The organism is Agrococcus jejuensis, from assembly GCF_900099705.1.
GTDB lineage: Bacteria > Actinomycetota > Actinomycetes > Actinomycetales > Microbacteriaceae > Agrococcus > Agrococcus jejuensis.
Window position 1 is genome coordinate 2357120 of sequence record NZ_LT629695.1, and the last position, 55733, is coordinate 2412852.

Below are 55733 nucleotides of genomic sequence, written 5' to 3' on the forward strand. Positions count from 1 at the left end.
ACGGTCATGGAGCATCCGCGCCTCGCTGTGATCGGCGAGCAGGTGACCGCGAAGGGTCTGCCGGGCGTCTTCGAGCTCGTCGGCTTCCAGCAGGTCGACGACGAGCGCCGAGCCGTTCTCGTGCGGCCTGGGGACGTGTGGCTCGCGCCGCCGTCGACGCTCGCGCCGCACGAGCCCGGCACGCCGTCGCCCACCGGCTGGGCAACCGTCCGGCCAGGGAAGGCATCGTGAGCACATGACGAACGACACCGGCCCGAACGACGCATCCGCGATGGCGCTCACCGCCTCGTCCTGGGTGCGCGACCACATCGCATCACTGCTCGTCGACAAGATGCTCGTCACCGCGAACAGCATCGAGGTCGCCGTGACCGACATGGAGAGCCGCGACCCCGACGTGCGCCACTACGCCATCGCGCTCTACCTCACCGCGGCGCTGCAGGAAGCGACCGACTACCTGCTCGCCGCGCACGGCGGGGACCGAGCCAGAGCGCTCGAGGCCCTGCAGAAGCGTCACATCGACGCGACCATCACCCAGCTCGGCGACACCCTCGTCGACGACCCGGAGGAACCATGACCGACGCCACCACGCCCACCGAGCCGACCGCCGACCCCGCGGCACCCGTCGAGCAGCAGCCCGAGCCCGCAGGCGCCGGCCGCGAGGCCGCGAGGTACCGTACACAGCTCCGCGAGACCGAGGCGAAGCACGACGCGCTCGCCACGCGCCTCGAGGCCATGCAGCGCGCCGAGGTCGAGCGTCTCGCCTCGTCCGAGATCCGCCTGGGCTCGTCGCTTTGGGCATCCGGCAAGCAGCTCGCCGACCTGCTCGACGAGCACGGCAACGTCGACGCCGACCTCGTGCAGGCCGCCGCGATCGACGCACGCGACACCCTCGGACTCGAGCCGAAGCCGTGGGACGGCATCATCCCGAACCAGGGGAAGACCCCGGACAACGCGCCGCGCATGACGTCGTGGGCCGACGCTCTCGACCCGCACGGCGACTAGGCCCGATCTGGCGCCTGGTCCGGTACACTCGATGATGAGTCGAGAGACCGGGCCAGGTGCCCAATCTCGAGTCACGCAGCCCCTGGCGGGCAGCACGGCAAGGCCCGCGGCCGCCGCGCAGAACCTCATCCGTTCTCCGTAGGCGGCCGTTCTCATGCCGCCGGGAAGCCAGGCACTCCGTGACCATGACCACCGCAGCGGGAAACCGCGCATTCCTCCCCGAGGCGATCCATCAGCTGATCGTCGAGCCCGTCGAGCAGGCGTCGATCGCACTGCAGGTGTCGACCGTCGTCAACACCGGCCCCGCCGACTCGTACCGCGTCCCGCTCATCAAGGCGGACCCGACCGCCGCATGGGTGGGAGAGGGCGAGGAGATCCCCGAGTCCGAGGCCGAGTTCGGCGAGGACTCCTCGCGCTTCCACAAGCTCGCAGGGCTCACCATCATCACCCGCGAGCTCGCGGAGGACTCGAGCCCCGCGGCCGCGTCCCTCGTCGGGCAGGGCCTCGCGCGCGACATCGCGAAGAAGCTCGACCTCGCCTTCTTCGGAACGCGCGTCGAGGACGACATCCCGAACCCCGAGCAGCCCCGAGGCCTCGAGGACATCGTCGGCGTGAACGCGATCGCCGCCGGCAACGCGTGGGCCAACTCCGACCCGTTCGTCGATGCCGTCTACGCTGCCGAGGCGGCCGGCGTCTCGCTCACCTCGTTCGTCGCCAACCCCGCCGACGCGCTCATCCTCGCGAAGGTCAAGAAGGCGGCGGGCAGCAACGAGCCGCTGCTGGGCAACGACCCGACGCAGTCCACGCGACGCATCCTCTCGGGCATCCCGCTCCGAGTCTCGCCCGCCGTGAAGCCCGGAACCGTCTGGGGCATCCCGACCGGCCGCACGATCGCAGCCGTGCGCGACGACACCAAGCTCGACATCGACCGATCGGTGTACTTCACCAGCGACCGCGTCGCCATCCGAGCCACGATGCGCATCGGCCTGCTCTACCCGCAGCCCGCCGCCATCCAGAAGATCACCCTCGGCTAGACCGAGCACCCGCCGTGGCGTCAACGTCACCCCAGCGCAGGCCATGCGTGGCGCTGGGGAGCGATGGACAGGCGAGGGTCACCTTTCGGACCCGCACGGAGCCACCCAGCGCCACCACCAGCGGGACCGACGACGTCGAGCGTTCGTGCCGAGCGCACCGCCGTCGGTCCCGCACCCCACCACCCCCCTCCCTCCTAGGGGGAGGCGACCCCAGGGGGATAGCGCCGATCTCTCCCCGGCTGGTTTCCACAGCCCCCTCTCCACTGCATGTCACCTGTCAGGAGGGCCCGATGAGCCCCAGTCCCCAGCAACGGCGCGGCAACCTCGACGCCGAGCGACTGTCACTAGGTGGTCAGTCGTTGCACACTTCTGCGCAGTCGACTGAGCAGGTGCGCTGACGATGCGCGTCTTCGAGCTCGAGTCCCTCTTCACCGCCGACACAACGCAGATCGCCAAGGCCGAGAAGGACATCCAGGCCACCGGCAAGCGCATCGAGTCGAAGCCGATCACGGCCACGGTCGACGGCGACGCGAAGGGCGCGCTCGCGTCGATGGACCGCGTCGAGCAGGCGGCCAAGCGCATCGTCTCGAAGGAGACGGTCGCGAAGCTCGACGCCAACGTCGAGAAGGCCGAGCAGGGCATCGACCGCGTCGAGAAGCACCTCGAGTACCTCCGCTCCGTCGATGGCGCCCTGCAGGTCACCGCCGACATCAAGAAGGCGGAGGCCGACCTGCAGCGCATGCAGCGGCAGGTCGACGCGCTCAAGGGCGCACGTGCCCAGGTCGAGGTCGCCGCCGACACGGCACAGGCCGAGGCCGACCTCGATAGCGTCGCCGACGCGGCTGGCGACGCGGGAGCCGAGTCCGGTGACGAATTCGGGCAGAACCTCCTGTCGGCGCTCTCCTCCCTGCCGATCGCGGGCGCCGTCGTCGGCGTCGCCTACCTCGCCGGCAGGGCCGCATGGGAAGCGTTCAACGACGGCCTGCAGGTCGAGGTCAGCCGCGACCGACTAGCGGCGCTCACGGGGCTATCCGACGTCGACGCGGCGCGCATCGCTCGCGCAGCTGGCGAAGCGTACGCGAACGTCTTCGGGGACTCGATCGAGTCGAACATGGACACGGCCCGCCTCGGCGTGCAGTTCGACCTCATCGACGCCGACGACACCACGCGCGAGGCACAGCAGGTGATCCAGGGTCTCGCCGGCATCGCCGACGCGCTCGGCGAGGACGTGCAGCCGGTCGCTCGCGCGACGGCAGTGCTGCTGCGCACCGGGCTCGCCCGGTCGGCGCAGGAGGCCTTCGACATCATCGCCGCCGGCGAGCGCGAGGGCCTGAACCTTGGCGAGGACCTCCTCGACACGCTCACCGAGTACGGATCGACGTTCGCGCAGCTCGGCCTCACAGGCCCGCAAGCGATCGGGCTGCTGAACCAGGCGCTCGCTGCGGGCGCGCCGAACACCGACTTCTTCGCCGACGCGCTCCGCGAGCTCGGGATCCGCATCCGCGAACTCACTCCAGACACCGCCGACCTCATCCGCGAGGTCGGGCTGGTGCCGTCGGAGATGCGTGCCGCCTTCACCGAGGGCGGGCCCGCGGCCGCGGCGGCGCTCGACCAGCTGGTCGATGCGCTCCGCGAGGTCGAGGATCCCGCCGAGCGCGATCGTCTTGCGGTCGGTCTTCTGGGTACGCAGTTCGAGGATCTGCAGTTCGATCTCGACCGGCTCGACCTGACGACCGCGGTCGACGGGATGAACGGCGTCGAGGGTGCCGCGCAGCGCATGTTCGACACGCTCTCGTCGAACGACGCGACGGCCATGGAGCGCGCGCAGCGGAATGTCGAGGTCGCGGTGCAGGGCATGCAGGGCGCTCTGGCCGTGGCGTTCTCGGATCCGCTGCAGGAGGCGGCCGATTGGGTGTCCGAGAACCGCGGCCCGATGCTGCAGTTCTTCTCGGACCTCGTGAACGGCGCTCTCGACTTCGGCGAGAGCCTCGTGATCTCGGCAGCGAACGGAACGATCGCGTTCGGCGAGTTCGTGTCGGGTCCGCTGCGCGAGCTCGTGCAGACGCTCGTCGACATCTTCGCGATGCCGCAGTTCGCGATGTTCGGCTTCGAGACCGACGAGCTGCAGGCGCTCGCCGACGGCATGGGCGACTTCGACGAGACGACCGCCGCCGCCGCGCAGACGATGACCGACACCCTCCTGCCGGCGATCGATCTCGCGCGAGGCGAGTTCAACGACTTCGCCGATCCCGAGATCGCCCTCGGGCACCTCAACGACACAACGATCCGGCTCGCGTCGTCGATCGACGCAGTCGGCTACGCGGCCGACGGCGCGACGCCGCTCGTCGACGCGTACACGATCGCGCAGGACGGCAGCGTGCAGGCGGGCGCCGAGCTCGAGGCACAGGTACGCGCCGGCGTCGACGCGCTCGGCGCCCAGCTCGACGCCGCCCAAGCGGCAGGGGAGAGTCAGGAGTCGCTCGCATCGATGTACGACACGGGCACGTCCGCGCTCGCAGACCAGCTCACCCAGATGGGCCTGAACGACGATCAGGCTCGCGCGCTGATCGACACGATCCTCGCAACGCCCGAGTCCGCCGTAACGACGTTCGAGTCGAACGCCGCAGCCGAGCAGGCTGGCGTCGACGCGCTCGCCGACACGATCGTGACCCTGCCCGACGGGTCGGTCGTGGTGACGGCGAACACGCAGCCCGCTGAGGACGAGGTCGCGAACGCGATCGCTCGGATCCAGGCGCGGGCCGTGATGCTCACGGCACTCGCCACGGTCCGCTCGAGCGTGGGCAGCGGGGCGGACGCGGCAGCCGGCAGCGGGGTCTCCTGGCAGGCGCAGGGTTCGGTGCTCGAGTTCTACCGCAGCGGCGGATTCCATGGACTGACGCCGATGGCCGCGCAGGCGACGATGGTGCCGGCGAACACCTGGCGCGTCGTGGGCGATCGCTCCGACGTCGCCGAGGCCTACATCCCACTCGACGGGTCGGCCCGCTCGCTGAGCATTCTGCTCGAAGCGATGCGTCGCTTCGGCGTGCAGCCGATGGCGGACGGCGGCGTAGTGGTCCCGACCGCTCCCAGCAGCGTCGGCAGTGGCGATGCGCGCGTCTCGGTGCCGATCACCGTCTACCCAAGCCCTGGCATGTCGGAGATCGACCTCGCCGAGGCAACAGGGCGCGCAGTCGCGAGAAAGCTCAAGCAGAGGGGCTGACCGTCCGCGGCGCGCTGCGGCCGCGTCGGGTGTCAGGGCTACCGTGTCTGCCATGACGAAGACTTGCGAGCCCCACGACCTGCCGATGCAGCTGCGCAAGCCCGACAGGCTCGGCGTCGGCCTCCGCTGGATGTGTGCGAGCGGCTGCCAAGAAAAGCCCGAGCCGGGCGATCTGCCCGACGCGCCAGATCCCCGCCTCAGCCTGCGCTAGTCCACGCGGGAGTCCCCGCACTTACCCCGCAGATTCAATGAGCCCAGGCGAGTGGTCATGAGCGCTGTGGCTTCAGCGCTCGTCGCAAAGTGCGCGCCGATGACGCCCCGCGAGAACTAGTGATGCGAGCGCCCCTCGAATCGTGAGGTCGCGGGTTCGAGCCCCGCCCTCGCTACAGCCGCAGGATGGGCCCGGTCACCGCATGGTGCCGGGCCTCTTCTCGTTCACGGCACGGGGTCGTCGTCGAAGCGTCGACGCACCCGCTCGGCCTCGTCGGCGTCGAGCCGCCAGTGGCTGCCGTGCCGGTGCGCGAAGCCGGGACCGCCGTCGTCGGGCTCGCGCAGGAAGGCGCGGACGCGACTGGGGCCCGGGTGGCCGAGCTCGAGGGCGAGGCTCGACGGCGTGTCCTGCAGCGGATGTCGTGGCACGGTCGCGCCGTCGCGTCGCGCCGGGCGCTCATGCCGCGACCGAGGCAATCCGGTGGCCACGTGGCGGATGCCGTGGAGCTCGAGCAGGTCGGCATCGATCGACGTGACGAGGTGGTGCACGAGCGGCAGGTCGAGCGTGTCGAGCGGGGCGGCGGTCGGCGCATGCCCGGCGGCGAACTCCGCGTGGAGGCGGCTGGCGTCGTCGACCTCGAAGGTGAGCGCGACGTGCACGACGTGCCTCGACGGCTCGTCGCGCGTGGTGTCGCTGCGTTCGGTCGCCGTCATCGACGGGCGCTCGCGACGACGAACGCGACGAGCGCGACGCCGATGAGTGCCGCGGCTCCTGCGATGCCGGCGAGCAGGCCCGGGCGAGCGCGTCGCATCTCGGCGAGCGACTCCCCGAGCAGTCCCGGAGCCCCGCCGACGTGCAGCCGGTAGACCTCGCTCGCCGCACCGACCGCGGGCTCGCGCGGCGTCCGTTCGTCGTGATCCCTGGGATCGGCCATGCGTGCCCCCTTCGCCCCCCGGTGGGCATCCACGTTCCTCGCATCGAGCGCGCTCGGGCCAGTCATGGACTTCGACGGGGTGCGAGCGCACGCGCGCCCGCTCGCCTGCGCGTAGCACGAGGCGTGCTCGACCGACCCGTTCGCATGCCGCGGATGCGGCCGTCCTACGGTTCGACCATGGGGCAGCTGGTCTACGGGTCGACGGAGTACGAGATCGACGACCGCATGCTCGCGCATCTCGAGTCGGTGGTCGTCGCCAAGTACCGCCGCCGCGAGGGCTTCATGGTGTCGTGGACGACGCCCGCGCCCGACGATGCCCGCATCGAGCTCTGGCTCTCGCCAGGCAACCCGCTGCAGCTGCGGTACGCGGGCTCGCGCTCGCCGCTGCTGAGCCAGTCGTGGGTGCAGGCGATGATGGGCATGGCCGGCACGCTCCGCGGACTGCGGCTGGTCGGGGAGGCGCAGGCGGTGCGCGAGGCGACGATGCCGCCGGCCTGGCAGCACTGACGCCGTGATGGTGAGGGTACCCTTGCCTGCAGCCGCGACCGCATCCGCGCAGGTCGCCGACGCGAAGGGCCGCCATGCGCCGCCTCACCACGCAGTACCTGCTCACGTGCGCCGTCATCGGCGTCGCCGGCGCGGCGTTGCTCGCACCCGCCAACTGGCTGTCGACGGTGCTGTTCGCAACCGTGCCGTTCGTCTCCGTGGGGCTCGCGGGCCTGTGGCTGATGCCCGCCGTGATCGGGATGCGCCTGCTGCAGCGCCCGGGCACCGCGCTGCTCGTCGGACTCGTCTCGGGTCTCGCGACGGCGCCCTTCTCGGGCTACGGCCTCATGAGCGTCGCGACGAACGTGTGGTGGGCGTTCTTCGTCGAGATCGGCTTCCTGGTCGTCGCGTACCGCTGGTTCCGCGTGTGGCAGTACTACCTCGGCGCCGTCGTCGTGGGCGTCGCGTACCCGTTCCTCGCGTCGGCATCGTTCGGCCTCGACCAGTTCGAGCCCGTCGCCGTCGTGCTCTTCTCCGCGCTCACGCTGGTGTCGGCGGTCGCGAGCGTCGCGCTCGGCCTCGCGATCGCGAAGGCAGCCCGCCGAGCCGGCGTCGGCCCCCCGGCGTTCCAATGGAGGCGCGACCGCGTCGCCGCGCAGCCCGAGCCCGCGGTCGCGCCCGTCGACTGACGCGTCGGCGCTTGCGTTTCGCAGGCGATCAGGGGTGGCGGAGGGGTATCTTCCCTCCGCCACCCCGGATCGCCTGCACTACGCACGCCAGCGCAGCCCACGGGGTTCGTTTCGCAGGCGATTCCGCCTCTCGAGGGAAGATTCCCCTCAAGACCCGGAATCGCCTGCACAACGCAGACCCACGACCCGGCAGGCCACCCGCATCCGCAGCCCCACCCACCCCCGCCGGGTAGGCTCGCCACGTGCCTGTCGCCCCTGATCTGTCCGGGCGCACCTACCCGCCGACCGCGCCGTATGCGGTCGGTCGCGAGAAGGTGCGCGAGTTCGCCGCAGCCGTCGGAGCGACGCATCCCGTGCACCACGACGTCGACGCCGCGCGCGCCGCCGGGTACGCCGACGTCGTCGCTCCGCCGACGTTCGCGATCGTCGTCTCGCAGCGCGGCCTCGACCAGCTGCTCGCCGACGACACCGCCGGCATCGAGCTGTCGCGCGTCGTGCACGGCGACCAGCGCTTCACGATCGAGCGCCCCATCGTCGCAGGCGACGAGCTGCAGGTCGCGTTCGGCGTGACCACCGTGCGCGCGCTCGGCGGCAACGCCATGGTGTCGACCGAGGCGAAGATCACGGATGCGGATGGCACGCTCGTCGCGACCGCGTTCTCGAGCCTCGTGGTGGGAGGGGACGCATGAGCGCCGCTGAGCTCGAGGTCGGCCAGGTCGTCGCGACCCGCGACATCCACCTCTCGCGCGAGTCGCTCGTGCGGTATGCGGGGGCGTCGGGCGACTTCAACCCCATCCACTACCGCGACGACGTCGCGACGGCCGTCGGCCTGCCGGGCGTGCTGGCGCACGGCATGCTCACGATGGGACAGGCCGTGCAGCCCGTCGTCGACTGGCTCGGCGACCCGGGCCGCGTGACCGACTACCAGGTGCGCTTCACGCGTCCCGTGGTCGTCGACGCGGATGCGGGCGCCGACGTGAGCGTCGAGGCGAAGGTCGGGCAGCTGCCCGGCGACGGCACGGCGCGCATCGACCTGACGGTGTCGTTCGGCGGGCAGACGGTGCTCGCGAAGGCCCAGGTCGTGGTGCGCCTGCCATGAGGTTCGCGGATGCGACGACCATGCGCGTCGGCGGCGAGGCCGACCGTTGGATCGACGCGTCCACGCGCGACGAGGCCGTCGAGGCGTACACCGCGCTGATCACCGACGACGAGCCGCACGTGCTGCTCGGCGGCGGCTCGAACACCGTCGCCTCCGACGAGCCCTTCAAGGGCACGGTGCTGCGCATGCGCACGTCGGGCATCGCCGTGCTGCCCGCGGCGGCACGACGCGAGCGGCCGGCGGGCGACGAGGAGCCGGACGACGCATCCATCGTCATCCGCGTCGAGGCGGGGGAGTCGTGGGATGCGCTCGTCGAGCGCACGGTCGCCGAGGGTTGGGCAGGCATCGAGGCGCTCAGCGGCATCCCCGGCTCGGTCGGCGCCGCGCCCATCCAGAACATCGGCGCGTACGGGCAGGAGGTCGGCGCGTGCCTCGTCGGCATCGACCTGCTCGACGCCGACACCCTCGAGGTGCGGCACGTGCCCGCGTCGCAGCTGCGGCTCGGCTACCGCGACTCGGCGCTGAAGCGCGGCGACCTGCAGGGGCTCGTGCTGTCGGTCGACCTGCGCTTGCGACGGTCGGCGGATGCGCTGAGCCAGCCCGTCGCGTACGGTCAGCTCGCGCAGGCGCTCGGCATCGACCTCGGCCGCCGCGTGCCGCTCGACGCGGTGCGCGAGAGCGTGCTGGCGTTGCGGTCGTCGAAGGGCATGGTGCTGTCCGACGACCTCGACTCGGTGTCGGCGGGCTCGTTCTTCACGAACCCGATCGTGTCGGGGCGCTTCGCGGCGCAGCTGCCCGAGGATGCGCCGCGCTGGTCGACGGCGCCCGAGGCGACCGCGACGATCGTGCCGTTGGATGCCGACACGCACATCCCGGTGCGCGAGCCCGTGGAGTCGCGCGTGAAGCTGTCGGCGGCGTGGCTCATCGAGCGCGCCGGCATCGGCAAGGGCTATGCGCTGCCGCACTCGCAGGCGGCGATCTCGTCGAAGCACACGCTCGCGATCACGAACCGCGGCGGTGCGACGGGCGAGCAGGTCGCCGACCTCGCGCGCTTCGTGCAGACGCGCGTGGAGTCCGAGCTGGGCGTGCACCTCGTGCCCGAGCCCGTGCTCGTCGGCCTCGAGGTCTGACGGGGCTCCTGCGCGCAACGCCTTGCTCGTCGCTCGCGTGGCGAGGATGGTGGGGCGCCATGGATGCCGCAGACGCCGACCGCCCGACCGATCACGACGACGCGACGACCGACCGCGAGGATGCCGCCCCGCGCGACCACGAGCACCTCGAGCTGCACGTCTCGCGCTCTCGCGCGTTCGACGCCTACCTCCGCGATCTCGGGTCGTGGTGGCTGCACGGCCGCGCGCACCGATCCGATCTGCACGTGGAGCAGCATGCGGGCGGCGCGATCGTCGAGCATGCGGCGGGATCCGACGAGCGCGTGTGGGGCGAGGTGCACGAGATCGAGCCCGGCCGTAGCGTGCGCCACTCCTATCGCCACGCGGGCGAGCATCCTGCGATCGTGACGGCCGAGTTCCACGACGGCGACCACGGCGGCGCGACCATCGACCTGCACCACGAGCCGTGGGAGGGCGACGACGACGACCGTGCAGCGCTGCAGGCGGCGTGGACCGAGGCGCTGCGCCGCCTCGAGGCGATCGCCAGCGCCGTCTGACGAGACGTTCTGAGGTTCTCGGCCCGTTCTGACATCAGAAGGGGCCGAGAACCTCAGAACGTTGGCCGAGTCGAGGGCTTCGGCCCGATGTGACCTCACATCGGGCCGAAACCCTCGACTAGGACGCGAAGAGTCGCTGCAGGCGCTGGATGCCCTCGAGCAGCGGGGCGTCGCCGAGCGCGTACGAGAAGCGCAGGTAGCCGGAGGGGCCGAAGGCCTCGCCGGGCACGGCGGCGACCTCGGCGTGCTCGAGCATGATGTCGGCGAGCTCGAGCGACGACGTGGGCGTCGACCCCGCCCACTCGCGGCCGAGCAGGCCCTGCACGTCGGCGTACACGTAGAACGCGCCCTCGGGCGTCGGTACGGTGATGCCGTCGATCTTCGACAGCTCCGACACCGCGAGGCGGCGGCGGCGGTCGAACGCCAGGCGCATCTCCTCGACCGCATCCTGCGGCCCCGTGAGTGCCTCGATGGCGGCCTTCTGCGCGACGTTGTTCACGTTCGACGTGAGGTGCGACTGCAGGTTGGCGGCGGCGGCGATCGCGTCCTTCGGGCCGACCATCCAGCCGAGGCGCCATCCGGTCATCGCGTACGTCTTCGCGACGCCGTTCACGAGGATCGTGCGGTCGGCGAGCGCCGGCACGGCCTCGGTGATCGACACGGCGCGCACGCCGTCGTAGGTGAGGTTCTGGTAGATCTCGTCGCTCACGACCCACAGGCCGTTCGCCTCGGCCCACTCGCCGATCGCGCGCACCTCGTCGGGCGAGTACACGGCGCCGGTCGGGTTCGACGGGCTCACGAACAGCAGCGCCTTCGTCTGGGGCGTGCGGGCGGCCTCGAGCTGCTCGACCGTGACCTTGTAGCCCTGGTCGGCGCCGGCGAACACGTCGACCTGGCGCGCGCCCGTGAGGGCGATCGCCTCGGGGTAGGTCGTCCAGTACGGCGTGGGCACGAGCACCTCGTCGCCCGGGTCGAGGATGACCTGGAACGCCTGGTACACGGCCTGCTTGCCGCCGTTCGTCACGACGACCTGGCTCGCGTCGACGGTCGTGCCCGAGTCGCGCAGCGTCTTGGCGGCGATCGCCTCGCGCAGGTCGGGCAGGCCGACGGCGGGCGTGTAGCGGTGGCTCGCGGGGTCGAGCACGGCACGGGATGCCGCCTCGACGATGTGCGCGGGCGTGGGGAAGTCGGGCTCGCCCGCCGCATACGAGATCACGTCTCGCCCCTGGGCCTTGAGGGCCTTGGCCTTGGCGTCGACCTTCAGGGTCGCGGACTCGTTGATGGCGGCGATGCGCTGGGAGATGCGGCTCACGACTCCCAAGGCTAGCCATCTGCGGATGCGGCCACGAGGGCCGCGCCGACGCGGCTGGTCGGCGCTGCGGCGTCGCGTGTCCGCGTCGGGCAGGTGTTCACCGTCGCACCGTCGCGCGTTGGGCGAGTGCTCACCGCCGGGACATGGCGCATGGATGGGCTGGCGGCGCGGCCATCGCCGCGACTCCAACAAACCGAGGAAATCTCACCATGCATCGACGACCCATCGCGCGCGTGCTCACGCGCGCCCTGGCGCTCGCCACCGCGGCCGCTGCCGGCGCCGCAGCCATCGGCGTCGCCGCCCCTGCCGCGGAGGCCGCCGAGCCCTCGCTCATCGGCGCCGACACCACCTGGTCCTACCTCCAGGACGACACCGATCCCGCCCCGCTGCCCGCCGACCCTGCGTCGTGGACCACGACGTCGTACGACGACGACGCGTGGCTCGAGGGACTCGGCGGCTTCGGCGCCAAGCGCGGCGGCAACGGCCTCGACGTCGACGGCCAGCCCTACGTCACCGAGCTCGAGCGCCTCGCTCCCGGCTCGACCGACAACGTGCGCACGTACTTCTTCCGCACCACCGTGACGGTCGACGCCAAGACGCTCGCCGTCGCCGACCAGCTCGTCGGCGACATCGTCTTCGACGACGCCGCCGTGGTCTACGTCAACGGGCAGGAGGCTGCCCGCCTCAACGCCGCAGGCGTCACGCAGAACCTGCAGTACTGGGGCACGAACGGCGGTCGCCCGGTCGAGTCGACCGTGACGATCGACGGCGGCCTGCTGCAGGAGGGCGAGAACGTCGTCGCCGTCGCGCTCTACCAGGACCGCGAGACGTCGTCGGACATCTACCTCCGCTTCGACTCGCTCGTGCCCACGACCGTCGAGCCCGAGATCAGCCACGTCGGCCTCATGGTCGGCGCCGACGAGACCGAGCGCATGGTCGTCTGGCAGTCGACCACCGACGAGCCGCAGGTGGCGCAGGTCGCTCCCGCATCCACGCTCGTCGACGGCGCGATGCCGGCTGATGCGCAGGTCGCGACGCCCGAGGCCGGGCCCTCGGCGCGCGGCACGGTCTGGCACGATGCCACGCTCACGGGGCTGACGCCCGGCGAGTGGGCGTACCGCGTCGGCAGCGACGCGAACGGCTGGACCGACGTGCGCACCTTCACGGTGCAGGACGTCGCGGGCGACTGGTCGTTCCTCGCGATGGGCGACGCGCAGATCGGCTCGTCGGGCGACCGCGACGCCGACGGCATCGGCTGGCAGCAGACCCTCACGACCGCGACGGCTGCCGACCCCGACGCCGCCTTCATCTCGTCGCTCGGCGACCAGGTCGAGTCCGCGGGCTCGACGGCGGAGTACGACGCGTACTTCCAGCCCGAGGAGCTGCGCACCAACGCGTTCGCCGTCGTGAACGGCAACCACGACGTGGGCTCCTCGCTCTACAGCGAGCACTTCGCGCACCCGAACCCCACGTCGCTCGGGCAGCCGATCACGCAGACGGTCGGCGACTTCTGGTACGAGATGGGCGGCGTGCTGTTCCTGCAGCTCGACGCGAACTCGACGGCGTACGGCGAGCACGAGCAGTTCCTGCGCGAGACGATCGCCGCCGAGGGCGCCGACGCCGACTGGGTCGTCGTGCAGTTCCACCACGCGATCTACTCGGTCGCGAACCACTCGACGTCGTCGGCGACCGCCGAGCGACGCGAGGCGCTCGCGCCCGTCTTCAGCGAGCTGGGCGTCGACCTCGTGCTGCAGGGCCACGACCACTCGTACGCGCGCTCGTACCTCATGGAGGGCACGGAGCCCTTGCGCCCCGACGTCGCAGCGGCGGCGGAGCCGCAGCCAGGCGCCGCGATCGGCGACGAGCTGCGTGCCGAGGAGGGCCAGGTGCTGTACATCACGCTCAACTCGTCGAGCGGATCGAAGTACTACACGCCCAAGACCGCCGTCGCTCCGTACGTCGCGGTCTTCGATCAGGGCCGCACGCCCACCTACTCGGTGGTCGACGTCGCCGCGGGGGCCATCACGGTGACGTCGTACCGCACGCTCGACGGCGTCGTCGTCGACGAGGTCACGCTGACGCAGGATGCGGTCGCACCCGAGATCGCGCTGCCGGTCGACGACGCGCCGATCGCGCTCGGCAGCGCGTTCGACCCCATGGCGGGCGTCACGGCGACCGACGACGAGGATGGCGACCTCACGGCCGCCATCGTCGTCGAGGGCGTCGTGGACACCGCGACGGCCGGCACGTACGCGCTGACCTACCGCGTCGCGGACGCGGCGGGCAACGAGGCGGTCGCGACCCGCACGATCGTCGTCGCCGAGGCCGTGGCGCCGACGGATCCGCCCGTCGAGCCCGCGTCGACCGACGAGCCCACGCCCACGGGCGGCCCGGGTCCGCAGGCGGGCGACGACGTCGCCGACGTCGACGGCGACCTGGGCGGCCTGCCGCGCACGGGCGTCGAGCCGGCGCTCGCGGCGCTGCTCGCCGCGCTGGCGCTGCTCGCGGCCGGCATCGGCGTGCGCGCGCACGCACGTCGCCGCGCCTGAGGACCGGCGCATCCATGACCGCGAGGGCGGGGCGAACGCGCCCCGCCCTCGACGGCGCGCCGAGGGATGCGGCGCCAGGTGGACAGCACGCTGGGAAGCCACGTATGCTGGACCCTTGGTGGTTGACAACCGCCATGATCTCGCGCGCCCAGCGTGCATGATCCGCCGTGACGGGGATCTCAGGGTCATGGAGTCGATCACCCGCCGAGGGCGGTGGCTCAATTGGTAGAGCAGCGGTCTCCAAAACCGCAGGTTGCAGGTTCGAGTCCTGTCCGCCCTGCTCGGCTCGTCACTCGACGGGCATCGAGGCCCCGCGAGGGGCCTCGATCAGAAGAAGAAGGGTCCCCGTGGCACAGAACGCGATCGACGAGCAGCGCCCGTCGACGAAGCGCCCGCGCCGAGCCAACCCCTTCGCAGCGATCGGCCGCTTCTTCGGCGGCATCGTCCTGTTCCTCAAGCAGGTGATGGACGAGCTGCGCAAGGTGGTGACGCCGACGTGGCGCGAGCTCCTGGGCTACACGCTCGTGGTGCTGGTGTTCGTCGTCATCATGATGGCGCTCGTCACGGGGCTCGACCAGGTCTTCGGCCGCCTCGTGCGGTGGGTCTTCGCCGGCGTCTCGCCGCTCGAGGAACTGGGCTGAGGACTGACGGGGGAGAGACAGACATGAGCGACGCCAACGACATCGACCGCAACCTGCAGACCGCGCTCGACGACATCGCGCCGACGCCGAAGGACGAGGCGGCGGAGCCCGCCGTCGACCCGTACGCGGAGTTCAAGCGCGACCTGCGCCTCCGCCCCGGCAAGTGGTACGTCATCCACTCATACGCCGGCTACGAGAAGAAGGTCAAGGCGAACATCGCCTCGCGCGCCGAGAACATGCAGGTCGACGGCGTCTACGAGATCCAGGTCCCCACGGAGGACGTGCTCGAGGTCAAGAACGGCGTCGGCAAGCGCGTGAACCGCGTGCGCGTGCCCGGCTACGTGCTCGTGCGCATGGACCTCAACGAGGACACCTGGTCGATCGTGCGCCACACGCCCGGCGTCACGGGCTTCGTGGGCAACGCCCACAACCCCGCACCGCTGCGCTTCAACGAGGCCTTCACGATGCTGAAGCCCATCGCCGACGCCGAGCTCGCCGAGCAGCAGCAGGGCGCCCCGCAGCAGGAGCGCACCGTCGTCACCGACGTCGACTACGAGGTCGGCGAGACCATCACGATCACCGAGGGCTCGTTCGCGGGCTTCCCCGGCACCATCTCCGAGATCCAGCCCGCCTCGGGCAAGCTCACCGTGCTCGTCAGCCTCTTCGAGCGCGAGACGCCGGTCGAGCTCGGATTCGGGCAGGTCACCAAGCTCTAAGCCCCTGCCAGGGCTGGGATGCCGGCCCGAGGGCCGGCGAGAAGACAAGAAGGAAGAGACATGGCACCCAAGAAGAAGGTCACGGGTCTGATCAAGCTCCAGATCCAGGCCGGCGCCGCCAACCCCGCGCCCCCGGTCGGTCCGGCGCTCGGCCAGCACGGCGTGAACATCATGGAGTTCTGCAAGGCGTACAACGCCGCGACGGAGTCGCAGCGCGGCAACGTCATCCCCGTCGAGATCACGGTGTACGAGGACCGCTCGTTCGACTTCGTGCTCAAGACGCCGCCGGCTGCAGAGCTCATCAAGAAGGCTGCAGGCGTGAAGAAGGGCTCGGGCGTCCCGCACACCGAGAAGGTGGGCAAGCTCACCGACGCTCAGGTCGCCGAGATCGCCACGCAGAAGATGCCCGACCTCAACGCCAACGACCTCGACGGCGCGAAGCTCATCATCGCGGGCACCGCTCGCTCGATGGGCATCACGGTCGAGGGCTGAGCAGCCGCATCATCATCGGGGCGTGAGCCCCACCAGTGGGAGCGCCTGCCAGGCGCGCACCGCGAATCTCTGAAGGAGAACGAACATGGCACAGAAGTCCAAGGCGTACCGCGCCGCGGCAGCGAAGATCGAGGCTGACCGCTTCTACACCCCGGAGGAGGCCGTCGCGATCGCTCGCGAGTCGGGCTCCACCAAGACCGACTCCACCGTCGAGGTGGCGCTCAAGCTGGGCGTCGACCCGCGCAAGGCCGACCAGATGGTCCGCGGCACCGTGTCCCTTCCTCACGGCACCGGCAAGACCCAGCGCGTCATCGTCTTCGCGCAGGGCCCGGCAGCGCAGGCAGCCCTCGACGCAGGCGCCGACGAGGTCGGCTCCGACGAGCTCATCGAGAAGGTGGCCGCCGGCTACACGGCGTTCGACGCCGCAGTCGCGAGCCCCGAGCTCATGGGCAAGGTCGGCCGTCTCGGCAAGGTGCTCGGTCCCCGTGGCCTCATGCCGAACCCCCGCACCGGCACCGTGACGCCCGACGTCGCGAAGGCCGTCACGGACATCAAGGGTGGCCGCATCGAGTTCCGCGTCGACAAGCACGCCAACGTGCACTTCGTCGTCGGCAAGGCCTCGTTCTCGCAGGAGCAGCTGTCGGAGAACATCCGCGCCGCGCTCGACGAGATCGTGCGCCTCAAGCCGTCGTCGTCGAAGGGCCGCTACGTCATGAAGGCGTCGGTCTCGACGACCTTCGGCCCCGGCATCCCCGTGGACGTCGCGACCGTCTGACGCACCGCGTACGCATGAAGGGCCCCGCCATCCGGCGGGGCCCTTCGTCGTTCCCGGGTCAGGCCGCCGGGGCGTCGGCCGTGCGGAGGGATGCGGAGGCAGCCGACTCGGATGCGGCGTCGGTCTCAGGCTCGGGCTCGATGGGCTCGACGACGCGGATGCGGCGCGGATGCCCCGAGGAGCCGCCGGCGACGACCCACCGCGTGCGCGTGGCGACGGGCGCAGGCTCCACGTCGGCGAGCGTGCCGTGGACCCCGATGTCGTCGGGCATCGGATGCGCGACGGGAGCGGCGAGTGCGGCCGGCGCGGCGTTCGCGACGACCGGCTCGCCGAGCGCCTCGCGCACGATGCGGCGCGGGTCGTAGCGCTGCACCTCGCGCTGCCACTCGTCGGCGCGCACGGGCACGCCCAGGTCAGTCTCGGCGCGGGCACGGGCGGCGTCGACGAAGGTGCGCAGCCCACGCGCCCAGGCGCCGACGCGCTCGGCGTAGGCGGGCAGCCGCGTGGGGCCGAGCACGAGCGCGGCGACGACGAGCACGACGACGAGCTTCTCGAGGCTGACGCCGATCATGCGAGCACCTCCTCACGGGCGGGCGCATCCGCTCGCGCACGGCGAGCGATGCGGCGGTCGTGCAGCCACGCGATGCCGAGCGCCGCGGCCCACAGCGCCGTCATGGGCAGGGCGACGAGCAGCATCGACAGCACGTCGGCGGCGGGCGTCGCGAGCGCGCTGAAGACGACGATCGCGACGACGCACAGGCGCCAGCCGCGCGCGAGCGTCGCGGCGGGCAGCACGCCGAGCGCGTTGAGCAGCACGATCACCACGGGCACGACGAAGGCGACGCCCGTGGCGACGACGATCTTCAGCACGAAGTCGACGTAGGTCGAGGCGAGCAGCACGGTCGTGTCGCCGTCGCCCGCGAAGCCCGCGAGCAGCTCGACCATGTGCGGGAAGAGGGCGAGGCCCATCGCGCAGCCGGCGGCGAAGAGCGGCACGGCGGCCGCGATCGTGCCGAGCGCCGCCCGACGCTCGCGCCGCGTGAGGCCGGGGCCGACGTAGCGCACGGCCTCGACGAGCCACCACGGCGCCGCGAGCACGATGCCCGCCAGCACGGCGATGCGCAGCCGCAGGTCGAACGCGCCCGTGACGGAGTCGTAGTTGAGGCTCGCGTCGCGCGTCTGCGCGATCTCGAGGATCGGCGCGCGCAGCACGTCGAGCACCGCATCCGACACGAGGCATCCGACGACGGCGGCGACGGCGAACGCGATCGTCGACCGCACGAGCGCCGCGCGCGCGTCGCGCAGATGCTGCCCGAGCGTCAGGCGCGGGGCGTCGGCGGTCGTCGCGGTCACGGTCGGGCGATGGTCGGTGCGGCGGCGGACGCGTCGGCGTCGGTCGGCGCATCCGCGGGTGCGCGCGTCGGCTCGGCGACCTCGCGCTTGAGGATCGAGAGCGACTGCCCGACGCTGCGCGCGAGGGCGGGCAGGCGCGTGGCGCCGAAGACGAGCAGGATGACGGCGAGCACGACGAGGGCGTGCCAGCCCGTGAGGCCTTGCAGCATGGGTTCTCCTTGGGGGATTCGAGCGGATGGATGGGTCAGGGCTGGCCGGGGCCGCCACCCGAGCCGCCGCCGGGGGCTGCGCCGCCCGTGGGCTCGGTCGTGGTGTCGACGCGCACGACGAGCGACGCGGCGTAGCCGGAGGTCGTGTCGCCCGAGATGGTGGCCATCTGCAGCGCGGCGGAGTTCTCGCCGAAGACGTTGTCGCTGGCGAGCGTGATCTGCGCGAGGTTCTGCGCCGACGACGGGTAGTCGGACAGCTGGTACACCTCGTCGAGCACGTCCTGCGGGAAGGCGAGCTGCGACGTCGCGATGGCGTTGCCGGCGTCGTCGATCGACGCGAGGTCGGGGTAGACCTCGAAGTGGATGTGCGTCCACCGGCCCGTGTAGCAGCCGGGCACGACCGACGTGAAGGTCACGCGACCGGAGGCATCCGCCACCTGCACGCCGCGCAGCCACGACTCGTCCTCGACGCCCTCGGAGTACATCGAGTAGCGGCCCTCCGCGTCGCAGTGCCACGCGTACACGGCGACGCCCGCGAACGCTGCATCGCCGTTCGCCATGTCGGTGATCGTGAGGGTGAAGTCGAGCGGCACGCCGGGCACGGGGTCGTCGACGCCGATGCTCGAGCGGATGTCGGAGCGCTCGATGCCGGACTCGGCGAGCACGTCGGGCCAGTTGGAGCCGTCGCCCGGGTAGGGGCCGGCGGTCTCGTCGGGGATCTCGGCCGACGGCAGCGTGAGGGTCGACGTGCCGGGGCTCGCCGTCGCGGACTCGGTGGGCGTCGCGCTCGTCGCGGGCGTCGAGCTGGATGCCGTCGACGTCGAACCGGTGCTCGTGCACGCGGCCAGCACGGTCGCGCCGACGCCGAGGCCGGCGAGGCCCAGCACGGCGCGACGCGTCATGAGCGTGCGCACGTCGAACGCGGGGCCCTGGTCGACGACCTCCTCGTCGGGGCGGTCGAGCAGGCGGCCCTCGTAGGCGGGGCCGTCGGGGGTCTGGTCGGGATCGGGGATGCCGGTCGCCATGGGATGCCTCCTCCATCGGTGCCGCACCGACTGGTGCGGCGATGGAGTCCAGCATCCGCATGCGGCACTGACGACGCACAGGAGGCGCATTCACGCTTCGTGAGAGCCCCTGGTCGAGACGTGACACCACCAGCTGGTCGAGGAGCGCGCGAGCCCTTGGGCGAGCGCGCGTCACGAGACCACGCGAGCGCCGCGCCCGCCCAGCCGTGCGCATGGTCGCGTCGAGCCGGTACGTCGCGTGGTCTCGTGACGGCTCCTCGCTGCGCTCGGGGCCTCCTCGACCAGCTGTTGGGAACGGTCCGGAGACGCCTACTGCACCAGCCGGTGCTCGTACGCGAACGCGATGAGCTGGATGCGCGACGCGAGCCCCAGCTTCGACAGGATCGCCCGCATGTGCGTCTTCACGGTCGTCTCGGCGACGTAGAGCTCCGCGCCGATCTCGGCGTTCGACCGTCCCTTCGCCGCGAGGGCGAACAGCTCCCGCTCGCGCTCGGTCAGCGCGGCGAGCACCGACCACTCGGGCTGCGGCCGCACGATCGCGGCGGCGCGCAGCAGGTCGAACGTCTCGGCGGGCGCGATGACCTGCTGCCCGTCCACGACGGCGCGGATCGCCTGCGCGAGGAACTCGGGCCGCGCGTCCTTGAGCAGGAACCCGCTCGCGCCGGCACGGATGGCGTCGAGCACGGCGCGGTCGTGCCGCACGGTCGTGAGGACGACGACGTGCGGCGGCGGCTCGGGGTGCTCCGAGCGGATGAGGCGCGTCGCGGCGATGCCGTCGACGACGGGCATCCGGATGTCCATGAGCACGACGTCGGGACGCGTCTCGCGGCACACGGCGAGCGCATCCGCCCCATCCGCTGCCGTGCCGACGACCTCGAAGCCCTCTTGCGCCTCGAGGATCATGCGCATCCCGTCGACGAACAGCGCCTGGTCGTCGACGACGACGATGCGGATCACGCGCGGCCGTCGGCGGGCGGAGGCGCCGGGGCGGAGCCGGGCGACGACAGCCCGCCCGGCTCGCCCAGCTGCACCTGACGCGCGTTCGCCTCGCCCCACGTCGCGGCGGGCGTCGGCATCGTGGGCGGCGCGGGCATGGGCCCGGTCGCGACGTCGGCGGCGGCCGGCGCCATGGGGTTCGGCACGAGCGGCGACGGCACGATCGACACCGGCACGGTCGGCAGCTGGTCCTCGCCGAGGATCGTCGAGCCGAGGGCCTCGGGCTCGTACGGCAGGTACGCCGTCACGACGAAGCGCTCGCCGTCGGCGTCGACGTCGACCCAGCCGCCCGCCTGCTTCGCACGCTCGTGCATGCCGGTGATGCCGCGGCCGATGGGGCCGAGCGCGTCGCGCTCGCGGATGGGGGAGGAGACGGCGAGCGACAGGCCGGGGCCGGTCCACGACAGCGTCACGATGGCGTCGACGTCGGGACCGCCGTGGCGCAGCGCGTTCGTGAGCGCCTCCTGCACGATGCGGTACGCGGCGATGCCGCCGATCCGCGGCAGGTGCCCGTGGCGGCCGGCGTCGTGGAACGTCACGGTCGGGCCCGCCGAGCGGGTCTGGTCGATGAGGGCCGGGATGTCCTCGATCGTCGGCTGCGGGCGGCGCGCGTCGTCGTCGACCCGCTCGAGCAGCTGCCGCACCTCGACGAGCGCGAGCCGCGCGGTGTCGGAGATCGTCGTGAGCACGGGGTCGATGCGCTCGGGATGCTCGGCGTGCGTGAGCCGCAGCCCCTCGGCCTGCGCGGCCAGCACGGCGAGGGAGTGCGCCATGACGTCGTGGAAGTCGTGCGTGAGGTCGGCGCGCAGCCGCTCGTCGCGCAGCTCGGACTCGACGACGACCGTGCGCGCCTGCACGGTGGTCTTGTCGCGCTCGGCGCGCACGGCGTCCCGGAACGCTCGCAGGCCGAAGGGCACGGCCCACGCGATGACGCCCATGATGAAGAAGCCGACCACCATGCCGCCGTCGAGGCTGACGTAGCCGTAGGAGGCGTTCATCCATGCGCCGGCGATCGCCGCGCGCACGAGTCCGCTGAGCGTCGCGACGCCGACGATCACCGCACCGATGTACAGACGCCACCGCATGGGCTCGAGGTCGAAGACCGCGATGGCGGCCGTGAGGCCGGCGACGAGCGCCGGCATCGTGAACGAGCCGCCCCACGGCTGATCGGTGATGACGGCGATCGGCATGGCGACGGCTGCCGCCACGAGCGCCCACCGCGGCCACCGGCGCGAGACGGCGAGCGCGCCGCACGCGAGCAGCATCGCGAAGAACTGGTTGTACCAGGTGAGCACCGTCGACAGGAAGGCGACGGCCGCGATGGCAGCCGGCCACCAGCGGGCGGCGATCGCGAGGTACCGGGTGAGCTTCATGGTCGTCACGCTAGCCGCGCATCCGGCGCGTTCCCCGGGTTCGCGCGCGCATCTCATCCCTGGGGAGGAGCGGGTCGTCCGCCAGACGTCGGGTTCGCCCCACCAGCTGGTCGAGGAGGCCGCAGCCGAAGGCTGCAGCCGTCACGAGACCACGCGACGTGCCCGCTCGACGCAACCATGTGCGTGATCGAGCAGGAGCGGCGGTCGCGTGGTCTCGTGACGCGTGCTCGCTGCGCTCGCGCGCTCCTCGACCAGCTGGAGGGGGAGAGCCGAGCCGCTGCGGCAGCGGCTCACCGCACCGACAGCACGACCTTGCCGCGCGCCCGACCCGACTCGACGCGCTCGAACGCGGCGACCGCGTCGTCGAGGGGGTGGATGGCGTCGATGCGCACGCGCACGTCGCCCGCCTCGATGAGCCTGCCGACGATGCCGAGGTTCGCGCCGTCGGGCTCGACCTTCACGCCCGTCGACCGCATCCCGGCCGCAGCGCACGCCTCGGCGTAGCCGGGCCACGAGCCCGTGGGCACGTTGACGTAGAGCCCGCCGGCGCGCAGCACGTCGAGCGATCGCGAGCCGGTGTCGTCGTGCACGTCGCCGACGAGGTCGATGACGACGTCGACCTTGGCGGTCGTCTCCTCGAAGCGCTGGCGCGTGTGGTCGACGACCTCGTCGGCGCCGAGGTCGCGCAGGAAGTCGAGGTTCGCCTCGGACGCCGTCGCGATGACGCGGGCCCCGAAGTACTTCGCGAGCTGCACGGCGAAGTGGCCGACGCCACCGGCGCCCGCGTGCACGAGCACGCGCTGGCCGCCGTGGGCGCGCGCGATGCGCACGACCGCATCCCATGCGGTGAGCGCGGCGAGCGGCACGGCCGCGGCCTCCTCCCACGTGAGCGACGTGGGCTTGCGCGCGAGGCAGATCGACGACACGGCGACCTGCTCGGCGAACGAGCCCCAGCCGCGCGCCGGGTTGGCCATGCCGAACACGGCATCCCCCGGCTGCAGGTCGTGCAGCTCGTACGCCGCCTCGGCGACGGTGCCGGCGACGTCGTGCCCGCCGACCCAGGGGAAGCGCTGGATGCCCGCGGCTGCGCCGCCGCCAGCGCGGGTCTTGACGTCGATGGGGTTGATGCCGGCGGCGTGCACGTCGATGAGCACCTCGGACATGAGGCGCACGGGGGCGGCGACCTCGCCGATGCGGGCGACGCTCGCGGGACCGTGCTCGTCGATGAGCACGGCGCGCATGGTGGGGGTCTCCATGTCGCGAACCTATCCGCGCGGTGTGACACCGAGGTTTCGATCGTGCATCGATCGCTAGCCTGGCTGGATGCACTCCGTGCGCGCCTCCCGAGCCGATCGCGTCGTCGGCGTGCTCGCCGTGCTCGCCCTCCTCGCGGGCACCGTGATCATCGGCACGCAGCGCGCGCGGTACGAGCGATTCCTCTACATCTCCGAGCTCGGTGCGGTGTACATGCGCTCGGAGGAATGGTTCCGCTGGGGCTTCGTGCTCGTGATCGTCGGCATCGCGCTCGTGGCGTGGGTGGTGCGCGACGTGCGGTCGCGCGGCCGCGTGCTGGACCGGTGGCGTCCGGCGATCTCGCTGCTGCTGTCGGCGGCGTGGTTCCTCGTCGCGTCGCAGGTGAACTGCACCGACGGCTGCCCCGCGCCGTTCACGCGCGACTCGACGCCGCGCGACACCGTGCACATCGTGGCGGCGGTGCTGGGCTTCGCAGCGGGTGCGTGGGCGATGCTGCAGCTCGCGACGGCCGCGGACCGGTGGATGCGGCGCATCTCGGCCGTGGGCGGCGTGCTCGTGGCGGGCATCGCGGCGACGGGCGGCCTCATCTCGCTCGCGCGCGGCAACACCGACGTTGGCTCGACGCTCGAGTACGTCGCGGCGGCGATCGGCGTCGCGTGGCTCATCACGGTCGCGGTCGTGCACCTGTGGCAGGGGCCGACGACGATCGTCGTCGAGGGTGCGGGAGCCGAGCCCGAGCGCGAGCCGGTCGACGCGACCTGATCGCGCGCGGGCGTCAGAGCCCGGTGAGGAACGAGCCCACCTGCTCGCGGTACCACGCCATCACGGCGGCGGCGCCGTCGTCGCGCGCGGGCGACACGAGCATGCGGCAGCCGAGCCCCGCCGTCCACTCCTCGGCGACGTGCAGCGGATGCACGGGGTCGCGCGGGCTCGCGAGCACGACGGATGCGGCGCCGAGCGACGCGAGCTCGCCGGGCGCGTAGGCGCGGTTGCGGGGGATCTCGAGCAGTCGCACGCGACGCTCCCACGCGAGCGGCTGCGTGACCTGCGACTCGAGCGCGTCGGCGCCGACGGGCGAGATGCCGCGCACGGCGTCGTAGGCGCCGGATGCGCGCAACGCGGCGAGGGAGCGCTTCGGCCCGTGTCGCTCGAGCAGCTCGGCGATGACGGGGAAGACGGCGAGGTTCGCGGGCAGCGCCTCGTGCGTGAACGACGGCCGCTGGAAGGCGACGCGGTCGATGACGAACCGGCCCGACAGCGCGATGCGCAGCCCGATGGCGGCACCCATCGACGTGCCCACGATCGACACGGGCGATCCGTCGTGCTCGGCGGCGAGCGCATCCGCGCATTCGGCGGCGAGCGCCTCGAGCGCGAAGTCGTCGCCCTCGCCGACGAGGGTGCTCGCGCCGTGGGCGCGCACGTCGGGCGCGACGACGTGGCTGCGCAGGTCCTTCGGCAGGTACGCAAGGGCGTTGGCGCGCGAGCCGCCGAGGCCGTGCAGGGCGAGGATCGTCACGGCAGCATCCGGCTCAGGCGGCGAGCAGCTCGAAGAGCCGGTCGGCAGTCGCGACGAGGCGGGCGATCTCGGCATCGTCGCGCTCGACCCACTGGTAGCGCGGCGGGCCCACGGGCACGAACTCGTCGTGCTGCTCCCAGACGAACAGCGTGCGCTCGGCGCCGAGCACGTGCTGCTGCCACCAGATCTGCCGCAGGTACGGCTTGGGGATGCGCGCGAGGTCCTTGACGGTCGTCTTGATCTCGGCGAGCACGAGGCCGTCGTCGGCGACGCCGTCGGGCGTCGCGAGGTGGCGGCGGTCGGCGACGGCGTGGAAGAGCGCGTTCGACGGGGCGATGGAGAAGTGGTCGGAGACCCAGCGCGCGATGTGCGGCTCGCGGTCGCGGCCGTGCTGCGTCGCGGCGTTGCCCGAGAACCAGGGGCCGCGGCCGCGCTTCTCGAGCACGACAGCGGCGATCGATCGCTCGGTCGTCATCTTGGCGACGTCGGTCGCCGTGACGCCCTGCGCGCGGGCGCGCAGCCAGGCGATGCGGTCGCTCGAGCGGCAGAGGATGCGGTCGAGGTGCGACGGCGGCGCCACCGGCGCGACGACCTCGTCGAAGAGGTCGAGCACGGGGTGGTCCATGCCTCCATCGTGGCACCGACGGCCGACGCGGGCGCACGCACGCGCCGAGGCGCGCGGATGCGTCAGGCGGCGGCGACGAGCAGGGGATCGGTCATCGCTGCGGCTCGATGACGACGCTGCCGACCTTCGCACCCGAGTCGACGAGGCGGTACGCCTCGGCGATCGCGTCGATGCTGCCGGCGCTGCGCACGACGGGGTCGAGCCGGCCGTGGGCGACGTGGTCGAGCAGCTCGGCGAACGTCTCGGCTCGCTCGTCGGCCGGGCCGGCGACGACGGGGCCGCGCGCCACGATCGTCTCGCCGAGGGTCGCGACCGCGAGCACGACCCGCCCGCCGGGTGCGAGCATCCCGAGCCCCGTGCGCCGGTCGATCGCGCCCGCCGCGTCGAGCACGACGTCGAAGCCGCCGAGGTCGGCGAGGCGCGTCGAGGCCCGGTCGCGCACGTCGTCGGCGCCGAGGCGGCGGGCGAGGTCGTGGTTCGCGGCGCTCGCGACCACGGTCACGTGCGCGCCCTGCATGCGGCCCAGCTGCACGGCGGCGGTGCCGAGGGCGCCCGAGGCGCCGACGACGAGCAGTCGCTCGCCCGCGGCGAGCGCCGCGCGGTCGCGCACGAGCGACCACGCGGTGCCGCCGCCGAAGAGCACGCCAGCGGCGTCGACGTGCGCCACGGCCTCGGGCACGCGAGCGAGCCGCGTCGCACGCACGGCCACGAGCTCGGCGTGCGCGCCCATCCGCGCACCGTTCATGCCGGCGACGCGGTCGCCGACCTGCAGCGCCTCGACCTCGGCGCCGACCGCCTCGACGACGCCCGAGAGCGTGCCGCCGAGCACGGGCTGACGCGGACCCCGGATGCCGAGCGCGAGCCGACCGGGCAGCGCGAAGCCGCGGGGGAAGCGGGCGGCGCGAATGCGGGCGTCGCCCGACGTGACGGCGGCGGCGTGCACGCGCACGAGCACCTCGCCGCGGCGCGGCGCAGGATCGGGGCGCTCGACGACGCGGGCGACCTCCGGCGGTCCGTACCGCTCGACGACGACTGCGCGCATGGCTGCTCCTCGCTCGTGCCTTACACCTGTAAGCCTGACGGCGATACCGTAGCCTTACGCTCGTAAGGAACGCAAGGAGGATCGGGTGACGAGCAGGCGACCGCTCACGGCCGAGCGCGTGGTCGAGGCCGCCGTCGCCGTCGCCGACCGCGGCGGCATCGACGCCGTGAGCATGCGAAGCGTCGGCCGCGAGCTCGGCGTCGAGGCCATGTCGCTCTACCACCACGTCGCCTCGAAGGACGCGCTGCTCGACGCGCTCGCCGACTGGATCTTCGCCCGCGTCGCCGCGCCCTCGGCCGACATGGGATGGCGCGAGGGGCTCGTGGCGCACGGTGCGTCGGTGCGCGCGGTGCTGGGCGCGCATCCGTGGGCCTTCGCGCTCGTCGAGTCCCGCCGCGACCCCGGCCCCGTGCTGCTCGCCCACCACGAGGCGGTGCTCGCGTGCCTGCAGCGCGACGGGTTCACGGTGCGCGGCTCGGCGCACGCGTTCTCGCTCGTCGACGCCTACGTCTACGGGTTCGCGCTCACCGAGCGCAACCTGCCCTTCGACCCGGGCGTCGACGGCGAGTACTTCATCGAGGCGATCGCGCAGCAGGCGACGACGCATCCGAGCCTCGCCGCCGTCGCGACGACGTGGGTCGAGGATCGCTACTCGTTCACGAGCGAGTTCGACCACGGCCTCGGCATCGTGCTCGACGCGCTCGAGCGGCAGCGGGCGGCAGGCCGCTGAGCGCGTCCCCCGTCGGCACGCGTGACACGCGCGGCCGTCCCCCCTGCATGGGTGGCGATGGGGGAGCGCATGGACGCCGGGGCTAGCCTCGGCCCATGGTGGAGCATCGCGCGGAGATCGCATGGACCGATCCCGGCGACGCGCTCGGCACCCTGGGTCGCATGTCGGGCCTCGACTACCTGCTGGGCGTCATGCGCGGCACCGTGCCGCAGATGCCGATCCTCAGCGCGTGGGGCATCGACCTCGTGGTCGCCGAGCCCGGCCGCGTCGAGCTGCGCGCCAAGCCCACGCAGATGCTCTACAACCAGGTCGGCACGGTGCACGGCGGCTTCGCGAGCACGCTCCTCGACACCGCCTGCGGCCTCGCGGGGTTCTCGACGCAGCCCGCCGGGCACATGTACACGTCGATGGACCTCGCGGTGCGATTCCTGCGCCCCGTGCTCGCCGGCGACGCCGTGCGGGCCGTCGGCGAGGTCGTGAAGCCCGGCCGCAAGGTCATCGCGACCGAGGCGCGCCTGCTCGACGCGCGCGGCCGCATCCTCGCGACGGCGACGAGCGGCCTGCTCGTGCTGCCCGTCGACCGCTGATCCGCGCCGCGCTCACCGCAGCGGCACCTCGCGCAGCGGATCGCCGCCGTCGATGAGCAGCCGACCCTCGGGCGCGAGCGCGCGGATGCGGTCGAGCGCGCGAGCGCCCGCCTCGGGATGCCGGCCGTCGAGCGCGCCGACGCGGCACGCGACGACGAGGTCGAAGGTCTCGTCGACCGCGAGGTCCTCGATCGCCGCCTGCACGACGCGCATGCGTCCGCTCGCGATCGCGTCGGCGCATCCCTCGCGCATCTGACGCACTGCCGTCGCCGATCGATCGCACGCCACGACCACGCCGTCGTCGCCGATGCGCGTCACGATCTCGCGCGCGAGCGCGCCCGGCCCCGCGCCGACCTCGAGCACCCGCATGCCCGGCTCGAGCGGCAGCGCGTCGAGCACCGCCTGCAACCGTGCCGAGAGCGCCATGCGGCCACGGTAGGCGCATCCGGCGACATCCCATCCACTCCGCATAGGAACGGCATAGGATGCAGCATGTCCGCCGCATAGGCCGCTCTGGCTGGATGGAGAGCATGATGGACACCGCTCAGCAGCAGCTCCGGGCGCAGCCGCGCCTCACGAGGCCCGATGGCTCGGCCATCCGGGTGCTCGTCGTCGACGACGAGCAGTCGCTCGCCGACCTCGTCGCCATGGGCCTCAAGTACGAGGGCTGGGAGATCAAGACCGCAGCCAACGGCCAGCAGGCGCTGCAGGCGGTGCGCGAGTTCCGACCCGACGCCGTCGTGCTCGACATCATGCTCCCCGACTTCGACGGCCTCACGGTGCTGCAGCGCATGCGCTCCGCAGGCTTCGACGTCCCCGTGCTCTTCCTCACGGCCAAGGACTCGCTCGACGACCGCGTCGCGGGCCTCACCGCAGGCGGCGACGACTACGTCACGAAGCCCTTCGGCCTCGAGGAGGTCGTGGCACGACTGCGCGGCCTCATCCGCCGCACCGCGGCGACGGCCGAGGAGTCGAGCGTGCTCTGGGTCGGCGACCTCATGATGGACGAGGACTCGTACGAGGTGCAGCGCGGCGGCACGGCCGTCGAGCTCACCGCCACCGAGTTCGAGCTGCTGCGCTATCTCATGCGCAACCCTCGCCGCGTGCTCTCGAAGGCGCAGATCCTCGACCGTGTCTGGTCGTACGACTTCGGTGGCCGCGCGAGCGTCGTCGAGCTCTACATCTCGTACCTGCGCAAGAAGATCGACACGCTCGGCGAGCCGATGATCCACACGGTGCGCGGCGTCGGCTACCAGCTGCGCGCAGCGCAGTGACGGCACTGCGGTGACGACGGCGCCGGCGCAGTCGGCACCGGATGCGCCGGCCCGCACTCGCGTCACCTCCCGGTGGTCGCTGCGACGACGACTGCTCGTGGCGGTCGTCGCCGCCTTCGTGCTGCTGACCTCCTGCATCGCCCTCGCGAGCGTGCTCGCGATGCGCGGCGTGCTCACGAACCAGCTCGACGACCAGATCAAGGGGTCGATGCGGGCGGTGCTGCTCGGCTACGTCACCACCGGTGACGCCGACGTGCAGGGCGCGCAGACCAACCCCGAGTACGGCCAGATCTACGCGGGCACGAGCTTCGTGTTCCTGCACGACGGCGAGCCGGTCACCGCGGGCACGCTCAACGGCGCGAGCCCCGAGGTGCTCTCCGACGAGAACCTCGAGCGGCTCGTCGACGGGTCGACGGTCGGCACGTGCCAGACGGTGTCGCTCACCGACGGCATGGGCGATCAGCGTGTCTGCACGTACCCCGCCGCCGTGAACGGCCAGCCGTTCGGCGACCTCGCCGTCGCGCTGCCGCTGCGCGGCACCTACCAGACGCTCCTCGCGCTCTCGTTCGTCATCGCGGTGTCGGTGTTCGTCGCGGCGCTCGCGCTCGTCGCGCTCGGCGACGTGCTCATCCGTCGCGCGCTGCGGCCGCTCACGTCGGTCATCGTCACGACCGAGCGCATCTCGCAGCTGCCGCTCGACACGGGCGAGGTGCAGCTGTCGAACCGCGTGCGGGTCTCCGATCCCGCGACCGAGGTCGGGCGCGTGACCGAGAGCGTCAATCGCATGCTCGAGCACATCGAGTCGTCGCTCGAGGCCCGTGCGGCATCCGAGCGCAAGGTGCGGCAGTTCGTCGCGGATGCGTCGCACGAGCTGCGCACGCCGCTCGCCGCCGTGCAGGGCTACGCCGAGATCACGCGCAAGCACGACGCGTCGCTCAGCGACGACGCGCGCGAGTCGCTCGGGCGCATCGAGGCGGCGGCGCACCGCATGTCGGCGCTCGTCAACGACCTGCTCCTGCTGGCACGCCTCGACGAGGGCACCGAGATCGATCGCGAGAGCGTCGACCTCTCGCTGCTCGTGATCGACGCGGTCGCGGATGCGCAGGTGGCGGGCCCCGACCATCCCGTGGCGCTCGAGCTGCCCGAGGAGCCCGTCGAGGTCGTCGGCGACCTCATGCGCCTGCAGCAGGTCGTGGCGAACCTGCTCGCGAACGCCCGCATCCACACGCCGCCCGGCACGCACGTCGAGGCGCGGCTGTCGACGGATGGCGACGACGCGGTGCTCGAGATCGCCGACGATGGTCCGGGCGTGCCTGCCGAGCTGCAGGCGACGCTGTTCGAGCGCTTCGTGCGCGGCGACGCCTCGCGGTCGCGGGCAGCGGGCTCGAGCGGGCTCGGCCTCGCGATCGTGCGCGCCATCATGACGGCGCACGGCGGCTCGATCGACATGCGCAGCGCGCCCGGCGACACGGTCTTCACGATCCGCGTGCCGCTCGTCGCGTCTGCCGCACCGGCCGGGAGCGACCGCACCGACTGAATCCGCGCATGCCTCGGCGAGCGTGATACGGCGTGTCGCACCCAATATGGTGAGGATGATTCAATCTCGCGCTAGGGTCAGGGCATCCGGGCCATCGCGCGCCGGCCCTGCGGCGCCGGTCTGATGACGATGGGCGCTGCCGATGCGGCGCAGGTCGCAGACGGAGCCCCATGACCACCCGGATCCTTCGACGCGCGGTCGCCTCCGCGCTCGCCCTCGCGATCGGCGTCGGCGGCATGTCGCTCGGCGTCGCCGCCGCGACCGCCGCCGACGTGACGCCACCGGCCGACGTCACCGTCGAGTCGTCGCAGCCGACGCCCACCGAGGCGGCGCCGGCGCCCGACGCGCAGCCGGCCGCCAGCGCGGCGGCGCCCGCACCGTCGGAGCCCCCGGCTGTCGTCGAGGAGCCGTCGGCTCCTGTCGAGATCACGGCGCCCGTCGCGCTCGACGAGCCCGCAGCGGCCGCGGCGACGGACACGGTCGACGAGTCCATCGCCACGCCCGCCGCGTCGGCCGCGCAGTCGGCTCCCGCCGTCGCAGCGGCGCAGCCGATCGCGACCGCGGCCGTGGCTGCACCGGTCACGGTGGCAGTCACCAACGCCGGCTCGTCGACGGTGACAGCGTTGCCCGCGTACTTCGACGTCACCTTCTCAGAGCCGGTGACGGGCTTCGACGCGACGGACGTCCTCGTCACGAACCTCGGCAGCCCTCCCCTGGGCGCCCAGTTCGCCGTGGAGGGCTCGGGTGCCGGCTACCGACTTCGGCTCGATTCGGTGGGTAGACCACTCCGCATCGGGACGTATGCCCTCTCGGTGCGCGCAGGCGCTGCGGTCAGCGCTGGAGGCGTCGCCAACACGGCGTCGCCCCTCGTCGGCTTCACTGGGCGGATCATCGACACTTCGCTGCAGACGACGGTGTCCCAGACCACCTACGCACCGAGCACGGTGGGCGCGTTCAGCGTCGACTTCGGTCGGCACGTCGTCGGCTTCGACGTCGACGACCTGACGTTCACGGGTGCCGTCGTCTCGGGCGTGACCATCAGCGGCAGTGGCCGCCTCTACCACGTGGCGATCGGGTCGATCGATCGACCGGCCGCGGTCACGATGGAGGTCCGAGCCGGCGCGGTGCAGTACGCGGGCGTGAGCAGCCCGGCAGCCTCCGGCACCGGCTTCATCGGCAGGACCGTGCCCACCACCATCACGCTCGCCGAGGGCCAGGAGTCGCCGACGAGCGACGGGACCGTGCGGTTCGTCGTGACGTTCGCCGATGTCGTGACGGACTTCGGCGTCGACGACGTCGAGCTCGACGCGCCGGCCGGCGCCGTCGCATCGGTGACCGGCTCGGGTCGCACCTACGAGGTCGTCGTCGACGGCTTCCAGCGCGCGGGCGACGTCGCGGTCTCCGTGCCTGCCGACAGGGTGCGCGGCAGCTTCGGCGCGCCGAACGAGGCGTCGAACGCCGTGACCGTCGCGTTCGCGCCGGCCCGTCCCGAGATCGTCGTCGCCCGCGGCTCGCAGCAGCCTGCGACGACCGACGTCGACGACGCCGTGTTCGACATCCGCTCGTCGGTGCCCGTCACGGGCCTCGAGGTGAGTGACCTCGTCATCGGCGGCACGGCCGGCGCGACGACGGTCGACCTGCTCCCCGTCGGAGATGACGCGTTCATCGCGACCGTCTCGGGCGCCGTGCGCGCGGGCACGATCACGCTGTCGGTCCTGGAGGGCGCTGCGGTGGGCCCGCTCGAGACGGAGAGCCTCGCGTCGGCGGCGTCCGACGAGGGCGTGCTGTTCGCACCGCCGGCGCCGACCGTCACCGTCGAGCAGGGCTTCTCGCAGGCCGACCCCGAGACGTTCGGGTTCATCACCTTCGAGGTGCAGCTGTCGCAGGAGGTCACGGGTCTCGAGGCGAGCGACTTCGTCGTCGGTGGCACGGCCGGTGCGTCGACCGTCTCGCTGCAGGGCTCGGGCTCGTGGTACACCGCCACCGTGTTCGACATGGTGCGCCCCGGCACGGTGACGCTCGCGCTGCCTGCCGGTGCCGCGGTGAGCCAGTACGGCGTCGCGAACCTCGCCTCGACGTCGGTGGATGCGACGGTGCAGTTCGCGCCGCCGACGCCGACGGCCTCGATCACGCTGGCCGAGGGCCAGTCGGGTTCGACGGCGGTGCAGCCGTTCGTGTTCGACGTGTCGTTCTCGGTGCCGGTCTCGGGCTTCGATGCCGACGACGTCATCGTGCTCGGCAGCGGGCGCGACATCGTCGTGGAGGTGACGCCGCGGGGCGGCCCGATGCTCGGTGACGCAGCGGCGGCGGCGACCGCCCTCGACGTTGCCGCGGCCGACGAGCTGCTCTACGACTTCACGGTGCGCGTCTCGGGCACGTTCGACGCGGGCTCGATCTCGATCGCCATCCGCGAGGGTGCCGTGGTGAGCGGCTTCGGCGTCGCCAACGCGCGGATCGAGGCGTCGACCGACGCCGCGATCGCCTACGTCCCCGCGAGCGTCGTGACGCCCGCGCCGGTCGCAGCGGCGCCCGCCGCGACGGCACCTGGCGTAGCATCCACGGCCGGCGCCGCTGCGCAGTCGACGCTGCCGCGCACCGGCGGCGAGCCGTCGTGGGCGCTCATGCTCGCGGCTGCGCTGCTGCTTGCGCTCGGCGGCGTCGTGCGCCGCACGCGCACGCGCTGACGATCAGCGTGCAGGGGCGGGCGGCGCGCGAGCGTCGCCCGCCCTCCCGCGTCCTCGGCGCACGCACCGCGCCCGCCGACGCCGCGCTCCCCGGCGACTGACACCGGCGGGGCAGCCGATGCCCAGGCTCGGTGGAGAGGATCGATGCATCCACCCACCGAGTCGAGGGAGATCTGCGTGCGCGCCACCTGGGGAGTCGTCGGAGTCGGAGCGATCGTGCTGGCGGGCCTCACGGTGCCGACGGTCGCTGCTGCGGAGGTCGTGGACGGAGGTGTGATCGTGCACGGAGCAGCGGGCGTGATCACCATGGAGACGGCGGGGACGAGCGAGACGCTCATCACCTACGATCACGCCGGCGGCGTCGGCGAGCACCTCATGGACCTCGCACTGTCAGCGGACGGCGACCGGCTCGCCTTCCAGACCCTCGACTTCCGCGACGGCGACGGGGACTATCGCACGGTCGTCGTCGACGTCGAGACGGGCGCGATCGTCCTCGACCAGGATGCGGACTGGACGACGGGCGGCTACCTCGTCGACATCTCGCCCGATGGCACGCAGCTGCTCATGGCAGGCGATGCCGGGGCGTGGACGCAGTCGATCGCGACCGGCGCGCAGACGACGCTGCCCGGCCTCGGGGCCGACGGCGTGCGCTACCCACGCGGCTTCGCGCCCGACGGCGACGAGATCATCGCCGCCGTCAATGGGGGCCACGGGATCTCGCGTTCGCTCGACGCCGTCGACGTCGCAACCGGCTCCGTGCGCGTCGTCGTCCCTGCGGTGGGGTCGGAATGGGTCACGCCCGAGACCATCTCGTACGACGGCACCGTGCAGTACTCGACCGTCGCCGACTGCGGAGCTCCGCAGCCGTCGTCGATCGTCGACGTCGACGGGTCGGGCGTCGCGCCCTTCGCGCAGCCGTCGACCGACCACACGGGCGTCTTCTCGCCGGACGGCGCCGAGGTGCTGTTCGTGCGCGATGCGCAGCCGCGCATCCACCCCTGCGCGGGCGACGCCTCCGAGCGCGTGCAGCAGGTGCTGCGGGGCGACCGCGATGGCTCGAACGCGACCGCGGCGTTCTCCGCTGCGCACTGGGACTGGGCGGGCACCGTCGTCGACGCGCCGCAGCCGCAGCAGCCGACGCGGCTCGCGGGCGCCGACCGCTTCGCGACCTCCGTCGCCCTGTCGCAGTCGGCGTTCCCGACGGGTGCGCCCGTCGTCTACCTCGTGTCGGGCACGTCGTTCCCCGACGCCCTGTCGGCCGGTCCCGCCGCGGCGCACGAGGGCGGCCCCGTGCTGCTCACGACCCGCGAGTCGCTGCCCGCCGTCGTCGGCGCCGAGATCGATCGCCTGAACCCGTCGCGCGTCGTCATCGTGGGCGGCGATCCGTCGATCAGCACGGCGGTCGCCGCGCAGGTGGGCGCGATCGTGGGCGAGGAGAACCTCGAGCGCATCGCGGGCGCGAACCGCTACGCCACGAGCGCCATGGTCGCGACCCAGGTGTTCGGCACGTCCGCCGTGGCGTACGTGGCGTCGGGGGAGAAGTTCCCGGATGCGCTTGCGGGTGGCGCGGCGGCAGGCGCTGCCGACGCGCCGCTCCTGCTCGTCTACGGCCAGGTGCTCGACCCCGACGTCGCGGGTGCGATCGCGACGCTCGGCGTCGACGAGGCGCGCGTGATCGGCAGCGCCGCGTCGGTGTCGGCGGCGACGGCCTCGGCGATCGACGCCCGCGTCGACGTCGTCCAGCGCCTCGAAGGCGCCGACCGCTTCGCGACGGCGGTCGCCGTGAATCAGGCGTTCACGACCGCGCCGGTCGCCTACGTCGCCTCGGGCCTCACGTTCCCCGACGCGCTCGCCGGCGCGGCGGTCGCCGGAGCGCAGGGCGCGCCGATGTACCTGACGCGCCCCGAGTGCCTCGAGCCGGGCGTCGTCGCCGACCTCGCCCGACTGGGCTACCCGGCCGTCACGATCCTCGGCGGCACGCCGTCGGTGTCGCCGGCGGTCGAGGCGTACGCCGTCTGCGCCTGACGGACGAACGAAGGATGGGGCCGGTCGCGTCGCGCGACCGGCCCCATCTGCGTCTCGAGCCCCCTGACGCGAACCGGGGCACGCGCCGACGGATGAGCGTCGCTCATTCGTGCCGCGGGGACATAGGGTCGCGGTAGGCCGACGTGCGTCGGCGCCGCCCCGCAGCACCGGGGCGACCCCGACGAGGAGCCATCGATGCCCCGATCCATGCGCCGCGCATCCGCGGCCGCGCTCACCGCGATCCTCGCCCTCGGAGGCATCGGCCTCGGGGCCGCCGCCGCGAACGCCGACTCGACGCAGACCTTCAGCGGCGTGCTGCAGGCGGGTGACGCCACGTGGGAGCGCACGTGGAACTGCGACGGCGAGTCGGCCGGCTTCGGGCAGCAGTACTACGACGTGCAGACGTTCACGGTGCCCGAGACCGGCGGCTACCGCATCGACATGACGAGCCACGCGCTCGCGAACGACGACAGCGTCGAGCAGAGCGCCGACGGCTACTTCCACCTCTACGAGGGCGCCTTCGACCCGACGAACCCGACGGTCGGATGCCTCGCGGCCGACGACGACGGCACGGGCTCGCTACGGCCGCGCATCGACATCGGCCTCACCGCCGGCGTCACGTACACGCTCGTGACGACGCAGTACTCGAACGGCGCCGACGCGTCGCAGTACGCGTACACGACGCAGATCGACGGCCTCTACCCGGTCACGACGTTCGCGCCTGCCGCGGGGCAGACGCGCGCGTTCACCGAGGGTCCCGCGCGGCTGTCCGTGACGTTCAGCGAGCCCGTCGAGGGCTTCGACGCCGACGACGTCGACGTCTTCGGCGCCGGACCGACCACGGTGTCGGTGACCGGGTCCGGCGCCTCCTACGAGGTGCTGGTCGACGGCTTCGAGAGCTACGGCAGCTACTTCGTGCGGGTCGAGACGCGCGCGGTGACGTCGGTCGCATCCGGTCGCCCGGCGACGCAGCCCGACGAGATCACGCTCGTCTACGTCGAGTCGCTGCCGACCGTGACGATCGCGCCCGTCGGCGACACGACGATCGCGACGGAGCCCGCGACGTTCGCCGTCACGTTCTCCGAGCCCGTCGAGGGCTTCGCCGCCGACGACGTCGTGCTCGGCGGCACCGCCGGTGCCTCGACCGTCGCGGTGACCGGCGACGAGGCCGACTACGTCGTGACGGTCGGCGGGTTCGTCGGCGCCGGCACCGTCGAGGCGTCGATCCGGGCCGAGGCCGCGTACGTGCTCGTGGGCGGCGGCGAGGGTCCGCCGCAGCAGATCGGCACCGCGCCGTCCGACACCGCGACCGTGACCTACGCACCGGTCGTCGCACCGTCGCCCACGGCCACCGCGCCCGCGCCGACGACCTCGGCGCCCGTCGCACCCGCGCCGACGACCGCCGCGCCGGCCGTGTCGCCGTCGGGCGGCGAGCTGCCGCAGACCGGTGGATCGCCGCTGTGGATCGGGCTGCTGCTCGCGGGCGCGCTCGTCGCCGCCGGCGTCGGCGTGCGCCGCATGGCACGCATCCGCTGACCCATCCGACACGAGGCCCGGCCGCGCGAGTTGCGCGGCCGGGCCTCGTGCGTCTATCCTGACGTCATACCCAAGACCGCTGGTCATCGGCGTGCGCCCAGGCGCTCGACGACGAAGGTGGATCCGAGAGGATCCCGGCCCGCGCAGGTGTGAATCCCAGCTTCTGGGCCGAGCTCCGTGCGCATGCGCCGGAGCTCCTTTCGTTTTCTCCGTCGGACCAGCATCCGATCAAGGAGCACCATGGCGAACAAGGAGACTGCGGTCGCCGAGCTCTCGAACCTGTTCGAGACCTCGTCGGCTGTCCTGCTCACCGAGTATCGCGGGCTCACGGTCGCGCAGCTGAAGACGCTGCGTCGATCGATCTCCGAGCACGCAACCTACGCCGTGGTGAAGAACACGCTCACGAAGATCGCCGCCAACAAGGCTGGCATCTCGGCGTTCGACGACAGCCTCCAGGGGCCGTCGGCGATCGCCTTCGTGCACGGCGACCCCGTCGCCGTCGCGAAGTCGCTGCGTGACTTCGCCAAGGCGAACCCTCAGCTCGTGGTCAAGAACGGCTACTTCGACGGTAGCCCGCTCACCGCTGAGGACGTCACCAAGCTCGCCGAGCTCGAGTCGCGGGAGGTGCTGCTGGCGAAGCTGGCCGGTGCCTTCAAGGCCTCGCTGTTCGGTGCGGCGTACATGTTCCAGGCACCTCTCGCGCAGGCGGCTCGCACCGTCGACGCGCTTCGTGCCAAGCAGGAGTCCGCGGCCGAGTAGGCCGTGGCAGAACCACAGGAGATAGAGATGGCAAAGCTGTCCACCGAGGAGCTGCTCGAGCAGTTCAAGGGCCTCACGCTCATCGAGCTGAGCGAGTTCGTCAAGGCGTTCGAGGAGACCTTCGAGGTCACCGCCGCCGCCCCCGTCGCCGTCGCCGCAGCCCCCGCTGCCGGTGGTGCTGACGCTCCGGCCGAGGAGGAGAAGACGGAGTTCGACGTCGTCCTCGAGGCCGCCGGCTCGGCGAAGATCCAGGTCATCAAGGTCGTGCGTGCGCTCACGTCGCTCGGCCTCGGCGAGGCCAAGGCTCTCGTCGATGGCGCTCCCGCCAACGTGCTCGAGGGCGCGAAGAAGGAGGACGCCGAGAAGGCCAAGGCCGACCTCGAGGAGGCCGGCGCGACGGTGACCGTCAAGTAGTCACCTCGTTCCTCGCGAAGCCCCGCACCGACTCGTTCGGTGCGGGGCTTCGTGCATGTGGTCGAGGGTCGGGCTCCGCGTCGTACGCTCGACGGATGCAGCCCACCGACGTCGTCGACTGGCGCCGACACGTGTTCGCGATCTATGCGGCGGTGCGCGCGGCGGCATCGCCTGAGGCGGCGCATGCGCTGTGGCGCCGCGAGCGCGACGCGCTGCTGCGCACGCATCCCGCCTCTCCCGTGCCCGCATCCGCGCGTGCCGACCTCGTCGGTGCCGACGTCGCGCCGTACGACCCCGCGTGGCGCTTCGAGTGCTCCCTCGAGCCGGCCGACGGCGTGCGGTGGGACGTCGAGACGGGCACCGACGGCATCGTGCCGTTCGAGCGCTGGGCGACGGCGACGCTGCCGGGCGTCGGCACGCTCGACGTGTGGCGCCTGCGGTCGTACGGCGGCGGGCTGTTCGTGCCCGTGCGCGACGCGCTCGCCGGGCGCGACGGCGGCACCTACGGCGGCGGCCGCTACCTCGTCGACACCGTGAAGGGCGCCGACCTGGGCATGGGCGACGGCACGATCGTGCTCGACCTCAACTTCGCCTACGCGCCATCGTGCGCCTACGACCCGGCGTGGGCGTGCCCGCTGCCGCCGGCCGGCAACCGCGTCGACGTGCCGATCCCGGTGGGGGAGCGGCATCCGTTGCTGCGGGCTGGGATCGGGCGATGATGCCGTCCGAGAGCGTTCCCGTCGAGCCCGGGCTCGTCCTGGCCACGTCCTACGTCGACGGGCCGAGCATCACGATCCTGCGCGACCTCTCCCACGCCGTGGACAGGAAGGGACGACTCGGTGCGGTCGGTGGTGCCGAGACGACGGAGCTCACCTTCGACGCCGCCACGTTCCGCTGCGACGACGGCTATCACTTCGGTGCGACGGCTGGCGGGGGCCTCCAGGCCGTCGCGCCGCGCGCGCTCTGGGCTGCCATCACCGGCACGCTCGCGGAGGATCCGACCGACCGGTGCGACTCCAGGATGGGCGCGCCGGGCCGCCCCGTGCTCGGGGCGGCGCCGCCCGAGCAGCCGGGCGACGCCTGGATCGCCGACGTGGTTCGTGGCTCGCCGCTGCTGCGCTGCCGGTGGGATCCGGCCCTGCGCGACGCCGACCTCGATCGGGCATTGCAGCGCATGCACGACGGCGATGACGCCGAAGTGCTGGCGGCTGCGCACTCGCTGCGCCCCGAGCCCGTGCGCCGCGAGTGGCGCTGGTGGCGACGCCCGCCTGCGGCGCCCGTCGTCGAGGCCACGCCGGCCGATCGCCTGCGCGACTGCTGCGTCGCAGCGGTCGATGGTCCGGACTGGCCGGTGGATGGACCATGGGACCCGGTGCGCGAGCTGCGCGGCATCGCCGCGTCGATGCTCGGCGGGCCGGCGTGGATCCCCGGGCTGTGGCCGCAGGGCATCGATCGGATCGTCGCCCGGATCGAGCGCGGATGACGTTCGCGCAGGTCGAGGTCGCGCCCGGCGTGCTCGTCGTGACGCTGCCCGAGGCGGCGATGAACGCCGTGCTCGTGGTCGACGACGGCGAGGTGCTCGTCGTCGACGTCGGCGCGACGCCGAACCGAGGTGCCGAGCTGCGCGCGCTCGCCGAGCGGCGCGGGCGCGTGGTCGCGGTCGTCGTGACGCATCCGCACTGGGACCACGTGTTCGGGCTCGGCGCGTTCGCCGACGTGCCGAGCCACGCGCATCCCGCGGCGATCGACGACCTGCGCGACACCGGCGCGCTGCAACGCGACGCGCTCGTCGCGCAGATGGCGGGCGAGGTGCCCGACTGGCTGCGCGCGTTCGTGCCGCCGCTGCCGACGCATCCCGTCGCCGAGCGCCTCGTGCTGCGCGTCGGCGGGATCGACGTCGTGCTCGACCCCGTCGGCCACGCGCACACGGTCGGCGACCTCGTGCTGCACGTGCCCGCCCGCGGGGTGAGCGTGCTCGGCGACCTCGTCGAGGTGGGCGATCCGCCGCAGCTGCACGACGCCGACCTCGCGGGCTGGGTCGCGGCGCTCGACCGGCTCGCACCCGACCTGCAGCCGATCGTCGTGCCCGGCCACGGTGACGTCACGACGCCCGGGTCCGTGGCCGAGCAGCGCGACCTGCTCGCCGCGGGGCTCGCGCACCTGCGCGGCGAGGGTCCTGCGCCCGAGGGGCTCGACCTCACGCAGCTGCCCGGCTGATCGGCGGGCGAGATGTGCACGTGAGCGGCGCGGCATCCGCCATGCGGGCCTGCCGACGCGCTCACGTGCGCATCTCGCCCGGGGTGCGCACGGCAGGATCGACGCATGGACCTCACGCTCGAGCACGCCCGCGCCCTCGACGCCGCCGACCCGCTCGCCGCGCACCGCGACCGGTTCGTGCACGCCGACGATCGCGTCTACCTCGACGGCAACTCGCTCGGGCGCCTGCCGCGCACGACGGCGGACGCGCTGGCCCGGGTCGTCGAGCAGCAGTGGGGTGCCGGGCTCATCCGCTCGTGGCCGCGGTGGCTCGAGGAGGCGCGCGCGACGGCAGACCTGCTCGGCGAGGTCGTGCTCGGCGTCGCGCCCGGGCAGGTGCTCGTGGGCGACTCGACGACGGTGAGCCTCTACCGCCTCGCCGTCGCCGCCGTGCGGGCGCGGCCCGGCCGCACGCGCATCCTCGTCGAGGCCGACGCCTTCCCGACCGACCTGTACGTGCTCGACGGCGTCGCGCGCGACCACGGGCTCGAGCTCGTGCGCATCGCGGCGCCGATCGACGACGGCGTGCGCGCCGAGCACCTCGCGCCGCTGCTCGACGAGACCGTCGCGCTCGTCTGCCTCAGCCACGTGCACTACCGCTCGGGCGCGCTGCTCGACCTCGCCGGGCTCACGACGCTCGCGCACGAGGTCGGCGCGCTCACGCTCTGGGACCTCTGCCACTCCGCCGGATCGGTCGAGGTGCCGCTCGCCGCATCCGGCGCCGACATGGCCGTCGGCTGCACGTACAAGTACCTCAACGCGGGGCCGGGTGCGCCGGCGTTCTCGTACGTGCGCGCCGACCTGCTGCCCGCGCTGCGCTCGCCCATCCAGGGTTGGTTCTCGCAGGCCGACCAGTTCGCGATGGCCCCCGACTACGACCCGGTCGCCGGCATCGACCGCATCGCCGCCGGCACGCCCGACGTGCGCGGCATCGCCGCGGTGCGCGAGGGCGTGCGCACGATCGAGGCGGCCGGCGTCGCCGCGCTGCGGGCGAAGGGCTCGGCGCTCGGCGACCTCGCGATCGCGCTCGCCGACGCGTGGCTCACGCCGTTGGGCTTCCGGGTCGCGAGCCCTCGGGATGCGGCGCTGCGCGGTGCGCACGTCGTGCTCGAGCATCCTGAGGCGTGGCAGGCGTGCCAGGCGTGGATCGACGCGGGCGTCATCCCCGACTTCCGCACGCCCGACCGCCTGCGCATCGGGCTCGCGGCCCTCACGACCTCGTTCGAGGACGTGTGGGCGGGCCTCGACCGGTTGCGCGCGATCGTCGCCGAGGGCCGGCACCTCGCGTACCCGACGGAGCGCGGCCGCGTGACGTGAGGCGGGCGGGCGCGGCGTCGATTGGCGCACATTGGCGCCAATCGACGGGCTTCGGTCGCAGAACGTGGCCAATCGATCGCACGAAGTGGCCAATCACCGCAGAAGTTGGCCAATCGCCGCAGAAGGTGGCCAATCGCCGCAGGACGTGGCCGAACGACGGCAGGCGCAAGTCGGTGCGAGCGCGACGCGGTGCTTGCCAGGATCGAGGGATGCGGATGCGCGAGCTCGGAGACCCCCGATGAGGGCAGCGCTCGTGCTCGGCACGCAGCTGCTGCCGCATCATCCGCTCGTCGACGATCCCGGCACCGACGTCGTGCTCGTCGTGGAGTCGGCGGCGCTCTTCGAGCGCCTGCCGTACCACCAGATCAAGATCGCCTTCCTGCTCGCCGCCATGCGGCACCATGTGGCCGACCTGCGCGGGCGCGGCATCCGCGTCGAGACGATCGACCTCGCCGACGGCCTGACGTTCGCCGACGGCATCGGTGAGCTCGTACGCCGCCACGACGTGACGGAGCTGCGATGGATGCGCGCCGCCGACCGCGGCACCGACGAGCGCATCCGCGCCACGTGCGAGCGCCTCGGCATCGCGCACGGCACGGTCGCCGACGCGATGTTCCTCACGCCCGAGGCCGACGTCGACGCCTGGTACGCCGAGCACGAGCACGCGCGCATGGAGGACTTCTACCGCTGGCAGCGCCAGCGCACGGGCATCCTCATGCATGGCGACGGCCCCGCGGGCGGGCAGTGGAACTACGACCACGACAACCGCGAGCCGCTGCCGAAGGGCGGCATCGAGGTGCCGACCCTGCCCGAGCCGCGGCACGACGACGTCACGCGGGCGACGATCGCCGAGGTGCGCGAGCGGTTCGCGAGCCACCCCGGCGACGCGCGCGACCTGTGGCTGCCCGTCACGCGCCGCAGCGCCCTGCACTGGCTGCAGCGCTTCGTCGACGAGCGGCTGCCGCGCTTCGGCCGGTACGAGGATGCGATGCACCGCGACGAGCCCGTGCTCTTCCACTCGGTGCTCACGCCCATGCTCAACGTCGGCCTGCTGCATCCGCAGGAGGTGCTCGACGTGGCGCTCGCGCGGGGCGGCGACGTGCCGCTGGCGTCGCTCGAGGGGTTCGTGCGACAGGTGCTCGGCTGGCGCGAGCACATGCGCGGCATGTACCGCGCGCATCCCGAGCTCGAGCATGCGAACGCGCTCGAGCTCGACCGCGAGCTCGAGGACTGGTGGTACACGCTCGACGACGTGCCGCTCACGCTGCCCGAGCCCGTGCGCGTCGTGCTGCAGCGCGTGCACGCCCTCGCGTACGCGCACCACATCGAGCGGCTCATGGTGCTGGGCAGCTGGATGCTCATGCAGGGCTACGCGCCGCGATCCGTCGACCGGTGGTTCCTGTCGCTCTTCGTCGACGCGTACCCGTGGGTCATGGTCGCGAACGTCATGGGCATGAGCCAGTTCGCCGACGGCGGGCTCGTGGGCACGAAGCCGTACGTCTCGGGCGGCGCCTACCTGCAGCGGATGGGCCGGTGGTGGTCGTCGGATCGTGCGGCGCGCGAGTCGGCGTTCACCGATGCGTACTGGGCGTTCCTCGATCGCCACGAGGACGTGCTCGCAGGCAACCACCGCCTCGCGCAGCCGCTCGCGCGGATGCGGCAGCGAAGGGCCGAGCGCGGCTGAGGGCCGGCGACGTGCGTGGACGACGCGGCGACGGCAGGCGGCTCAGCGAGTGGCGTCGAGGTCGCGCATGCGCTCGAGCGAGTAGGCGGGGGTCGCGAACGCGCCACCTTGCGGCTCGTCGGCGCCGCCCGCGATGCTCCATGCCGAGGCGTCGTCCTGCGGCACGAAGCCGACCGCCTCGCCTGCGCCGAGGTCCCACCAGGCCTCGCGGTTCGCGGACACCGCGTAGAGCACGGCATGCTGCTGCGTCGCGCGCATCGCCGCGAGCACGGCGCGGATCGCATCGTCGTGGCTCAGCCAGGTCGAGCGCTCGCGCGCCGTGGTGGGCTCGGCCTCGTAGCTGCCGATCCGCAAGACGATCGTCCGCACGCCGAACTTGTCGGCGTAGAGCCTGCACAGCGCCTCGCCTGCGACCTTCGAGACGCCGTAGAAGCCGTCGGGGCGCGGCGGCATCTCCGGGTCGACGCGCGTCGTCGTCGGGTACATCCCCGTCACCCGATTGCTGCTGGCGTAGACGACCGTCGGCACGCCGGCCCGGCGCGCGGCCTCGAGCACGTGGTACGTGCCGACGACGTTCACCGCAGCGAGATCGTGGAAGTCCGCCTCGTCGGCGAGCCCGCCGAGATGCACGATGCCGTCGACGCCCGCGAACGACCGCTCGAGGCCCGGCAGGTCGTCGAGGTCGACGAGCGAGACGAGATCGTCGGCGTCCACGGGCTCGACGTCGCGCACGTCGAGCGAGCGCAGCTGCACGCCGCGCTCGCGCAGCGCGGCGCGCACGCGTCGGCCGATCGTGCCCGCGGCACCCGTGATCGCCCAGCTGGTTCCCGCGATGTCGTGCACGCCCCCATCGTGGCAGGCCGGCGACGCGCTCACGTCCGATCCGCGCAGGTCGCGTCGCGGATTCGACGGGTCAGGCCGCGGGTGCGTCGATCGCTGCCGGCTCCACGTGGTCGACGCCGGGCTCGACCACGACGGGTGCGCCCGTGAAGGCCACGTGCACGGCGTCGCCGGGCTCGTGCACCTCGGACGCGTCGTGCTGCACGGCCACGATCGTGCCGTCGCCGAGGTCGACGGTCGTGCGGCGGATCGAGCCGAGGAACGCGCTCGTCAGCACCGTCGCCGCGATGCCCGATGCCGCGAGGCGCACGTGCTCGGGGCGCACGAGCGCGACGCCCGCGCCGACCGCGGGGGAGCCGAGGACGGGCAGGCGCTCGCCGTGCGCGACGAAGCCCGACGCATCCACGGTGCCGGGCACGCGGTTCGACAGCCCCACGAAGTCGGCCACGAACGGGTTCGCCGGCGACCGGTAGAGCTCCTCGGGGCTGCCGATCTGCTCGATGCGGCCCGCGCGCATGACGGCGACGCGGTCGGCGACCGCGAGGGCCTCCTCCTGGTCGTGCGTCACGAACACCGTCGTGATGCCGAGCTCCTGCTGGATGCGGCGGATCTCGTCGCGGAGGCTCACGCGCACCTTGGCGTCGAGCGCCGACAGCGGCTCGTCGAGCAGCAGCAGGCGCGGCCGCGTCACGATGGCGCGCGCGAGGGCGACACGCTGCTGCTGACCGCCCGAGAGCTCGTGCGCGAACCGCTCGCCCAGGTGCGCGAGGCCCACGAGCTCGAGGCCCTCGGCGACGCGCGTCTCGCGCTCGGCGCGGCCGACGCCGCGCATCCGCAGGCCGTAGCCCACGTTCTGCGCCGCCGTCATGTGCGGGAAGAGCGAGTACGCCTGGAACACGATGCCGATGTCGCGGCGCTCGATGGGCGTCGACGACACGTCGACGCCGTCCATGAGGATCTGCCCCTCCTGGATGTCCTCGAGCCCCGCGAGGCAGCGCAGCGCCGTCGTCTTGCCGCAGCCCGACGGGCCGAGCAGCGCGACGAGCTCGCCGGGCGCGAGGGTGAGGTCGACGCTGTCGAGCGCCGTGTGGCTGCCGTACCGCTTCACGACCTGCTGCAGGTCGATCGTCGTGGCGGTCTGCTGTGCGATCGCGGTCATGCGCGAGAGCCCTTCTTGGTCTTCGCCGACTTCGGCTGCTTCGAGCGCGGCTGCCCGCCGCCCGCGATCGCGATCACGAGCAGCAGCACGAACGCGAACGCGAGCGCCACGAGCGACACGATGACGGATGCGTACGCATCCGCCTGCTGGATCTGCACGAGCGCCGTCTGCAGCACGATGCGGTTGAGGAGCGCGGCGATCGTGTACTCGCCGAGCACGATCGCGACGGTGAGGATGCACGCGGTGAGGATGCCGCGGCGGATGTTCGGCACGACGATCTCGACGAGCGTGCGTGCGAAGCCGGCGCCGAGCGAGCGCCCAGCCTCCGTGAGGGTGCCGACGTCGACGAGTCGCAGCTCGGCCTGGATCGCCCGGTACGCGAACGGCAGGGCGACGACGGCGTAGGCGAGCGCGAGCGGCCACGCCGACGACCCGACGACGCGGGCGATCGACGCGTACACCGGCGCGAGGCCGACGACGAGCACGATCGCGGGGATCGAGATCGGCAGGATCGAGATCATCTCGAGCACCCGCTGCAGGCGCGGCGCGCGCAGGCGCACGAGCACCATCGTCGGCACGAGGATCGCGACGATGAGCACGGCCGTCACGACCGACAGGCCGAGCGACACCGCGATGCCCTCGCCAAGCATCCGGTAGGTGCGGCTGCCGGAGGCGAGGCCCTCGGCGAGGGCCGTCCACCGGTCGAACGTGATGCCGTCGCGCGTGCGCAGCGTGAACTCCACCATCGCCACGATGGGGATGGCGAAGAGGGCGCCGACGATGCCGAGGATCGTCCAGCGTGCCCAGGGTGCGGGCGCGACGTCGGAGGCGCGGCGGCGGCTCACCGCTGCCACCTCGCAGCGTTCGCTCGCGTCGGCGTCTCGAGGATCGAGGTCATCACCGCTGCCACCTCTCCGTGCGCTTCTGCAGCAGCGAGTAGCCCCACATCAGCACCGTCATGATGAGGATCATCGCGAGCGCGAGGGCGCCCGCGAGGCCCTCCTGGCCCAGCACCGTCTCGGACACGAGCGCGCCGCGGATCTGCAGCGTCACGATCTGCCCGCCCTGGCTGATGAGGGCCGCGGCGGTCGCGAACGACGAGAACGAGTTGGCGAACAGCAGCACGAGGCTGCCGAGGAACGCGGGGGCGAGGATCGGCCCGCCCACGTGCAGCCAGTAGCGGGCGCGCGTGCCGCCGAGCGACGCGTTCGCCTCGGCCCACTGGGCGCGCAGGCCGTCGACGGCCGGCATGAAGGTGATGACCATGAGGGGGATCTGGAAGTAGAGGTAGGGGAGGATCAGGCCGGGCACCTGGTACAGCCAGACGCCGCCCGAGTAGATGTCGATGCCGAGCGCATCCCGCATCCACACGGTCACGAGGCCCTGGATGCCGATGGTCGCGATGAACGCGAACGCGAGCATGACGCCGCCGAACTGGGCGAGGGTGCCCGAGGCGGCGTCGACGGTGCGGCGCACGAGGCTCGTGGGCGGCAGGCCCAGCAGGGCGAGGCACACGAGGGCGCCGACGGCCGCGCCGAGCACGGCCGTGAGGGCGGACACCCAGATGGATGCCCAGATCGACCCGAGCACCGTCGGCGAGAAGATCGCCGCGATCGCGTCGAGCGTGAAGCCGTCCTCGCCGACGAACGCCGATGCGACGGCGATGGCCGTCGGGATGGCGAGGAAGCAGAGGGTGAGGAGCGCGAAGGGAGTGAGGCCGAGCGCGGTGCCGAGCAGCTGCCCGGCACCGCGTCCACGGCCTACTGGATTGCGGTCGCCCACTGCTCGGCGACGAGCGCCGACGCGGCCTCGGCCTGCTCGGCCGTCAGCTGCACGAGGTCGGCCGGGGGCGTGCCCACGGCGTCGAGGGCGTCCTGGTCCACCGTGCCGTCGTCGATCATCGACTGGAGGCGCACCGGGAAGGCGCCGGCCTCGAGCCAGATGTTCTGCGCCTCGTCCGAGAACAGGAACTCCTGCCACAGACGCGCGGCCGCGGGGTGCGGGGCGTCGGCGTTGATGGCCTGGTTGTAGTACGAGCCGAGCGCCTGGCCCTCGGGGATCCAGATCTGCCAGTCGCGCTGACCCTCGAGCGCCACCTGGTTGGCGGCCTCGATGTACGACCAGTTGATGACGACGGGCGTCTCGCCCGACGCGACGGTCGCGTTCGTGGCATTGAGCGGCAGGAAGTTGCCTGCGGCGGCGAGCTCGGCGAAGAAGTCGATGCCGGGCTGCATGTCGTCGGCCGAGCCGCCCGACTGGATGGCGGCGAGCTCGACGCCCGCGAGCGCGGCGCCGGCCTGGGTCGGGTCGCCGTTCAGCGCGACGGAGCCGCGGTACTCGTCACCGAGCAGGTCCTCCCACGACTCGGGAGCCGGCACGGCGTCCGCGTCGTACGCGACGGCCATGATGCCTGTGTAGTCGTTGACCCAGAGGCCCTCGGGGTGCTTGTTCTCGTCGGCGATCGAGTCCCACGTCTCGACCTGGTACGGCGCGAACATGTCCTCGTTGGCGAGCGCGACGGCGGGGCCGAGGTCGAAGACGTCGGGGGCCGTGTCCTGGCCGGCGAGGTCCTGCGCGGCCGTGATCTCCTCGGCGCTCGACGCCTCGGGGTTCGCCGACACGATCTCGATGTCGTAGGTCTCCTCGAAGAGGTCCATGACGGCGCCGTAGTTCGCCCAGTCCTCGGGGAGGGCGATGACGTTGAGGGTGCCCTCGGCCTCTGCGGCGGCGATGAGGCCCTCCATGCCGCCGAAGTCCTCGGCGCTCGTGGTCGTCGACGCGTCGACGTCGGGAACCTCGGCGTCGGCGTCGGCCGACGACGAGCAGCCCGCGAGCGCGAGGGCCGCGATGGTGAACGCGGCGGGTGCCGCGAGGTGCTTGAGACGCATGGTGCTCCTTGGTCACTGGGCGCGCGAGAGCGCGCCTGGGGAACCGTGGCAGCGGGCGGTGTCGCCACGGTGAACGGACCGTGGACGGTGAGCGACCCTCACCTTGCGGGGTGGGTCGGGGGCGCGGAGCCCGCCGTCGTGCGGTGGATGCGCTGCGCCTCCGGCGGACGCGGCGATCGCCGTGCGCGTGCAGGCGTAGCGTGGCCGCATGAGCATGATGGCCGGCGGTCCGCGCGGCGGCGGGATGCGCATGGCGAGCCGAGACGAGTCGGTGCAGCGAGCGCAGAACGCCGACGCGCCTCGCATCCCGAACCTCCTCGGCCGCATCATGGCGCTGTTCCGACCGCATCGCCCAGCGATCGCGCTCACGATCGCGCTCGTGCTCGTCGTCGCGGCGATCGGGGTGTTCCCGCCGCTGCTGACGCAGCGCATCTTCGACGACGCGCTCTTCCCCGAGTCGGGCGGCGTGCAGATGCGGCTGCTGCTCGCGCTCGTGGGCGGCATGGTCGCGCTGCTCGTCTCGTCGAGCCTGCTCGGCATCTGGCAGACGTACCTCACCGCTCGCGTCGGCAACACGGTCATGGGCAGCCTGCGCACGCAGCTGTTCGACCACCTGCAGCGCATGGAGCTCGCGTTCTTCACCCGCACGAAGACGGGCGTCATCCAGTCGCGGCTGCAGAACGACGTCGGCGGGGTCGCGACCGTGCTGTCGAACACGGTGTCGTCGGTCGTCGGCAACACCGTCACGGTCATCTCGAGCCTCGTGACGATGCTCATCCTGTCGTGGCAGCTCACGATCGTCGCAGTGCTGCTCACGCCGCTCCTCGTCATCGCGCAGCGTCGCGTGGGGCAGGTCCGTGCCCGGATCGCCACGAAGACGCAGGAGTCGCTGTCGGAGATGACGTCGATCACGCAGGAGGCGCTGTCGGTCTCGGGCATCCTGCTCGCGAAGGTCTTCGGCAGGCAGCAGGACGAGTCGCAGCGCTATGCCGACGAGAACGGCAGGCAGATCGAGCTGCAGGTGCGGCAGCAGATGACGGGGCAGACGTTCTTCGCCGTCGTCTCCATCTTCATCTCCGTGATCCCCGCCGTCGTGTACGTCATCGCGGCGCTGCTCATCACGAACGACCTGCAGGCCGTGACCGCCGGCACGCTCGTCGCCTTCACGACCGTGCAGGCGCGCCTGCTCATGCCGCTCATGGGGCTGCTGCGCGTCGCGCTCGACCTGCAGACCTCCGGCGCGCTCTTCGCTCGCATCTTCGAGTACCTCGACCTGCGACCGCAGATCGTCGACCGGCCGGATGCGCTGCCCGTGCCCGCCGATCGCCTGGGCGCGATCGCGTTCGACGACGTCGTCTTCCGCTATCCCGATGCGCTCGAGTCCGAGCCGCCGACGCTCGACCACGTGTCGTTCGAGGTCGAGCCCGGCACGTTCGTCGCGTTCGTGGGCGCGTCCGGCGCCGGCAAGACGACCATCGGGTACCTCGTGCCCAGGCTCTACGAGGCGGCGGGCGGCGTCGTTCGGTTCGCGGGCGTCGACGTGCGCGACCTCGACCATCGCTCGCTGACCGACGCCATCGGCATCGTGAGCCAGGACGCCTACCTCTTCCACGCGACGATCGCCGAGAACCTGCGCTACGCGAAGCCGGATGCGACGGACGCCGAGCTCGAGGAGGCCGCGCGCGGCGCGAACATCCTCGACACCATCCGCTCGTTCCCGCTCGGCTTCGACACGGTCGTGGGGGAGCGCGGGTACCGGCTCTCGGGGGGCGAGCAGCAGCGCATCGCCATCGCGCGCGTGCTGCTGAAGGATCCGGCCGTGCTGATCCTCGACGAGGCGACGAGCGCGCTCGACACCGTGTCGGAGCGCATCGTGCAGCAGGCGCTCGACGCCGCGTCGCGCGGCCGCACGGTCGTGGCGATCGCGCACCGCCTCTCGACGATCCGTGACGCCGACGTCATCGTCGTGCTCGACCACGGCCGCATCGTCGAGCGCGGCACGCACGACGAGCTGCTCGCGGCGGGCGGCGCATACGCCCTGCTGCACTCCGAGCAGCGCGCCAACGCATGACGGCGACGCGCAGGTTTGCGTTCACTAGTTGACAGCAAGGGCGCGCGGGGGCGACGATGAACGCATGCAGCGACGCCCGGGATCTCAAGGCGCCCTGCGCGCGGCCAACGAGGCGCGCATCGCCGACGTGCTGCGCGACGGGCCGGCGACGCAGTCGGAGCTCGCCGAGCGCACGGGCCTCGCCAACGCGACGGTGTCGAACATCGTGCGCGACCTGCGCGAGCGCGGCATCGTCACGACCGGGCCCACGATCCACCAGGGCAGGCGCGCGACGCTCGTGACGATCGAGTCGGGCACGGGTCCCGTCGTCGTCGGCGTCGACTTCGGCAGGCGCCACGTGCGCATCGCCGCGTCGCGTGCCGACCTGCAGCCCATCGTCGAGCGCCACGTCGAGCTGCCTGCCGGGCACCACGCATCCGAGAGCCTCGCCGTCGCCGCGCACGCGCTGTCCGAGATGCTCGACGGCGAGGGGCTGCGCGACGTCGCCGCGATGTGCGTCGGCGTGCCCGGTCCCTTCGACCTGCGCACCGGCACCATCGCGGGGCACACGATCCTGCCCGAGTGGGTGGGCGTCTCGCGCGACGCGATCTCGGAGGCGTTCGGCATGCCCGTCGAGGTGGGCAACGACGCCGACCTCGGCGCGACCGCCGAGCGCACGGTCGGTGCCCACCGCGGCGTCGACGACCTCATGTTCGTGAAGGTCGGCACCGGCATCGGCACGGGCCTCGTGCTCGGCGGGCGCCTGCACCGCGGCGCCATCGGCATCGCCGGCGAGCTCGGGCACGTGCAGGTCGACCCCCAGGGGCCGCTGTGCGTGTGCGGCAACCGCGGCTGCCTCGAGACGCTCGCGTCGGTGCGCGTCATGACGCAGGAGCTGTCGGCGGCGCTGCGCCGCCCCGTCTCGACCGCCGACATCGTCACGTCGGCGCTCGCGGGCGACCCCGTCACGCGCCGCGTCATCGAGGACGCCGGCGTCGCGATCGGCCGCGCCGTCGCCAACGCCGCCAACCTGCTCGCGCCCGCCGTGGTCGTGGTGGGCGGGCCGCTGTCGGAGGTGGGCGAGCTGCTGCTCGAGCCGGTGCGCGACGGCTTCCGCCGCTTCGCGATCCACGCGCTCGCATCCTCGACCGACGTCGTCGCGACGTCGCTCGGCGAGCGGGCGGAGGTGCTGGGCGCGCTCGCGGTCGCACGCGACGCCGCGCGGTCGCCCGCGCTCGTCTGACGTACCCCGTGATCGAATCGTTGCGTTCATGCAGCGACAGAGTTTGCATCCACTGCGTTCACGACTTGACGACAAGGCGGAGTGTTTCGTATCGTGAGCCTCGGTCCGCCGACGGTGCTGGGCCAGCGAGGGAGCGAGCGTGGCACAGGCGAAGCCGGTCATCCTGTCGATGCGCCACATCACCAAGGAGTTCCCGGGCGTCCGCGCCCTCGACGACGTGAGCCTCGAGGTCGCCGCCGGCACGATCCACGCGATCTGCGGCGAGAACGGCGCGGGCAAGTCCACCCTCATGAAGGTGCTCTCGGGCGTCTACCCGCACGGCTCCTTCGACGGCGAGATCGTCTACCAGGGCGAGTCGGTCGCGTTCGGCCGCATCAACGACTCCGAGCGCGCCGGCATCGTGATCATCCACCAGGAGCTCGCGCTCGTGCCCGAGCTCTCGATCGCCGAGAACATCTTCCTCGGCAACGAGCCCCGCCGCGGCGTCGGCATCGACTGGGACACCGTGCGCGTGCGCACGATCGAGCTCCTCGCCCGCGTCGGGCTCGAGGAGGACCCCGACACGCAGATCAAGGACATCGGCGTGGGCAAGCAGCAGCTCGTCGAGATCGCGAAGGCGCTCGAGAAGGACGTGCGGCTGCTCATCCTCGACGAGCCCACCGCCGCCCTCAACGAGGGCGACTCCGCGCACCTGCTCGACCTCATCGTCGGCCTGCGCGCCAAGGGCGTCACGTCGATCATGATCAGCCACAAGCTCAACGAGATCGAGGCCGTCTCCGACGCGATCACGATCATCCGCGATGGCAAGGCCATCGAGACGCTCGACATCGCCGATGGCGCCGTCGACGAGGACCGCATCATCCGCGGCATGGTCGGCCGCACGCTGGGCAACCGCTTCCCCGACCGCGCGGGCCACGCGGGCGAGGTCTTCTTCGAGGTGCGCGACTGGACGGTGCAGCACCCGCTCTCCGCCGAGCGCCTCGTCGCCAAGCAGTCGTCGTTCACGGTGCGCCGTGGCGAGGTCGTCGGCTTCGCGGGCCTCATGGGCGCCGGCCGCACCGAGCTCGCCATGAGCATCTTCGGCCGTCAGTACGGCACGTGGCTCGGCGGATCGATCGTGAAGGACGGGCAGGAGATCCAGATCCGCTCGGTCTCCGAGGCCATCCGCCACGGCATCGCCTACGTGAGCGAGGACCGCAAGGCGCTCGGGCTCAACCTGCTCGACACGATCAAGCGCTCCATCGTCTCCGCGAAGCTCGGCAAGATCTCGCACGGCGGCGTCGTCGACGGCCTCGCCGAGACGAAGGTCGCCGAGGAGTACCGCAAGACGCTGCGCATCAAGGCCCCCACGGTCGAGATGGGCGTCGACACACTCTCCGGTGGCAACCAGCAGAAGGTCGTGCTGTCGAAGTGGATGTTCACCGACCCCGACCTGCTCATCCTCGACGAGCCGACGCGCGGCATCGACGTGGGCGCCAAGACCGAGATCTACCAGATCGTGCGCGAGCTCGCGGATGCGGGCAAGGGCGTGATCCTCATCTCCAGCGAGCTGCCGGAGCTGCTCGGCCTCGCTGACCGCATCTACACGATCTTCGAGGGTCGCATCACGGGCGAGATCCGTGCTGCCGACGCCGACCAGGAGACGCTCATGCGCCGCATGGCGCCGACGAAGGGTGAAGCCGCATGACCAACGACGTGCAGGAGCGGAGGCGATTCCGCATCTCCGACCTCTCGATGCTCTTCGGCAAGAAGGGGTCGCTCAAGGAGTTCGGCATCCTCGGCGCGCTCGTCGTGATCGTGGTCGTGTTCCAGATCGCGACCGACGGTGCGACGCTCTCGTCGGGCAACCTCATCAACGTCGTCCAGTCGTACTCGTACATCCTCATCCTCGCCATCGGCATGGTGATGGTGATCATCGCGGGCCACATCGACCTGTCGGTCGGCTCCGTCGCCGCGTTCGTCGGCGTCGTCGTGGCGTTCTCGATGGCCGACTGGAACTGGCCCTGGTACGCGAGCCTCGCGCTCGGCGTCGCGCTCGGCATGGTCATCGGCGCCTGGCAGGGATTCTGGGTCGCGTTCGTCGGCGTGCCAGCGTTCATCGTCACCCTCGCGGGCATGCTCATGTTCCGCGGCCTGCAGCAGCTCACGGGCGTCACGCGCAGCCCCGGCGTCGACCCCGAGTTCACTGCGGCGCTCGCCGGCTTCCTGCCCGAGTGGGGCCCCAACACGGGCTTCAACAACTCGACGCTCGTGCTCGGCCTCGTCGCGATCGCCGCGGTCGTGCTGCTCGAGCTGCGCGGACGCGCCCGCCGCCTCCGCACCGGCGCCGAGGTCTCGCCCGCCTGGGTGCTCATCACGCGCCTCGTGCTCGTCGGCGCCGTCATCGTCGTCGCGACGCTGCTCTTCGCGTCGGGTCGCGTCGGCCAGTCGTTCCCGCTCGCCGGCGTCATCCTCGTCGTCTTCGTGCTCGCCTACGGCTTCCTCACGAACAACACGACGATCGGTCGCCACATCTACGCCGTCGGCGGCAACCGCCGCGCCGCGGAGCTGTCGGGCGTGCGCTCGCGCTGGACCGACTTCTTCGTCATGGCCAACATGTCGACCCTCGCCGCCGTCGCGGGCATGATGTACGTCGCCCGCGCCCGCTTCGCCGGCCCGCAGGACGGCACCGGCTGGGAGCTCGACGCCATCGCCGCGGTGTTCATCGGCGGCGCGGCCGTCGCGGGCGGCATCGGCACCGTCGCGGGCTCGATCATCGGTGGCCTCGTCATGGCCGTGCTCACCAACGGCCTCTTCGCGATCGGCACCGGCGCCGACTGGATCCAGATCATCAAGGGCATCGTGCTCCTCATCGCCGTCGCGATCGACGTCGTCAACAAGCAGCAGGGCAGGTTCTCGATCATCGGGCTGCTCCTGCGCGGCATGCGGGGCAGATCCCGCGACGAGCTCTCCTCGTAGCCGCGACCCCAGACTCCCTCACCGAACAAGGAGAACCGCAATGAAGAAGTCCGCACTCGTCGCGCTGGCCGGCATCGCCGCCGTCAGCGTGGCGCTCACCGGCTGCGGCCGCACCGACCCCGGCACCGAGGGCGGCGACGACGCCGCCGGCTTCGCAGCCGACGCGTCGATCGGCGTCGCCCTGCCCGACCAGACCTCCGAGAACTGGGTGCTCGCGGGCGACCTGTTCGAGAACGGTCTCGAGGAGGCCGGCTTCGACGGCAACGTGCAGTACGCAGGCTCGTCGAACGCCGTCGGCGACCAGCAGCAGCAGATCCAGACGATGATCGACTCGGGCGTCGAGGTGATCGTGATCGGCGCCGCCGACACGAACCAGCTCGCGGCGCAGCTCGAGGCCGCCGACGCCGCGGGCGTCACGGTCATCGCCTACGACCGCCTCATCCAGAACTCCGACCTCGTCGACTACTACGTCGCGTTCGACAACTTCCACGTCGGCGAGCTGCAGGCGCAGTCGCTGCTCGAGGGTCTCGAGGAGCGCTTCCCCGGCCAGGAGCCGTGGAACGTCGAGCTCTTCTCGGGCTCGGCCGACGACTCGAACTCGGCCGTGTTCTTCGACGGCGCGATGAGCGTGCTCCAGCCCGCCATCGACGACGGCACGATCAACATCGTGTCGGGTCAGACGTCGGTGCAGCAGACGGCCACCGAGGACTGGGCAGCCGAGAACGCGCAGAACCGCATGGACACGATCCTGCAGACGTCGTACCAGGGCATCCAGCTCCACGGCGTGCTCTCGCCGAACGACAACCTCGCTCGCGCCATCCTCACGTCGGCCGACAACGCCGGGCTCGAGACGCCCGTCGTCACCGGTCAGGACTCCGAGGTCGCGTCGGTCGAGTCGATCGTCGCTGGCGTGCAGTACTCGACGATCTACAAGGACACGCGTGCGCTCGTGGCCGCGACCATCGACATGGTCTCGCAGCTGCAGGCGGGCGAGGAGGTCACCACGACCGGCGAGTCCGACAACGGCGTGACCGAGGTTCCCTCGAACCTCCTCGAGCCGGTCATCGTCACGCAGGCGAACGCTGCGGAGGCGTACGCCGAGAACCCGGACCTCGAGCCGCTCACGCAGCCGTAGTCCATCCATCCACGCCGGCGGGCGGCTCCTCCCTCGGGAGGGGTCGCCCGCCGTCGTCATGCGGCGTCGCGGAGCCGTGGCAGCGGCCGTCATGCGCCTGCGCCGCGCGGTAGCGTGGATCGGCCACGGAAGGGGAGCGATGCGCTTCGCAGAGACCATCCTCGACACCATCGGGGAGACGCCGCTCGTGCGGCTCAACCACGTCACCGACGGGATCGCCGCGACGGTGCTCGCGAAGGTCGAGTTCCTCAACCCCGGCGGCTCGGTGAAGGATCGCATCGCGCAGTCGATGATCGACGACGCCGAGCGTCGCGGCGTGCTGCGGCCCGGCGGCACGATCGTCGAGCCGACGAGCGGCAACACGGGCGTGGGTCTCGCGCTCGTCGCGCAGCAGCGCGGCTACCGCTGCATCTTCGTCTGCCCCGACAAGGTCTCCGA

57 protein-coding genes, 1 tRNA gene and 1 pseudogene (2 of these 59 running past the window's edge) are annotated in these 55733 nt (G+C 72.2%); 40 read left to right on the top strand and 19 right to left on the bottom strand.

The features are described 5' to 3' along the window. From BLQ67_RS11140 to BLQ67_RS16460, 7 genes are all read left to right on the top strand, one after another. Position 1, top strand: partial view of a hypothetical protein gene (locus BLQ67_RS11140; RefSeq protein WP_157674815.1) — a 1-nt sliver only. Its footprint begins 209 nt before the window's first position; just 1 of its 210 coding nucleotides falls inside the window; its start codon lies beyond the left edge, outside the window; only part of the stop codon is in view: it crosses the left edge, with 1 base visible at position 1. A gap of 5 nt (positions 2-6) precedes the next feature. After that, positions 7-231 carry a hypothetical protein gene (locus BLQ67_RS11145; RefSeq protein ID WP_157674816.1) on the top strand — a complete coding sequence of 75 codons (225 nt, stop codon included), beginning with the start codon at positions 7-9 and terminating at the stop codon, positions 229-231. 4 nt (positions 232-235) lie between these two features. Beyond that, the gene (locus BLQ67_RS11150) at positions 236-574 is read left to right on the top strand and encodes a hypothetical protein (protein WP_092505084.1); all 339 of its coding nucleotides are present in this window, start codon (positions 236-238) and stop codon (positions 572-574) included. Continuing rightward, positions 571-1002, top strand: coding sequence for a hypothetical protein (locus BLQ67_RS11155; protein ID WP_092505086.1), 432 nt, complete (start codon positions 571-573; stop codon positions 1000-1002). Before BLQ67_RS11150 ends, BLQ67_RS11155 begins: the two co-directional genes overlap by 4 nt. Positions 1003-1058: 56 nt before the next feature. Next, positions 1059-2036, top strand: a complete 978-nt coding sequence (locus BLQ67_RS11160) for a phage major capsid protein (RefSeq protein WP_269457082.1) — start codon at positions 1059-1061, stop codon at positions 2034-2036. 400 nt (positions 2037-2436) lie between these two features. Beyond that, positions 2437-5256 carry a phage tail tape measure protein gene (locus BLQ67_RS11165; RefSeq protein WP_092505090.1) on the top strand — a complete coding sequence of 940 codons (2820 nt, stop codon included), beginning with the start codon at positions 2437-2439 and terminating at the stop codon, positions 5254-5256. A 52-nt stretch (positions 5257-5308) separates the two neighbouring features. Continuing rightward, positions 5309-5467, top strand: coding sequence for a hypothetical protein (locus tag BLQ67_RS16460; RefSeq protein WP_157674817.1), 159 nt, complete (start codon positions 5309-5311; stop codon positions 5465-5467). A gap of 224 nt (positions 5468-5691) precedes the next feature. On the opposite strand, the gene BLQ67_RS11170 is transcribed toward BLQ67_RS16460, so the two are convergent. Beyond that, on the bottom strand, positions 5692-6180 hold the full coding sequence (locus BLQ67_RS11170) for a hypothetical protein (RefSeq protein ID WP_092505092.1): 489 nt from the start codon (positions 6178-6180) through the stop codon (positions 5692-5694). Next, a complete protein-coding gene (locus BLQ67_RS11175) occupies positions 6177-6401 on the bottom strand; it encodes a hypothetical protein (RefSeq protein WP_092505094.1) in 225 nt (74 codons plus the stop codon). Before BLQ67_RS11175 ends, BLQ67_RS11170 begins: the two co-directional genes overlap by 4 nt. Positions 6402-6578: 177 nt before the next feature. On the opposite strand from BLQ67_RS11175, the gene BLQ67_RS11180 reads away from it, so the two are divergent. From BLQ67_RS11180 to BLQ67_RS11205, 6 genes are all read left to right on the top strand, one after another. Beyond that, positions 6579-6908 carry a DUF7882 family protein gene (locus tag BLQ67_RS11180; RefSeq protein WP_092505096.1) on the top strand — a complete coding sequence of 110 codons (330 nt, stop codon included), beginning with the start codon at positions 6579-6581 and terminating at the stop codon, positions 6906-6908. Positions 6909-6982: 74 nt separating this feature from the next. Beyond that, the gene (locus BLQ67_RS11185; protein ID WP_092505098.1) at positions 6983-7576 is read left to right on the top strand and encodes an ECF transporter S component; all 594 of its coding nucleotides are present in this window, start codon (positions 6983-6985) and stop codon (positions 7574-7576) included. Between the two features lie 242 nt (positions 7577-7818). Continuing rightward, the gene (locus BLQ67_RS11190) at positions 7819-8265 is read left to right on the top strand and encodes an FAS1-like dehydratase domain-containing protein (protein ID WP_092505100.1); all 447 of its coding nucleotides are present in this window, start codon (positions 7819-7821) and stop codon (positions 8263-8265) included. Beyond that, on the top strand, positions 8262-8675 hold the full coding sequence (locus tag BLQ67_RS11195) for a MaoC/PaaZ C-terminal domain-containing protein (protein ID WP_092505102.1): 414 nt from the start codon (positions 8262-8264) through the stop codon (positions 8673-8675). Before BLQ67_RS11190 ends, BLQ67_RS11195 begins: the two co-directional genes overlap by 4 nt. After that, on the top strand, positions 8672-9805 hold the full coding sequence (locus BLQ67_RS11200; protein WP_092505104.1) for a UDP-N-acetylmuramate dehydrogenase: 1134 nt from the start codon (positions 8672-8674) through the stop codon (positions 9803-9805). The genes BLQ67_RS11195 and BLQ67_RS11200 overlap by 4 nt, the downstream gene beginning before the upstream one ends. A gap of 59 nt (positions 9806-9864) precedes the next feature. Further along, on the top strand, positions 9865-10341 hold the full coding sequence (locus BLQ67_RS11205; RefSeq protein ID WP_092505106.1) for an SRPBCC domain-containing protein: 477 nt from the start codon (positions 9865-9867) through the stop codon (positions 10339-10341). A gap of 118 nt (positions 10342-10459) precedes the next feature. On the opposite strand, the gene BLQ67_RS11210 is transcribed toward BLQ67_RS11205, so the two are convergent. Next, entirely contained in the window at positions 10460-11653 is a 1194-nt protein-coding gene (locus BLQ67_RS11210; RefSeq protein ID WP_407922470.1) for a pyridoxal phosphate-dependent aminotransferase, read from the bottom strand. Between the two features lie 209 nt (positions 11654-11862). Between BLQ67_RS11210 and BLQ67_RS11215 the strand changes: the two genes are divergently transcribed. From BLQ67_RS11215 to rplA, 6 genes and pseudogenes are all read left to right on the top strand, one after another. Beyond that, positions 11863-14202, top strand: coding sequence for an immunoglobulin-like domain-containing protein (locus BLQ67_RS11215; protein WP_157674818.1), 2340 nt, complete (start codon positions 11863-11865; stop codon positions 14200-14202). Positions 14203-14409: 207 nt separating this feature from the next. Beyond that, a tRNA-Trp gene (locus tag BLQ67_RS11220) sits at positions 14410-14482 on the top strand. Positions 14483-14549: 67 nt separating this feature from the next. Beyond that, positions 14550-14843, top strand: coding sequence for a preprotein translocase subunit SecE (gene secE / locus BLQ67_RS11225; RefSeq protein ID WP_231945030.1), 294 nt, complete (start codon positions 14550-14552; stop codon positions 14841-14843). A gap of 104 nt (positions 14844-14947) precedes the next feature. Beyond that, positions 14948-15559, top strand: a pseudogene (gene nusG, locus BLQ67_RS11230) (transcription termination/antitermination protein NusG); the annotation flags it as partial. Positions 15560-15619: 60 nt separating this feature from the next. Beyond that, a complete protein-coding gene (rplK, locus tag BLQ67_RS11235) occupies positions 15620-16051 on the top strand; it encodes a 50S ribosomal protein L11 (RefSeq protein WP_092505113.1) in 432 nt (143 codons plus the stop codon). An 85-nt stretch (positions 16052-16136) separates the two neighbouring features. Beyond that, a complete protein-coding gene (rplA, locus tag BLQ67_RS11240; protein WP_092505115.1) occupies positions 16137-16826 on the top strand; it encodes a 50S ribosomal protein L1 in 690 nt (229 codons plus the stop codon). 58 nt (positions 16827-16884) lie between these two features. Here the strand turns inward: rplA and BLQ67_RS11245 are convergent, their stop codons facing one another. The 7 genes from BLQ67_RS11245 to BLQ67_RS11275 form a co-directional block, all read right to left on the bottom strand. Beyond that, positions 16885-17397, bottom strand: a complete 513-nt coding sequence (locus BLQ67_RS11245; protein WP_092505117.1) for a twin-arginine translocase TatA/TatE family subunit — start codon at positions 17395-17397, stop codon at positions 16885-16887. After that, entirely contained in the window at positions 17394-18179 is a 786-nt protein-coding gene (gene tatC, locus BLQ67_RS11250) for a twin-arginine translocase subunit TatC (protein ID WP_092505119.1), read from the bottom strand. Before tatC ends, BLQ67_RS11245 begins: the two co-directional genes overlap by 4 nt. After that, positions 18176-18388 (bottom strand): Sec-independent protein translocase subunit TatA/TatB, encoded by a 213-nt coding sequence (locus BLQ67_RS11255; RefSeq protein ID WP_092505121.1) that lies wholly within the window; start codon positions 18386-18388, stop codon positions 18176-18178. The genes tatC and BLQ67_RS11255 overlap by 4 nt, the downstream gene beginning before the upstream one ends. Positions 18389-18423: 35 nt before the next feature. Further along, positions 18424-19413, bottom strand: coding sequence for an intradiol ring-cleavage dioxygenase (locus tag BLQ67_RS11260; RefSeq protein ID WP_092505123.1), 990 nt, complete (start codon positions 19411-19413; stop codon positions 18424-18426). Positions 19414-19722: 309 nt separating this feature from the next. Then, positions 19723-20370, bottom strand: coding sequence for a response regulator transcription factor (locus BLQ67_RS11265; protein ID WP_092505125.1), 648 nt, complete (start codon positions 20368-20370; stop codon positions 19723-19725). After that, positions 20367-21782: a sensor histidine kinase gene (locus BLQ67_RS11270; RefSeq protein WP_172802307.1), complete on the bottom strand. Its 1416-nt coding sequence runs from the start codon at positions 21780-21782 to the stop codon at positions 20367-20369. The genes BLQ67_RS11265 and BLQ67_RS11270 overlap by 4 nt, the downstream gene beginning before the upstream one ends. Positions 21783-22072: 290 nt before the next feature. Further along, positions 22073-23038, bottom strand: a complete 966-nt coding sequence (locus BLQ67_RS11275) for an NADP-dependent oxidoreductase (protein WP_231945031.1) — start codon at positions 23036-23038, stop codon at positions 22073-22075. A 67-nt stretch (positions 23039-23105) separates the two neighbouring features. Between BLQ67_RS11275 and BLQ67_RS11280 the strand changes: the two genes are divergently transcribed. After that, entirely contained in the window at positions 23106-23798 is a 693-nt protein-coding gene (locus tag BLQ67_RS11280; RefSeq protein WP_092505129.1) for a DUF998 domain-containing protein, read from the top strand. Between the two features lie 13 nt (positions 23799-23811). Here BLQ67_RS11280 and BLQ67_RS11285 read toward each other — a convergent pair whose 3' ends face one another. From BLQ67_RS11285 to BLQ67_RS11295, 3 genes are all read right to left on the bottom strand, one after another. Next, a complete protein-coding gene (locus BLQ67_RS11285; protein WP_157674819.1) occupies positions 23812-24552 on the bottom strand; it encodes an alpha/beta fold hydrolase in 741 nt (246 codons plus the stop codon). A gap of 13 nt (positions 24553-24565) precedes the next feature. Beyond that, the gene (locus tag BLQ67_RS11290; RefSeq protein ID WP_092505133.1) at positions 24566-25177 is read right to left on the bottom strand and encodes a YqaJ viral recombinase family protein; all 612 of its coding nucleotides are present in this window, start codon (positions 25175-25177) and stop codon (positions 24566-24568) included. Between the two features lie 91 nt (positions 25178-25268). Beyond that, positions 25269-26219, bottom strand: coding sequence for a quinone oxidoreductase family protein (locus tag BLQ67_RS11295; RefSeq protein WP_092505135.1), 951 nt, complete (start codon positions 26217-26219; stop codon positions 25269-25271). Positions 26220-26304: 85 nt separating this feature from the next. Here BLQ67_RS11295 and BLQ67_RS11300 point away from each other — a divergent pair, with 85 nt between their 5' ends. Both BLQ67_RS11300 and BLQ67_RS11305 read left to right on the top strand, forming a co-directional pair. Then, a complete protein-coding gene (locus BLQ67_RS11300) occupies positions 26305-26949 on the top strand; it encodes a TetR/AcrR family transcriptional regulator (protein WP_197674600.1) in 645 nt (214 codons plus the stop codon). A gap of 95 nt (positions 26950-27044) precedes the next feature. Continuing rightward, positions 27045-27536 carry a PaaI family thioesterase gene (locus BLQ67_RS11305; protein WP_092505137.1) on the top strand — a complete coding sequence of 164 codons (492 nt, stop codon included), beginning with the start codon at positions 27045-27047 and terminating at the stop codon, positions 27534-27536. Between the two features lie 12 nt (positions 27537-27548). On the opposite strand, the gene BLQ67_RS11310 is transcribed toward BLQ67_RS11305, so the two are convergent. Beyond that, positions 27549-27962, bottom strand: a complete 414-nt coding sequence (locus BLQ67_RS11310; protein WP_092505139.1) for an SAM-dependent methyltransferase — start codon at positions 27960-27962, stop codon at positions 27549-27551. Positions 27963-28066: 104 nt separating this feature from the next. On the opposite strand from BLQ67_RS11310, the gene BLQ67_RS11315 reads away from it, so the two are divergent. The 12 genes from BLQ67_RS11315 (at position 28067) to BLQ67_RS11370 (ending at position 43022) form a co-directional block, all read left to right on the top strand. Next, positions 28067-28810: a response regulator transcription factor gene (locus tag BLQ67_RS11315; RefSeq protein WP_092506906.1), complete on the top strand. Its 744-nt coding sequence runs from the start codon at positions 28067-28069 to the stop codon at positions 28808-28810. 10 nt (positions 28811-28820) lie between these two features. Further along, the gene (locus BLQ67_RS11320; protein ID WP_197674601.1) at positions 28821-30347 is read left to right on the top strand and encodes a sensor histidine kinase; all 1527 of its coding nucleotides are present in this window, start codon (positions 28821-28823) and stop codon (positions 30345-30347) included. A 170-nt stretch (positions 30348-30517) separates the two neighbouring features. Next, a complete protein-coding gene (locus tag BLQ67_RS11325; protein WP_092505141.1) occupies positions 30518-33031 on the top strand; it encodes an LPXTG cell wall anchor domain-containing protein in 2514 nt (837 codons plus the stop codon). A 144-nt stretch (positions 33032-33175) separates the two neighbouring features. After that, positions 33176-35056: a cell wall-binding repeat-containing protein gene (locus BLQ67_RS11330; protein ID WP_092505143.1), complete on the top strand. Its 1881-nt coding sequence runs from the start codon at positions 33176-33178 to the stop codon at positions 35054-35056. A 195-nt stretch (positions 35057-35251) separates the two neighbouring features. Further along, the gene (locus BLQ67_RS11335) at positions 35252-36592 is read left to right on the top strand and encodes a hypothetical protein (protein WP_092505145.1); all 1341 of its coding nucleotides are present in this window, start codon (positions 35252-35254) and stop codon (positions 36590-36592) included. A gap of 240 nt (positions 36593-36832) precedes the next feature. After that, positions 36833-37351, top strand: coding sequence for a 50S ribosomal protein L10 (gene rplJ / locus BLQ67_RS11340; RefSeq protein ID WP_092505147.1), 519 nt, complete (start codon positions 36833-36835; stop codon positions 37349-37351). Positions 37352-37378: 27 nt separating this feature from the next. Next, positions 37379-37765: a 50S ribosomal protein L7/L12 gene (rplL, locus tag BLQ67_RS11345; RefSeq protein ID WP_092505149.1), complete on the top strand. Its 387-nt coding sequence runs from the start codon at positions 37379-37381 to the stop codon at positions 37763-37765. A gap of 95 nt (positions 37766-37860) precedes the next feature. After that, positions 37861-38484 (top strand): DUF1684 domain-containing protein, encoded by a 624-nt coding sequence (locus tag BLQ67_RS11350; RefSeq protein ID WP_092505151.1) that lies wholly within the window; start codon positions 37861-37863, stop codon positions 38482-38484. Beyond that, complete coding sequence (locus BLQ67_RS11355; RefSeq protein ID WP_092505153.1) at positions 38481-39248, top strand: hypothetical protein; 768 nt, start codon at positions 38481-38483, stop codon at positions 39246-39248. The genes BLQ67_RS11350 and BLQ67_RS11355 overlap by 4 nt, the downstream gene beginning before the upstream one ends. Next, on the top strand, positions 39245-39982 hold the full coding sequence (locus BLQ67_RS11360) for an MBL fold metallo-hydrolase (RefSeq protein ID WP_092505155.1): 738 nt from the start codon (positions 39245-39247) through the stop codon (positions 39980-39982). The genes BLQ67_RS11355 and BLQ67_RS11360 overlap by 4 nt, the downstream gene beginning before the upstream one ends. Before the next feature lie 105 nt (positions 39983-40087). Then, positions 40088-41338, top strand: coding sequence for a kynureninase (locus BLQ67_RS11365; protein WP_092505157.1), 1251 nt, complete (start codon positions 40088-40090; stop codon positions 41336-41338). 238 nt (positions 41339-41576) lie between these two features. Beyond that, positions 41577-43022 carry a cryptochrome/photolyase family protein gene (locus BLQ67_RS11370; RefSeq protein ID WP_092505159.1) on the top strand — a complete coding sequence of 482 codons (1446 nt, stop codon included), beginning with the start codon at positions 41577-41579 and terminating at the stop codon, positions 43020-43022. A 42-nt stretch (positions 43023-43064) separates the two neighbouring features. On the opposite strand, the gene BLQ67_RS11375 is transcribed toward BLQ67_RS11370, so the two are convergent. From BLQ67_RS11375 to BLQ67_RS11395, 5 genes are all read right to left on the bottom strand, one after another. Beyond that, positions 43065-43865, bottom strand: a complete 801-nt coding sequence (locus BLQ67_RS11375; protein WP_197674602.1) for an NAD-dependent epimerase/dehydratase family protein — start codon at positions 43863-43865, stop codon at positions 43065-43067. 70 nt (positions 43866-43935) lie between these two features. Next, positions 43936-45021 carry an ABC transporter ATP-binding protein gene (locus BLQ67_RS11380; protein ID WP_092505161.1) on the bottom strand — a complete coding sequence of 362 codons (1086 nt, stop codon included), beginning with the start codon at positions 45019-45021 and terminating at the stop codon, positions 43936-43938. Continuing rightward, positions 45018-45866 (bottom strand): ABC transporter permease, encoded by an 849-nt coding sequence (locus tag BLQ67_RS11385; RefSeq protein WP_231945032.1) that lies wholly within the window; start codon positions 45864-45866, stop codon positions 45018-45020. Before BLQ67_RS11385 ends, BLQ67_RS11380 begins: the two co-directional genes overlap by 4 nt. A gap of 52 nt (positions 45867-45918) precedes the next feature. Continuing rightward, a complete protein-coding gene (locus tag BLQ67_RS11390) occupies positions 45919-46803 on the bottom strand; it encodes an ABC transporter permease (RefSeq protein ID WP_231945033.1) in 885 nt (294 codons plus the stop codon). Beyond that, complete coding sequence (locus BLQ67_RS11395; RefSeq protein WP_092505163.1) at positions 46782-47909, bottom strand: ABC transporter substrate-binding protein; 1128 nt, start codon at positions 47907-47909, stop codon at positions 46782-46784. Before BLQ67_RS11395 ends, BLQ67_RS11390 begins: the two co-directional genes overlap by 22 nt. Positions 47910-48123: 214 nt before the next feature. Between BLQ67_RS11395 and BLQ67_RS11400 the strand changes: the two genes are divergently transcribed. The 6 genes from BLQ67_RS11400 to BLQ67_RS11425 form a co-directional block, all read left to right on the top strand. Beyond that, positions 48124-49980 carry an ABC transporter ATP-binding protein gene (locus tag BLQ67_RS11400; RefSeq protein ID WP_407922492.1) on the top strand — a complete coding sequence of 619 codons (1857 nt, stop codon included), beginning with the start codon at positions 48124-48126 and terminating at the stop codon, positions 49978-49980. Between the two features lie 64 nt (positions 49981-50044). Further along, a complete protein-coding gene (locus tag BLQ67_RS11405) occupies positions 50045-51202 on the top strand; it encodes an ROK family transcriptional regulator (protein WP_092505167.1) in 1158 nt (385 codons plus the stop codon). Between the two features lie 169 nt (positions 51203-51371). Continuing rightward, complete coding sequence (mmsA, locus tag BLQ67_RS11410) at positions 51372-52889, top strand: multiple monosaccharide ABC transporter ATP-binding protein (RefSeq protein WP_092506911.1); 1518 nt, start codon at positions 51372-51374, stop codon at positions 52887-52889. Next, the gene (gene mmsB / locus BLQ67_RS11415; protein ID WP_172802308.1) at positions 52886-54160 is read left to right on the top strand and encodes a multiple monosaccharide ABC transporter permease; all 1275 of its coding nucleotides are present in this window, start codon (positions 52886-52888) and stop codon (positions 54158-54160) included. The genes mmsA and mmsB overlap by 4 nt, the downstream gene beginning before the upstream one ends. A gap of 40 nt (positions 54161-54200) precedes the next feature. Beyond that, entirely contained in the window at positions 54201-55295 is a 1095-nt protein-coding gene (locus BLQ67_RS11420) for a substrate-binding domain-containing protein (RefSeq protein WP_092505169.1), read from the top strand. A gap of 139 nt (positions 55296-55434) precedes the next feature. Continuing rightward, a protein-coding gene (locus BLQ67_RS11425) for a cystathionine beta-synthase (protein ID WP_092505171.1) crosses the window boundary here: on the top strand, positions 55435-55733 show its start. It continues 1072 nt past the right edge of the window; only the first 299 of its 1371 coding nucleotides appear in the window; it begins with the start codon at positions 55435-55437; the stop codon falls past the right edge of the window.

Excerpts from the sequence above, each read along its gene's own strand:
- BLQ67_RS11145 (WP_157674816.1), top strand. The coding sequence starts at position 7 with ATGGAGCATCCGCGCCTCGCTGTGATCGGCGAGCAGGTGACCGCGAAG.
- BLQ67_RS11150 (WP_092505084.1), top strand. The coding sequence starts at position 236 with ATGACGAACGACACCGGCCCGAACGACGCATCCGCGATGGCGCTCACC.
- BLQ67_RS11155 (WP_092505086.1), top strand. The coding sequence starts at position 571 with ATGACCGACGCCACCACGCCCACCGAGCCGACCGCCGACCCCGCGGCA.
- BLQ67_RS11165 (WP_092505090.1), top strand. The coding sequence starts at position 2,437 with ATGCGCGTCTTCGAGCTCGAGTCCCTCTTCACCGCCGACACAACGCAG.
- BLQ67_RS16460 (WP_157674817.1), top strand. The coding sequence starts at position 5,309 with ATGACGAAGACTTGCGAGCCCCACGACCTGCCGATGCAGCTGCGCAAG.
- BLQ67_RS11170 (WP_092505092.1), bottom strand. The coding sequence starts at position 6,180 with ATGACGGCGACCGAACGCAGCGACACCACGCGCGACGAGCCGTCGAGG.
- BLQ67_RS11175 (WP_092505094.1), bottom strand. The coding sequence starts at position 6,401 with ATGGCCGATCCCAGGGATCACGACGAACGGACGCCGCGCGAGCCCGCG.
- BLQ67_RS11180 (WP_092505096.1), top strand. The coding sequence starts at position 6,579 with ATGGGGCAGCTGGTCTACGGGTCGACGGAGTACGAGATCGACGACCGC.
- BLQ67_RS11185 (WP_092505098.1), top strand. The coding sequence starts at position 6,983 with ATGCGCCGCCTCACCACGCAGTACCTGCTCACGTGCGCCGTCATCGGC.
- BLQ67_RS11195 (WP_092505102.1), top strand. The coding sequence starts at position 8,262 with ATGAGCGCCGCTGAGCTCGAGGTCGGCCAGGTCGTCGCGACCCGCGAC.
- BLQ67_RS11200 (WP_092505104.1), top strand. The coding sequence starts at position 8,672 with ATGAGGTTCGCGGATGCGACGACCATGCGCGTCGGCGGCGAGGCCGAC.
- BLQ67_RS11205 (WP_092505106.1), top strand. The coding sequence starts at position 9,865 with ATGGATGCCGCAGACGCCGACCGCCCGACCGATCACGACGACGCGACG.
- BLQ67_RS11215 (WP_157674818.1), top strand. The coding sequence starts at position 11,863 with ATGCATCGACGACCCATCGCGCGCGTGCTCACGCGCGCCCTGGCGCTC.
- rplK (WP_092505113.1), top strand. The coding sequence starts at position 15,620 with ATGGCACCCAAGAAGAAGGTCACGGGTCTGATCAAGCTCCAGATCCAG.
- rplA (WP_092505115.1), top strand. The coding sequence starts at position 16,137 with ATGGCACAGAAGTCCAAGGCGTACCGCGCCGCGGCAGCGAAGATCGAG.
- BLQ67_RS11245 (WP_092505117.1), bottom strand. The coding sequence starts at position 17,397 with ATGATCGGCGTCAGCCTCGAGAAGCTCGTCGTCGTGCTCGTCGTCGCC.
- BLQ67_RS11255 (WP_092505121.1), bottom strand. The coding sequence starts at position 18,388 with ATGCTGCAAGGCCTCACGGGCTGGCACGCCCTCGTCGTGCTCGCCGTC.
- BLQ67_RS11260 (WP_092505123.1), bottom strand. The coding sequence starts at position 19,413 with ATGGCGACCGGCATCCCCGATCCCGACCAGACCCCCGACGGCCCCGCC.
- BLQ67_RS11270 (WP_172802307.1), bottom strand. The coding sequence starts at position 21,782 with ATGAAGCTCACCCGGTACCTCGCGATCGCCGCCCGCTGGTGGCCGGCT.
- BLQ67_RS11275 (WP_231945031.1), bottom strand. The coding sequence starts at position 23,038 with ATGGAGACCCCCACCATGCGCGCCGTGCTCATCGACGAGCACGGTCCC.
- BLQ67_RS11280 (WP_092505129.1), top strand. The coding sequence starts at position 23,106 with ATGCACTCCGTGCGCGCCTCCCGAGCCGATCGCGTCGTCGGCGTGCTC.
- BLQ67_RS11290 (WP_092505133.1), bottom strand. The coding sequence starts at position 25,177 with ATGGACCACCCCGTGCTCGACCTCTTCGACGAGGTCGTCGCGCCGGTG.
- BLQ67_RS11295 (WP_092505135.1), bottom strand. The coding sequence starts at position 26,219 with ATGCGCGCAGTCGTCGTCGAGCGGTACGGACCGCCGGAGGTCGCCCGC.
- BLQ67_RS11305 (WP_092505137.1), top strand. The coding sequence starts at position 27,045 with ATGGTGGAGCATCGCGCGGAGATCGCATGGACCGATCCCGGCGACGCG.
- BLQ67_RS11310 (WP_092505139.1), bottom strand. The coding sequence starts at position 27,962 with ATGGCGCTCTCGGCACGGTTGCAGGCGGTGCTCGACGCGCTGCCGCTC.
- BLQ67_RS11315 (WP_092506906.1), top strand. The coding sequence starts at position 28,067 with ATGATGGACACCGCTCAGCAGCAGCTCCGGGCGCAGCCGCGCCTCACG.
- BLQ67_RS11325 (WP_092505141.1), top strand. The coding sequence starts at position 30,518 with ATGACCACCCGGATCCTTCGACGCGCGGTCGCCTCCGCGCTCGCCCTC.
- BLQ67_RS11330 (WP_092505143.1), top strand. The coding sequence starts at position 33,176 with ATGCATCCACCCACCGAGTCGAGGGAGATCTGCGTGCGCGCCACCTGG.
- BLQ67_RS11335 (WP_092505145.1), top strand. The coding sequence starts at position 35,252 with ATGCCCCGATCCATGCGCCGCGCATCCGCGGCCGCGCTCACCGCGATC.
- rplJ (WP_092505147.1), top strand. The coding sequence starts at position 36,833 with ATGGCGAACAAGGAGACTGCGGTCGCCGAGCTCTCGAACCTGTTCGAG.
- rplL (WP_092505149.1), top strand. The coding sequence starts at position 37,379 with ATGGCAAAGCTGTCCACCGAGGAGCTGCTCGAGCAGTTCAAGGGCCTC.
- BLQ67_RS11350 (WP_092505151.1), top strand. The coding sequence starts at position 37,861 with ATGCAGCCCACCGACGTCGTCGACTGGCGCCGACACGTGTTCGCGATC.
- BLQ67_RS11355 (WP_092505153.1), top strand. The coding sequence starts at position 38,481 with ATGATGCCGTCCGAGAGCGTTCCCGTCGAGCCCGGGCTCGTCCTGGCC.
- BLQ67_RS11360 (WP_092505155.1), top strand. The coding sequence starts at position 39,245 with ATGACGTTCGCGCAGGTCGAGGTCGCGCCCGGCGTGCTCGTCGTGACG.
- BLQ67_RS11365 (WP_092505157.1), top strand. The coding sequence starts at position 40,088 with ATGGACCTCACGCTCGAGCACGCCCGCGCCCTCGACGCCGCCGACCCG.
- BLQ67_RS11370 (WP_092505159.1), top strand. The coding sequence starts at position 41,577 with ATGAGGGCAGCGCTCGTGCTCGGCACGCAGCTGCTGCCGCATCATCCG.
- BLQ67_RS11380 (WP_092505161.1), bottom strand. The coding sequence starts at position 45,021 with ATGACCGCGATCGCACAGCAGACCGCCACGACGATCGACCTGCAGCAG.
- BLQ67_RS11395 (WP_092505163.1), bottom strand. The coding sequence starts at position 47,909 with ATGCGTCTCAAGCACCTCGCGGCACCCGCCGCGTTCACCATCGCGGCC.
- BLQ67_RS11400 (WP_407922492.1), top strand. The coding sequence starts at position 48,124 with ATGATGGCCGGCGGTCCGCGCGGCGGCGGGATGCGCATGGCGAGCCGA.
- BLQ67_RS11405 (WP_092505167.1), top strand. The coding sequence starts at position 50,045 with ATGCAGCGACGCCCGGGATCTCAAGGCGCCCTGCGCGCGGCCAACGAG.
- mmsA (WP_092506911.1), top strand. The coding sequence starts at position 51,372 with ATGCGCCACATCACCAAGGAGTTCCCGGGCGTCCGCGCCCTCGACGAC.
- mmsB (WP_172802308.1), top strand. The coding sequence starts at position 52,886 with ATGACCAACGACGTGCAGGAGCGGAGGCGATTCCGCATCTCCGACCTC.
- BLQ67_RS11420 (WP_092505169.1), top strand. The coding sequence starts at position 54,201 with ATGAAGAAGTCCGCACTCGTCGCGCTGGCCGGCATCGCCGCCGTCAGC.